The organism is Roseateles sp. (genome assembly GCF_039595595.1).
GTDB lineage: Bacteria > Pseudomonadota > Gammaproteobacteria > Burkholderiales > Burkholderiaceae_C > Roseateles.
Genome location: NZ_JBCNLG010000008.1, coordinates 111867 through 168158 on the forward strand (window position 1 = coordinate 111867; position 56292 = coordinate 168158).

Genomic DNA, 56292 nt, shown 5'->3' on the forward strand with positions numbered 1-56292 from the left:
GGAGGACCTCCGCCGAATCGAGGAAGCGAAAGCGGCGTTCGAAGCCGAGCGTCAATCGCTGCTGGCCGAGAACGCCAGCCTGCGCGACCTGCTCGCCGCCCGCGATCAGCTGGTGGCCGACCTGCAGGCGAAGCTGGCCGCCGGCCCGACCGGTGGCGGTGACGGCACCCAGCAAGCGGGCGCCGAGCGCGCGGCCCTGGAGGCCGAAGCCAAGGCGCTGGGCGTCGAGTTCGCGCCGCAGATCGGCGACAAGGCCCTGGCCGATCGCATCGCCAAGAAGAAGGCGGAGACGAAGTGATCACGAGCACGCAGGCGACCCAGTACCTCGACCAGGCCCTGGGCGTCAGCGTGCCGTCGTTCTTCATCGACGCCGCCGTCGCCAAGGTCGCGACGGCCGAGCAGAAGATGATCGACGCCGGCTACAGCACCGAGGACCAGCTGCTGATCCAGTGCATGGCCGTCGCGATCATCGCCAGCTCCGGCGCCCCGCGCCGCATCCAATCCCAGGGAGCGCCGTCCGGCGCCTCCCGCTCCTTCAAGAACCAGGACGACGCGCTCACGCAGCTGCGCCGCAGCCTCGCCGCCCTGGACAAGGCCGGTACCGTTGCCGACCTCGTCGGCCCGGACCCAGCCACCAACACCATGTTCATGGTCGTCTGCTGACCTCGGAGTTGTCATGTCCCTCCTCGCCAAAGGCTACCGAACCAAGCAGGCAGTACCGCCGGGCCGGGTGCTCCGAGTGATCTGCGAGGGCTCTGCCTCCGTCAAGGTCGGCGCCGCTGCCGCGACGACGATCACCGCGACTTCGCAGGACTACGGCCCCTATGCGACCACCACCGTGGTGATCGTGCAGGCCGTGAGCGCTCCGCTGGACGTTCAACTGCTGGCGCGCGACATGCGCGAGGTGGTCACCAGCGCCAACGCCCCGACGAACAATGACGGTCGCCCCGACGGCACCATCTACATCCAGGGCTGAGCATGGGAGTCCTCGAGAAGGTCGCCGGCCTCTACACCGCCCGCCCGACTGCTTCCGTCAAGTCCGGCGGGAGCTACGGCCAGTCGTTCGTCACGAACCTGCCCACGCTAACAGGCTGGGTGGTGACGGGCGACAGCATCGCATGGGGCTCCGCCGCGGTGCCGGACACGCCCGAGCTGAGCTGGGTCAACCGCGCGGCCGCGCACCTGGGCGTGCCGATCCTGAACAGCGCGGTGTCCGGGACCGTGCTCCAGAACTCCCCCGGATCTGGCGGCACGGCCCTGTCGCAGAACGGTCTGGACAACGTGGTCACGCGCATGCTGGGCGCCAACAAGCGCGAGGGCGGCATCGTCGCCTACGGCTTCAACGACATGCGCTACACCGGCGCGCCGGCCACCTTCAACGTCACCACGTTCATCGACTGCTACCGCAAGTACCTGAACATCCTCATCGAGGGCGGCTATATCCCCTCGAAGCTGCTGCTGGTCTCGCCGTACTACATCACCGATTCGGGCCTGGCGTCCGGAAGCGCGGGCTTCCAGGGTCAGTCGCGCGCCAACGTGCTTCAGTTCGTCGCCGCGGTCGCCCAGCTGGCCGCCGAGTACGGCACCTACTACGTCGACATGTACCAGTTCATGCTGGCCAACGGCGCCGCGACGCTGATCAGCGCCGACAACATCCACCCGAACGCGACCCCGGGCCACGCGACCATCGAGAACGGCATCCACACCGCGACGGTCACGAACACTCGCACGAAGCCGACGCTCACGGTGGTCTCTCCGTCTGCCAACACCCTGAACTGGTCGTTCCCAGCGGTCTCGGGCGCCACCGGCTACACCGTCGAATACCAGCTGACCGGCGGCTACTCGGGCCTCTATACGGGCACCGTCACCGGCACCGCGCTGAGCGGTCAGTTCACCGGCCTGACGCCTGGTCAATACATCGTCCGCGCGAAGGCGACCACGGCCGCAGGCGACTCGCCCTGGACCTTCTCTCAGAAGGTGGCCGTCGCCGCTCCGGCCCAGACGGGGGCGGTGTTCGAAGCGAGCTTCACAGGCGCCGCCGATGCGGCCCTCTCCGGTATCGACCCGGTGACGGGCAGCCGCATGGTCGCGGCCACCTCCTACACGGGCGACGTCGCGCTGGATGGCTCCGGCGGGTGCTACTCCAAGACCGCGAATCAGGGCGTGATGCGAACCCAGGATGCCGTCTCGGCGATGCCCTACGTGCTGGAGTTCGACCTGAAGAAGGTCACGACCATCAGCACCGACAACAACGGCGTGATCTTCCACGCCCAGGCCGCGGCGAACACCCACTACTTCATCCGGTACAACCAGCCTACCGGCGCTTGGCAGCTCTACCGGAACACCGCGAGCAACCCGGTGAAGCTCGGCTCCGACGTGGCTCAGTCCTTCACCGACGGCACCAGCAAGTCTTGCAAGGTCACCGTGTCGGACGCGGGCGGCGGCCAGACCCGGATCCTGTTCGAGGTCGCGGGCGCCACGGTGATCGACTTCACCGACACCACTCCGCTCGCCTTCAGTGGCTACGCAGGGATGCGGCTGGCCGGCGCGAACACCGCCACCACCGGCTGCCACATGACCAAGCTAAAGCTCTACACGCCCTGACGCTCCCTAGCATGCCTCGGCATGTCGTCCCTCGCCGCATGGAGCTACACCGCGAAAGCCACCGTCTGGCCCTTCCTGGGCCGAGGTGACTGGAACGGTGTGGCGACCTACGGGCCGCCCGAGGTCTTCTCCTGCGCCTACTCGGCCAAGTCCATCCGCATGACCGACGCCAACGGCGTCGAGTTCGTCACCAAGCAGGTCCTCTACACGGAGCGGTCCGACATCAAGCAGCAGGACATGGTCCTCATCGGGGAGATCGATCTCCTTGATCCGGTCGCCGCCGGCGCGGCCGAGGTGCGCATCGTGGCGCGCGACCAGGATGTCTTCGAGGGCGTGGCGGACGATTTCACCGTGTGGACTTGACGATGGCGACCGCCCCGAAGATCAAGAAGCCGAAGGTCACCAATGACCTCGGCAAGTTCATCACCGAGCGAGAGCACGCGGCCTCGCGCGCGATCACAGCGGCGCTGGTCCTGGGTGGGTCCGAAGCAAGCGTGTTGACCCCGATCGATACCGGCACGCTGCTCAACTCCCAGTTCCGGCACGTCTCGAAGGACGAGGCCGGCCGCATTGTTGGCACGGTCGGCTACACGGCCGACTACGCCGTGCCGGTGAACGACCCAGCCCACCCCCAGACCTTCCGCCGCGCGACGGCGGAGAAGGACTTCCTGCGCAAGGGCTTCGACAACGCGAAGCCGCAGATTGATGCCGTCCTCACCGGAGCACTGAAGGTATGACCGCCGCCGACGCACTGCGCCAGTTCCTGATCCCGCTGCTGCCTGGCTGGCGCATCCAGTTCGGCCAATGGGTCGACGGCAGCACGACTGACCGATATGCGGTGATCCGGCCCGTCGGCGGCCTGCCGGCCGAGTTGGTGCGGCGCCCGCAGTTCACGCTACTGCTCATCGGGCCGCTTGGCGATGACCTCTCCATAGCATCGGTCGCTGCGGATGTGGTTGTCGAGGCGACGCGCGCAAGCAGCGGCACCTTGGTTCTCATCCAGGCGAGCGAGCCCGTGGGCCCGACGTTCACGACGGACGGCCGACCCATGGTCGAGATCCCGATTTCCACGATCACCACCTGAGGACTTACGACATGGGTACCTATACCGGGCGCGATGTCATCGTCAATTTCGCGATTGCCGACGAGAGCGCCGATCCGAGCGGCCTGACCTTCAAGCGGCTGGGCATGATGCGCGGCAAGAGCATGAAGACCACCTGGGACACCGTGGACACCACGGCGGACCAATCCCCCGACTTCACCAAGACCAACCTGGTCACGTTCAAGTCCTGCGAGTTCTCCGGCGACGGCGTCTCGTATGACGATGACCTGTTCAACCAGGAAGAGTTCAAGGCGCACGTCATCAGCCCCGGCGCCGGCACCGCGAACCAGCCGAAGGTGTGGATGCAGGTCATCTACCCGAATGGCTCGCAGTACGAGGGCCCGTTCATCGTCTCCGAATGGACCGACGACAGCCCCTACGCCGATGCCGCCACCTGGAGCATGACCGCGTCCAGCAACGGCGCCGTCGTCTACACCCCGCCGACCCCCTAAGGAGTAGCCCATGGCTGCCATCGCTTCCATCAACGCCAAGCAGAACGGTGCCTTCGCCGCGGCGATCTCCACGCTGACGGCTGACGACACCATCACCTTCAACCCCGGCAAGAAGCAACTGCTGGTGCTGACCAACACCACCGGCGGCGCGCTGACCGCGACGGTCGACGGCGCGGACGGCACCACGGTCTCCGTCCCCGGGCTGGGCAACGTGAGCGTCGCCGCCGGCCTGGCCATCGCAGTCCCCGCCGGCGAGTCGCGCGCCGTGGTGCTCTCCACCATCAGCGCCTACCTCAAGGGCGTCGTCCACCTGCTCGGCGGCACCGGCCTGAAGGCCCAGCTCTTCGACCTCTGATGCTGGTCGAGGCCGGATTCGTCCGAGCCGTGGACAGCGACGGGCGGGAGTGGACCTTCCGCCCGTCGCTGGGTCGTATTGCCTCGCTGGGGACACCCCATGAGATCGTGGCCATATACGCCGGACTCCACGGGCCCAAGGCCGCAACGGAAGCGGCCTATGTCCTGGCTTGTCTGTGCGATCAAGAAGATGCCTCGCCGCTGATCGGTCACATCGCCGAGGGCGGCGAATGGGTGGCTGGTTTGATGCCTCCCGATGAGCAGGTGATCATTGCCAGGCACCTGATGCAGCACGGCATCGTCGGGAAGGCGAGCCCTGGGAAGGGCGGTGGCAAGTACTCAGATCGCTTCGACGCGAGCGAGTACATCAGTGCCGCCCGTGTGCACCTTCGGCTTTCCAGCGCTGACGCGGAAGCTCTGAGCATGACCGAGTTTCAGACCATGTTCGAGATGAAGTATCCCGAGCAGAGCGGGAAGGGCAAGGAGAGGGACGTTCCATCCCGGGACGAGTATCGAGAGCGAATCCGGAAGATGGAGGCCAAGCATGGCGGTCAAGGTCGGTGAGTTGTACTACGAGGTCACCCTCGACACGCAAAAGCTGATCAACGGGAATCGCCAGGTCGACAAGGAACTCAGGCAGACCTCCGGTTCGATCGAGAAGCTCGCGACGTCGCTGACCGCAGTGGTCAGCGCGATCAAGCTGTACGCCGCCGCCGCTGCGCTCGTGAAGGGCGCGAACCTGGCAGATGAGATGCGCATGCTGGCGGTGCGGGTTCAGGTTGCCGCCGGCGGAATCGAGCAGGGGGCCGACGCGCTGCGATCGCTCCAGGCCATCAGCACAAAGACGCAGACGGCCCTTGCATCCAACGTCGACGTCTTCTCACGCCTGAACCAAGCCATCCTCCAGATGGGCGGGACGCAGCGCGACACCTTGGCATTGACTCAGACGCTGGCGCAGGCGATCAAGGTTTCCGGGGCCTCTGCGGAAGAAGCGAAGAACGCCATGCTGCAGTTCGGCCAAGCCCTTGGCTCTGGCAGGTTGCAGGGCGACGAACTGCGCTCCCTAATGGAGAACGCGCCGTATCTGATGCGGCAACTCGCTGACGCGCTCGGCGTGCCGATCGGTGCGCTGAAGAAGCTTGGCGAAGAGGGGAAGCTGACCTCCGACGTCGTGACCAACGCGCTGTCAAAGGCCGCCGCGAAGATCGATGCCGACTTCAAGCAGTTCCCCCAGACACTTGGCGGAGCGTTCACCGTTGCCGCGGACGCCGCTGCGCGTGCCAATGAGAAGCTCGACGAGCTCACTGGCACGAGTACCGCTTTGACTGGCATCGCAAAGGGAGTGGGAGAGGCCTTCGACTTTCTCGCCACTCTGTTTGGTCAGTCGACCAATGAGGCCGACAAGCTCGGGCGCAATAAGTCGATCCAGACCTGGGCGGACGGAACCGTTCGAGTGCTGTCCTACGTCCTGGACGCCGCCGACTTCGTCACGCGAGTCTTCCGCGAGCTCGGGACGATGATCGGTGGCGTGGCGGCTTCCGCAGCGAATGCCGCGCAGGGCAAATTCGCGGCTGCAGCCCAGACCTTGAAGGACACCTTCAAGGACGTCATGGCCTTCAGCGATCCGACGTACGCGGGTGTGCGTCTTAGGCAGCAGCAGGATGCTCTGAAGATGACGCCCGAGGCGGACCGCATGGATCGCGCGGCAAGCGGCTCCGGTGGCCCGCGGTCCAAGCTGAAATCTCCCGTCGATGACGACGCCGGGCGAAAGCTCAAGGCGCGCGCCGAGGCTGCGCAGGCGTACTACGAGGGCCTGGTGGCGGAGAACAAGTTCGCGCTGGAGAAGATCGACGCGGAGGAGCGCAAGGCCCTGGCCGACAACTCGCGCCGCATGGCCGAGGACAAGAACAACGCGGGCGTGTACCTGAAGGCGCGGCAGGAGATCGTCGCCAAGTTCGCTCGAGAACGTGCTCTCCTGGAAGAGAAGACCACCCAGGAGGTGGCGGATCTCAACATCGCGATCACCACAGACGAGGAGCAGAAGATCGGCCTCATCCGCGATGAGGCATTCCGCCGCGCCGAGGCCGAGGAAAAACTCGGTGTGAAGACGCACGACGAGGCGGAGCGCGCGAAGACGCTAGCGGCGTTCCAGGCGGCGCAGGCGCGCGCTGCGATCAACGAGCGGCTCGACCAGACGATTGCTGAGAACCGCATTGCGGCGACGACAGACGAGATCACCCGGATCGACCTGATCCGACAGGAGTCTTTCCGACGCATCGACGCGCAGGCTCGGGCCGGCGTCATAACGCACCAGCAAGCTGAGGCGGAGAAGGCTCGTGCAACCATCGAGGCGCAGAACGCCGTCCGCCAGCAGGTCCTCAGCGTCAACCCTCTGGCAGCGCTGCAGCAGGAATACGAGCAAAAGCTTGCGATCGTCAGGTTCTATGAAGAGCAGATGGCGAAGGCTGGTGTCGACGGCGAGGCCTTTGTGCAGGCCAAGCGGACGGAACTCGCCTACCAGTTCCAGCAGCAGCGCCAGGCGCTCGCTGAAGCCGAGTTCGCCAGCCAAGGCCTGGCCAATCAGACGCTGATTCAGGGTCTCGACGCTCTTGAGAGTTCGGCGACCAGTTCCATCACCGGTTTGATCACCGGCACGATGACCGCGACCGAGGCCATGCGTGGTCTTGCCAACACCGTGCTCAACGAGGCGGTCGGCGCGCTGGTTCAGGTCGGCGTCCAGACCATCAAGAACGCGCTCATCGGCCAGGCGGCGGAGAAGGCGCAGATGGCGACCAAGGCGGCCAACGCCGCGCTGTACACGACGGCGGTGACGGCACAGGTAGGCGCCACCACGGCGTTGGCGGCGCAGAACGCATTCATGGCGACGGCCGCGATTCCAATCATTGGACCAGCTCTTGCGCCGGCCGCCGCCGCCGCCGCCGCCGCCGCCGCTGGCGCACTTGGCGCGCCGGCGATTGCAGCGGCACCGGTGGCCGGCGCGCGGATGTACGGTGGCGGAGTGGAGGCCGGCTCCCTCTACCGTGTTGGTGAGAATGGGCCTGAGATGTACACCGCAGCCAACGGGAACCAGTACATGCTGCCGGGCCAGCGCGGGCAAGTGACTCCGAACGATGAACTCGCGGGTGGAAAGATCAATCTGCAGGTGGTGGTGAACAACAGCCACCCGACCGCCCAAGTGACCGCGCAGGTGGACGACACAGGCAGGGTGGTTCAGATTGCCGTCGCGGAAGTCGCAGGCCAGATCGCGAGCAACAGCGGTCCAGTGTGGTCGGCTATGCGCAGCAGCACCAACGTCGCAGGCCGGCTGTGATGGGGCTGCCTAGCATCAGGTGCTATGCCTGAGGCCTATCCGTTCACCCTACCGTCGTTCCTGAAATCGGGGAAGAGTCGCAGTCAGCCGGCGAAGTTCTCGCAGGCGGATCCGCGCCGCGGACCGGGGTACAAGCAGGGGACCGGCACTGACGTTCCTGTGTTCTGGGACCTGACATTCCTGTTCAAGCCGGACGAGGCCATCGCGTTCCAGCTCTGGGGAACGCAGAAGCTGAACAACTGGATGGACGACTTTGTCATGCCGATCCGAACCGAGTTCGGTCTGCTCGACCATGTGTGCAGCTTCCTCCCCGACACGCTGCTCCCGGTCAACGAGGATGGACCACTGTTCCGCTACACGGCCAAGATCATGGCCCGCGCGCAGATCATCCCGGATGCGTTCAAGGACGCCGCTGATCTCATCATCGGCTTGCCAAACTGGCGCCTTTGGGCGGACTACCTGGACGTGACCGTCAACCAGGCGATGCCGGAGGCCTGATGGATCGCCGAACCTACTGGGCGACGAAGAGCCCGCTGCCGGCCTATCACGCGATCACGTTCTCGCACCCATCGTTCGATGCGCCTTTCCGTCTGGTCGCAAACCAGTTCGAGCCGGTCACGCTTGGCGGCCAGGTCTTCACGCCGGCCGGGATGACACTCAAGCAGCCGGACAAGAAGAGCGACGCCCAGCCGAAGTTGACGCTGTCGTTCCCGCGCCAGCAGGCGGGGCGGGCGTTCAAGCAACAGATGCGGCGCATCGTCGGCGCTGCCGCTCTTGATCCAATTGCGGTGAACTACTCCGTCTACTTGGGCGACACGGTCACGGCCCAGGTGACGTGGGACCTGTTCGTCGCCGACGCCAACGGGATCGGCTTCAACAACGATGCGGTCCAGGTGACGGCGACGATCGACAACCCGATGCGACGCGACGTTGGGCCGATCTACGACCCTGCCATCTTCACGGGCCTCGAGATTCTGTAGGGCCACTCCCTAGCATCCCCTCGGGTGCAAGCCTTGATGACTCCCGCCGAGTTCGTGAACCGCGCTGTCGGCGTGCCATGGGTTAAGTGGCGATCCGACTGGCGAGGGATGGACTGCTTCGGGTGCGTGGTGCTTTGGTTCCGTGAGGTGCTCGGGGTGGAGGTGGGCCCGGTGCCAGAGATGGACATCGAGGCTGGTTTCCACTCGCTGCCGCAATGGCGCGAATGCGATCCGGAGGCTGGGGCAACCGTCTGGATGGCGTGGCGCGACGGCGCGCCAACGCACTGCGGAGTCCTGCTGGACGCCCGCCGAGTGCTGCACGCCGAAGGAGGAGAAGGCAAGCCGGGATCCGTGCGCATCTCGCGTCTATCAGCGCTGCAGCGGGTCTACGGCGAAGCCAAGTTCTATCGGTACTCCACATGCTGAGCATCTATAACGACCCGTCGGGCGCCACGGGCGCCGAACACTATCGCTGGGACTACGGGATCTCCATCCAGGCAAACATCGAGCGCCACCTGGCCAGCGGCGCATCGTGCGAGGTCTACATCAACGCGGAGCGCGTCGACCCGGCCACCGATGACCGCATGGAACGTCTGCCTACGGTCGCCGACCAGGTCCGCGTCTGCCGGCGGCCTGAAGGGTTCGACCCGCTGACCATTCTGGTGGCGGCGGCCGTCGCGGCGCTGATCGTCTCGGTGGCCCTCATCCCCAAGCCGCCGAGCGTGGCGGGCGCCGGCAAGGACAGCCCCAACAACTCGCTCACGGCCCAGTCCAACGTCGCGCGCGCCTACCAAGCGATCCCGGACGTCTACGGCTTCCGCCGCGTCTGGCCGGACCTGATCCAACCCAGCACGATCGAGTACGTCAACCACATCAAGTACGTCACCGAGTGGCTCTGCGTCAGCCGCGGCGATGGGAGCATCAGTTCGGTCCAGTACGCGGAGACCCCGATCACGGACATCGTGGGCGCGAGCTACGAGGTGTTTCCTCCGGATGCTGGGGCGGGCTATCCCGAGCTGCGCTCTACGACCTTGCGCGACGTCATTGAGACCTTCGCCAGCGACGAGGTGAACGGCCAGGAGATCGTGTATCCAACCGGAGCGGTGACGGTCACTCCGGTCGGGTCGTTCAGTGCAACAGCTGGATCTACCTCGCTGAGCATCACCGTCCCCGACGCGTCCAACCTGGCCCCTCTCAAAGCCCTAGCTGGCACAGGATCGGCGCGCGTCACGTTCACCTACGGGGGCGGGCCCACCGTGTTCGACCAGACCTGCGCCGTGGCGTCCTTCAGCGTGACGGGAAGCAATGCGACGTTCATCTTCACGTCGTCTACCTGGGCGACGACCGAAGCGGGATCACTGATCGACTTCAGCATCACGCCGCAGACCGCCACGTCCTACACGACGATCGGCCCCTACACGTTGCCCGTGGACTGCGGCCGGATTCGGTGGAACACCGTCTTCCTGCGCGGCCTCAAGGGGACCGTGGCGATCAAGGCCTCGTGGTGGAAGGTTGATTCGAGCGGCCTCGAAGTGCCGGGCACGCGCGAGACCCAGACGAACAGCTATACCGCCGACACCTACGACGCGCGGTACTACACGAACACCGTGACGCCGGCCGCGGGAGTCGGTCGGTACCGGTGCGAGTTCAGTCGCCAGACCAACCAGATCGGAGACCAGGGCACGGATGTCGCCAAGTTGGAGGAGCTGTATGCCGTTCGCTACTACGCGACCAAGACACTTCCAGGCGTCACTGTGATCCGAGTGACCACGAAGGCCACGAGCGAGGCCACCGGCTTCAGCGATCGCAAGTTCAACCTCCGGTGGTTGCGCAAAGTGCGCGCGCTCGACAGCGACGCGATCAGCACCTCGCGCAACTTTGCCCGCGCGATGGCGCACGTCTGGACGCTAGCCGGCTACGACATCAGCGGCATCGACGTGGAGACGCTGGCCGACATCAACGACCGGCTGGGAGAGACATCACCGCTGCTGCGCTTCGATGGCAGCTTGGACGACGCGGACATGAGCTTGGGCGAGCGGATGGCGCTGATCGCCAATCACGCGCGATGCGTGGTCTGGCGAGATGGAACGAAGTGGACCGTCAGTCGCGACGAGAGGAAAGACGAACCGGAGGTCCAGTTCGACTACCGGAATCTTTCCAGCGGAGGCAACTCTACGATCAACTTCTCCGCCCAGATGCCTGACTCGCACGATGGCGTCGAGGTCGAGTTCGTAGACGAGGTATCGCAGAGCAAGAAGTCATACATTCGCCTGGCCATCAGTGCAGGAGCCATCGTGGAGTCGTCGAGCGCGAACCCGTCGAAGGTGAAGCTTCCTGGCTGCACGACTCGCGACCAGGCTATGAACCGCGCCCAGTTGGAGATCCGCCGACTGCTCTACCAGCGCGAGAACGTGAGCGACACCGCGTTGGCGGACGCCGGATCCATCGGTCCGGGAAGCCTGGTCCGCTACATCGACCCCAACGACTTCGCGGGCGATGATGGGCTGCAGGGCGGTGAGGTCATATCCATCGCCGGCCTGATCATCACGACCAGCGAACCGCTGGACTGGAAGGGTGAGATCGACGGCCGCCTGATCGTGACCGGAACGGATGGCCGCAGCTCCGCGACGGTTCGTTGCTGGCCTGTCGACGGGGATCTCTATGCCGCGCGCCTGGAGTCTGTCCCGCCGAATCTCTATGTCTCCGACGCTGCGCGCCAGTGCGGCTCGCGCTATGCCTTTGGTCCGGGCGTTTCGGACGCGGAGCTCGAATCAGCTGGGCTCTTCACCATCACGGCCGCCAAGCCCGAGTCGGATGGGACGACCGTCTCCATAGCATGCACACGCTATGACGCGCGCCTCTACGAGTTCGATGCATGACGACGCCTAGCACCACTCCGATCCCCAGCAAGCTCCCGCAGGACCTGCTGTTCAATGCGGAGAAGTTGGACGAGGGCGTCAATAGCTCGGCCCAGACCTACACAGATCGGTTCGGCACCAATCGCCTGACGGTACAAGGCTCGATCGATACCTTCCGGGCCATCAACCCACGCGGCGCGTGGGCGACCGGTACCGTCTACGCGGCGCGCGACGTCGTTACGAACGGAGGATCGTGGTGGATCTCCCTTGATGGACACACCGCGGGCGCGACGTTCGCGGGTGACCAGGCGGCGCACTGGCGACCGTATCAACTGCTCACCGGTGACGTGACGATCGTGGTCGCCGGCGGTGTTGCAGACCGGGCCCAGTTGGCAGCGGCGGATGCGATCGGGCGACCGATCGCCATCATCGGCATCGCAAAGTGCGAGTCGCCGCTGACGATTACTGCCCCGCTGGTGGACAGCTTCAAGCAGATGTTCACGCTGGACAGCCAGCACCAGATTGGAAATGGCTGCATCAACCGGCCGGAGTGGTACGGCCCGAGCGGCACTGATGCCGGCGTGATCCGCTACGCAGTGAATACCACGCTGAAAGCGACGATCCCGCTCCGGACCGGCTACTCCTACCGGTCCGGCTACGACACGGCAACGGCAGCCATGTTTACCAACCGCGGCGGAACGCCGGGCGTTGATTACATGATCAAGCCCAATATCACGATCCAGGGTGAGCAGTTGCCAGACTATGTCGGCACGCCTGGAGCGGAGACAGGATTCACGAACGGAGCTGTCATTCGTGGCCGCTTCTTCGTGTCCTCTGAGGCGGAGAACTTCTACATCGACAACGTCGGCATTGACGTCAGCGCAGCGGTGAACACGGCGCTATACGGCGGGGCGGACTCAGATGGGATGTGCATCGTTCAGGTCAACAAGAACACGCCCCTGATCGGTAAATCTGGACGCATGGGCCGCGTTCGTGTTCTCGGCCCGGGAGGCGCGACCCTGGGTCACGGGATCCTCCTGGAGGCGCTGGACAAGGTCGAGTTCGATTATCTGGAGTCGCGCCGGCATTACCACAACATCGTGGTGAAGGCCCGCAATGTCAACGGCACCGCAGCGATCGGCCTGGAGGCGTCGGGCGAGTCGGTGATCATCAAGTCCGACAGCTACGCCCCGATGGCAAACGTACGCATCGCTCTGGTCGATGCGCGGTCTCTGGATGCCACCGTGGACACGACGGCCGGCCTGATCGTGGAGGCGACCACCGCCTCTGGCAGTAATGTGCAGATCGGCCAGTTGATCACCAGCAAGAAGGCCAACGGCGTCATCGCGCGCTCGCAGCCGGGCTTCACGCTCAGCAACGTCACGATCGGCAGCCACGAGAGCAGCGATTGCCCGATCGGTGTGTTCCTCTCCGGTGATGTGCGAGGCTTCAAGCAAGTTAGCGGTTCGATCGAGAACGCGACCGTTGGTGTGGAAATCGATGGGACCTGCACAGACGCCAGCAACGCCATCCTGAACACGCGCATCAAGAACGTGACAGATGGCTTCCGGCTGCGCGGCCGGATCGTTGCCGACAACATCGACTTCGACACGGTCACGGGATATGCCCTGAACTACCAAACCGTCGCGGCGCGGATCCGCCTGGGGCGCCGCACCCTCACCAGCGTCGCCGCCTTCTGGCCGCTGTCGTTCAACCTAGTCGCGCCTTGGGTGAACGAAGGCAACGCGGCGAATCCGACGTTTGACGTGACCCTTGAGAACAACCAGGTCCGCCTGTCGGGCTACATCAAAGGGGGCACAGCCGCCACTTTCGTCACCGGCTTCTCGACCCAAATGCGGCCGGCGAAGAACACGGCGCGCTCGACCTTCGGACGCAATGGCGCCACCAGCGTGTTGCAAGAGGTGCAGATCGTGCCGAACGGAGACCTGCAATTGCCGGCATATGCCTCGGCGCCCACCTACATCTCGCTTGAGGGCGTGTCTTGGGATGTCCCGTTCTAACGGGATCACGTGAGGGAGGAAGCAGAAATGAAGCAAGAACTCAAAGACATCGCAGTCGAGGTAGCAACGAAGACCGCGCCGGCCGGCGGCCTGCTGGCGTGGTCAACAGACTGGCTCTCGCAGATCAACTGGAACGTCTTTCTTGGCGCCGTGCTGATCGTGCTGCAGATCCTGTACCTGCTGCGCAAGTGGTGGCGCGAGGAGACCAGCTTCGGAGTCTGGATGCGCCGCAAGGTCGGCGCGCCGGTTGTCAGCAAGCCGATGGAGCTGGACGAATGAACAAGCTCAAGGCCGTCGCCACGGCTTCAGCTGCGGTCCTCGCACTCGCCGCGCCCGTGGTCATGACCTTCGAGGGCCTGCGCACGGACCCGTATCGCGACCCGGTCGGCATCCTGACGGTCTGCTACGGCGAGACGCACGCGCCGATGCGCCGCTACTCGCCGGCCGAGTGCCAGGACATGCTCGCCGCCTCGCTGGCACAGCACTGGCAGCAGATCGCGGCGTGCGTGCCGGCGGATGCGCCGGATCGCGTCAAGGCCGCCTCGGCGTCCTTCGCCTACAACGTCGGGCCCGCGGCCTTCTGCGGGTCCAGCATGTCCCGCAAGCTGCTCGCGCGCGACTACGCGGGCGGCTGCGCGGAGCTCTCCCGATGGACCTATGCCGGCGGCCAGCAGTTGCCCGGCCTCGTGAAGCGCCGCGCGGCCGAGCGTGCGCTGTGTGAAGGACGCGCATGAGCGAGAAGCCCACGAACCCGAAGGACGCCATCGGCGCCAACAAGCTGCCGCTGCACTTGTGGCCGCCGGCCGCCACCGCGTACGGCTGCATCGGCTTGGCCGAGGGCGCGCTGAAGTACGGGCGCGGCAACTGGCGCGAGGCCGGCGTCAAGGCGTCCATCTACATCGACGCCTGCAAGCGCCATCTGGACGCGTGGTTCGAGGGCGAGGAGTGCGCGCCGGACTCCGGCTCTCCGCACCTGTCCAACGCGCTCGCCTGCCTGGCCATCCTGGTCGACGCGAAGACCACCGGGAAGCTGATCGATGACCGCAACTTCAACGGCGCCGGCTACCGCGCGCTGGTGGAGCAGCTGACGCCGCAGGTCCAGCACCTGAAGGACCTCTTCAAGGACAAGTCGCCGCGGCACTTCACGATCGCCGACAACGGGAGCGCCGAATGAGCATCCTCGTCACGCTGGGCCTGCTGAGCTTCGTCTTCGTCGCGGTCTTCACCTGGCGGGCCTACACGCGCGCGCCCGGCGCTGGCCAGTCGCCGCGCAGCGCAATCATCGAGGCCTGGGCCAACATCGCCGTGGGCTTCTCGATCAACTTCGCGGCGAACCTGCTGATCCTGCCGCTTGTCGGCGCCACGCTGACGGCCGGGAGCAACTTCTGGCTCGGGTGGATCTACACCGCGGTCTCGATCGTTCGGCAGTACGTGATTCGGCGCTGGTTCAACGCGCGCCTCGTCGCGATGTCGAAGCGGCTGGCCGGGGAACGCCCATGAATCCCTACGCGATCCTCGGCGCCGCGCTCCTGGCGATCGCCGCCTACGGCGCCGGCCGCTGGGACGGCGGACGGCTGAAGGAGGGCGAGCAGGACCGCACGAAGCTGGCGGTCGAGGAAGCCGCGCGCGCCGCGCGCGAGTCCACCGCCAAGGCCATCGCCTCCATCAAGGTCCAGAACACCACCATCCAGCAGCGTCTGGAGAAAGAGGTCCGACGTGAACCGGTCTATCGTGATTGCCGCCTTACTCCTGGCGGGCTGCGCGACCTCAACGAAGCCCTCGCCGGCACCGGACCAGTCGCAGGTCCTGGCGGCGTGCCCGCTTCTGACGCCGCTCTCTGACGACACCATGGGCGCCGTCGTGCTCAAGCTGCAGCAGGTCGCCGGCCAGTACCGCGAGTGCCGCGCCGCGGCGCTTGGCGAGAAGGGCGCGCGATGAGCAAGCCGCCGCCCATGGTCCTCATCGAGTGGGAGGACGCCACGCAGCTCGACACCGGCGCCTGGGCCAGCAACGAGACGCCGGCATACACGCCGAAGCTGTTCCAGCAGGTCGGCTTCCTGCTGTCGGACACGCCGGAGGGCGTGATCGTCACCTCGGCGTGGTCGCCCGACATCGTGGCCACCCGCGACCAGATCCCGCGCGGCATGGTCCGCAGCATCCAACACCTCCAGAAACCGAAGGCCCGCTGATGCCGAAAGAAGACCTCAACGAGCTGCTCAGCTGGGCCACGGCGCGCGAGCGCGAGTACATCGAAGCCATCCAGGCGACGGGATCCCTGATGCGGGCGGCCGAGAAGCTCGGCGTCACCCGTGGCACCGTGCAAGGCGGCCTGCGCTACTTGCGAAAGCGCGCCGCGCGCCAGGGCTACAGCCCCGCCCACGACATGACCAAGACCGTCCCGGACGGCTACAAGGTCAAGGGCGTGTCCACCTACTACGACAAGGACGGGAAGGCCGCCGGCCAGTGGGTGAAGTCCAGCATCGACGAGGACCGCCAGGAGACCATCCGGCGCGCCGCGATGGAGGCTTTCGCGCAGACCCTGCCGCGCGTGAAGCCGCGCAAGGCCGCCGGTGACCACGCCGCATACAGCGCGCGCCTCATGGCCTGCTACCCGATCGGGGATGCGCATATCGGGATGATGGCCTGGCCGGAGGAGACGGGCGAGGCCTGGGACCTGAAGATCGCCGAGGAGATCCACACCTCCGCGATGGCCGCGCTGGTCGAGATGGCGCCGGCCTGCGAGGAGGCGGTGATCGTCAACTTGGGCGACTGGTACCACGCCGACAACATGGAGGGCGTGACCACGCGCTCCGGCCACCGCCTGGACATGGACAGCCGCTACGCCAAGATGGCGCGCACCGGCGTGCTGATCATGCGCACGATGGTCGAGACCGCGCTGTCGAAGCACAAGAGGGTCCGCGTGATCAACGCCGTCGGCAACCACGACGACACCGGCTCGCTGATGCTGAGCATCTGCCTGGCCAACATCTACGAGCACGAGCCGCGGGTGATCGTCGACACGAACCCGACCCCGTGCCACTACATCCGCCACGGCGCGACCTTCGTGGGCGTCCACCACGGCCACAGCATCAAGCCCGAGCGGCTGCCCGGCGTCATGGCCACGGACCGCCCGAAGGACTGGGGCGAGACGACGCACCGCTACTGGTGGATGGGCCATGTGCACCACCAGTCGGTCATGAAGGATCACCCGGGCGTCTCCGTCGAGTCGTTCCGCACCCTGGCCGCCAAGGACGCCTATGCGACCTGGGGCGGCTACCGGGCGCCGCGCGACATGAAGGTGATCCTGCTCCACGATCAGCACGGCGAGGTCGGCCGCTACACGGTCACGCCGGAGATGCTGGCGGAGGTGTGATGCGCTCGAACTGCCTCATCTTCGCGCTCGCCTTGTACTCGCGGCGCCGCCGCAAGGCGGGATGAGGTTTACTTGAGCCTTCGGCGGTCGCGCTACGGCCGCTTCCCGCACTTCCTGGTCATGCGCCGCCGCCGCGACGGCCTGTTCCGCGCCGTCAGCTTCAAGCCCGTCGATCCGACCGAGCGCAAGGTGCCACCGCCGGTCTTGGAGGGCCGATCGCGATGGGGCGACCTGTAGGCACCTGAAATCGAGCCGTATCGGCTCAGCGCTTGATTTCACGAGCCTACAGCTTGCCGGCGCGTACCGCGGCGTTGACGCCCAGCCGCGCGACCTTCGCCTCAAGGGCGGCGCGGTCCGCCGGGTGATCAGGTCGGCCCCCCGAAAGCACCACAGTCCCTTCCGTCGATCCGACCTGCGGCCAGAAGCCGTGCGGCAGCGGAGACCGACGGACCTCGGCCTCCGCGAGCTCTTGAATCCGCTCGAGGCGGCGCCGCGCTCGGTCGATCGCTACGCGTGCCGGGCTGCCGCTCTCCAGCGGCTCCGGCTGGCCACCATCAGACGCGCCAGGCTCGCCGCGCCAGAAGGCGCACCCCTGCCGTGGGATCACCGCCATGGCGTTGCTGGTAGGCAGGAGGCACATGCCGTGAGGATTCTCGGCCATGAGGTAGCCGAACCAGTGGCAATGCCAGCAGGGCCGCGGGTCCATCCACATCGGTTGCGTGCTCATACTGTATGTTTGTACAGCATTTGCCGCCGGTGTAGAAGGCGGGGCCGTTAGAAGAAGGTCGATACGTTAGAAATTCGGCCAGGAAATGAAAAGAGCCGCAAGGCAAAAAAGCGTTGCGGCTCAATGTGTTAGGTGGTCGGGGCGGCGGGATTCGAACTCGCGACCCTCTGCTCCCAAAGCAGATGCGCTACCAGACTGCGCTACGCCCCGACGAAGCCTCAGATTGTAGCGTGGAATTTCCCTCCCTCTGAAGAACGATTCGAAATCGCTCTTTGAGGGGACTCGCGCTCAGTCCGACAGCTTCTGAGCGAACTGCCAGCCCAGTTCCGCCATCGGCTTCGCGCCGGCTCCCGCCTCGCGCGCCTGCGCGCTCGACGCCGTGCCGTCCTCCACCCGCTTGGCAATGCCCTGCAGGATCGCGCAGATCCGGAACAGGTTGTAGGCCAGATAGAAGTTCCAGTCCTTCATCACGGCGCCCGCATCCCCGCGCCCCGTGCGCTCGCAGTAGCGGCGCACGTAGTCCAGCTCGCCCGGAATGCCCAGCGGCGCCAGATCCACGCCCCCCAGTCCGCGCGCCGCACCGCTCTTGCGGATGTGCCACGACATGCAGTGGTAGCTGAAGTCCGCCAGCGGATGCCCCAGCGTCGAGAGCTCCCAGTCCAGCACCGCCAGCACGCGCGGCTCCGTCGGATGGAACACCAGGTTGTCCAACCGATAGTCGCCATGCACGATCGCCACCTCGCGCTCGTCGCGCGCGGAGTCCGGAATGTGCGCCGGCAGCCACTCGATCAGCCGGTCCATCGCCTCGTTCGGGCCCGTGATCGTCGCCTGGTACTGCTTGCTCCAGCGGCCGATCTGGCGCTCGAAATAGTTGCCTGGCTTGCCGTAGCCCTCCAGGCCCGCCGCGCGGAAATCCACCCGATGCAGCGCCGCGATCACGCGGTTCATCTCCTCATAGATCGCCGCGCGCTCCCGCGCCGCCATGCCCGGCAGCGTCTGGTCCCACAAGACCCGGCCCTGCATGAACTCCATGACGTAGAACGCCCGGCCGATGACGGCCTCGTCCTCGCACAGCGCCAGCATGCGCGGCACCGGCACGTCGCTGCCCGACAGCGCCCGCATCACCGCGAACTCGCGCTCGATCGCGTGCGCCGACGGCAGCAGCTTGGCCACCGGCGCCGGCTTGGCCCGCATCACGTAGGTCGCGCCCGGCGTGATCAGCTTGTAGGTGGGATTCGATTGGCCGCCCTTGAACTGCTCGATCGTCAACGGGCCGGCGAAGCCCTCGATCTCGCGCGCCAGCCAGGCGGCGAGCGGCTCGGCGGCGATCGGTTGCGACGGGGCACGGGTGCCGGTGAATGCGTCGTCCACAAGGTCTCCTGAAGTGGTTCTCTACGGGTGTCTCGAGCCCTCGCCCGAGCACGCCGCGCAGACCCGCGGCGCGCTCAGCGGTTGGCGATGGCCAGCAGCTTTTCCTTGCTCAACACCACCAGCCGCGTCGGCTCCACGCGCACCGCGCCCTCGCGCTCGAAGCCCTTGAGCTCCTGGTTCACGCGCTGCCGCGACGCGCCCAGCAGCTGCGCCAGGTCCTCCTGCGCCAGCTGCAGGCCGATGCGGATCTCCTCGCCCTGCGACACGCCGTAGCTGCGCGCCAGCAGCAGGATCTGCTTGGCCAGGCGCGAGGCCAGGGGCCGGGTGTTGAGGTCTTCCACCTGATCGAACATCAGCCGCAGCCGCCGGCAGTTGAGCCGCAGCAGCGCTTCGTACAGCTCCGTGTGGCGCTGCAGCAGGTCCTTGAAATCGGGCTTGCGGATCACCAGCAGCGTCGTCTCGCCATGCGCGCTCGCATCGTGCGTGCGGGGCAGGCCGTCGAACAGCGCGATGTCCCCGAACCAGATGCCCGGCTCCACATAGGTCAGCGTCACCTGCTTGCCCGACAGCGAGACCGAGCTCACCCGCACCGCGCCGCGCGCCACGCCGATCCATTCCTCGGCCGGCTCGCCGCGCACCGACATCAGCGCGCCGTCGGCGAGACGTCTGACCGTGGCGCGCGCCAGAATGTCGCTGCGCAGCGGCAGTGACAGCTTGGAAAACCACGGCCCCGTCTCGATGTTGTTGCGTTCGGAAATTGTAAGAACCGAGCTGTTCATGCTTTGTCGCTGGCGTGACAGGCCAGCCGTCTCCTGGAAGATGCGGACGGACCGCGTGCGTCGCGGCCTTCTATCGGCCTATTGTGAGGGACGCGCGCCGGCCCCGCCGGCAAGCGCGCCGCGGCGCGAATGATGCGCGGGCGATGCGCATCCGGGGCGAAGGAGGGCCGTTTTTCCGGGTTTGTCCCGGGGAGCGCCGTGCTAGAGTGAAACGCAACTCCAACGAGCAAACAGCGGGAATGGATCGAGATCATCACGACCCGCGCGGCGTGTTGCCGGCGCATAGCGTTCTCGTGCTTGCCCTCCTCACGGTATCGGCGCCAGCGGCCTGGAGCCTGGGCGTCGGCCGACCCCAGGCCGCGTCGTCCCTGGGCCAGCCACTGAATCTGCTGTTCCCCGTCCAGCTCAATCCGGGCGAATCGCTGACCCCCGACTGCGTCCGCGCGGAAGTCTCCGCCGGCGACAACCCGCTCTCCGCCACCGGCCTGCACTGGCAGATCGAAGGCGAGCCCGGCCGCGTCACCGGCGTGCGCCTGCGCAGCGTGCAGCGCATCGACGAGCCCATCGTCGCCGTGCAGCTCAGCGTGGGCTGCGCCTCGCGGCTGACGCGCCAGTACACCGCCTTCATCGATCCGCCGGGCCTGAACACCGAGCCGATGGCCGAGGCCGGCCCGCCGCCGATGCCCACGGTGTCGCCGGCGTTGCAGGCGCAGCGCGAGGGCCAGGTCGTGCGCACGCCCGAGTCCTCCGCGAGCGTCGCGCCGGCATCGGGCTCCGGCCTGGCGCTGGCCGCCGCGGCGAAGCCGGAGGTCTCGAGCACGCCCGAGCGGACCCGCCGCGCGCGCCGCTCCGCCGACGGCGCCGAGACCTCGCCCCGCCCGGCCGCTCAGCGGCCGCTGCGCGAATCGAAGGGCAGCCGCGAGGCGCCCGCCATCGCGCGCGCGTCCGCGCCGCGCCTGGCGCTCGAACCCGCCGAGGCGCTGCAGAGCCCCGCGCCCGCGCTGCTGGCCGCGGAGGCCGCCGCCAGCGCCGCGAGCGCCGCTGAGCAGGCGCGCGACCAGATGCTGGCGATGCAGAAGCAGATCGCCGACATGCAGGCCGAGCAGAAGCGCACGCTGGCCGCGATGAACACGCTGCGGCAGGAGCTGCAGGCCGCGCGCGAGCGGGCCGCCAGCCAGGGCGGCGGCGCGTCGTCGGCCTGGGTGCTGGGCTTGAGCCTGCTGAGCCTGGCGCTGGCCGCGAGCAGCCTGCTGCTGTGGCGCAGCAATCGGCTGCAGAAGCGCGACGCGCGGCACTGGCTGACGGACTCGCGGCACAGCGAGCAGGACCTGGCCGAGGCGCCGCATCCGCCGGTGCCCACGGGCCCGTCGCCGTTCACGCCGACCGACCCGCAGAGCTCGCCGGCGCCGCTGATGTCGCATGTCTCGGTGGATGGGCCGCCGGTCTCGTCCGCGCCGACCACTATCCCGATGCCGCTGAGCGTGGCCGAGGAACCCGCGCGTCCCGCGCCAGTGGCGCCCCCTCCGCCACGCGTGCCGGCGCGTCCGCCCACCACGGCGGCCGACGACGCGCTGGATGCGCTCGCCGCGCTCGACGCGATGGAGCCGCTCAGCCTGCAGCTGGACCGCGACGAGACGCGCCCGGCCCCGTTCACCTCGGACCTGGGCGCGCCCGGCGGCATGGTGACCGTCGAGGAACTGATCGACCTCGAGCAGCAGGTCGACTTCTTCATGGTGCTGGGCCAGGACGACGCGGCGATCGAGCTGCTGTCCTCGCGTCTGAATCTGCGCGACGCGGCCAGCGGGCTGCCCTTTCTCAAGCTGATGGAGCTCTACCAGCGCCGCGGCGACCGCGAGGCCTTCGACCGCGTCGGCGCGCGCTTCGCCGAGCAGTTCCACGCGCGTGCGCCGTCGTGGAGCGATGATCTCAACGAGGGCGATGGGCTGGAAGGGCATCCGGAGCTGATCGACCGGCTCGAGGCGGCGTGGTCCGAGCCCGAGGGCAGCATGAGCCTGCTGCAGGACCTGCTGTCCAAACATCAGGAGTACAGCGGCGATCTCGGCCTGCCGGCCTACCGCGACCTGCTGCTGCTCTACGCGGTGGCGCGCGATCGCGCCGAGCATGAGATCGACGGCAACGAGATCGACGTGGTACTGCCGCTGGACGCCACGTCGCATCCGGATCAGATGGCCACGATGGTGTGGCAGTCGCCGCCATCGGCGCCGGGCGTCGCCGCGGCGCGGGCCAGCCTGACGCAATCGATCGACCTGGACCTGTCGCTGGTCGAGGACGAGGTGCCGCGCGATCCCAAACGCCGCTGAAGCGCCAAGGCCCCAGAGCATCCGGGCGCGTGAGCGCCCGGGAGCGGCGGCCGCGCGGCCTCAGACCTTGCGCAGCCGCTCCAGCGCCAGATCGAGGGTCTCGTCCTTCTTCGCGAAGCAGAAGCGGATCACCTTCGCGTCGCTGCCGCGGCTGTAGAACGCCGACAGCGGGATCGCGGCGACGCCGATCTCGCGCGTCAGCCACTGGCACATCGCCATGTCGTCCAGCGCGGCCAGCGGCGCCGGCAGCGCGCCGTAGTCGACGCTCTGGAAATAGCTCCCGGGGCAGGGCCGCAGCGCGAAGCCGGTCCCGGCCAGGCCGGCGCGGAAGCGGTCGCGCTTGCGCTGGTAGAAGTCGCTCAGGCCCAGGTAGGGCGCCGGATCGCGCATGTAGGCGGCGATGCCGTGCTGCATCGCCGAGTTCACCGTGAACACGTTGTACTGGTGGACCTTGCGGAACTCCGCCATCAGCGGCGCCGGCGCCGCCACGTAGCCGACCTTCCAGCCGGTCACGTGGTAGGTCTTGCCGAAGCTCGACACGACGAAGGCGCGCGCCGCCAGCTCGGGCAGCCGCGACACGCTCTGGTGCTGGCCACCGTCGTAGACCATGTGCTCGTAGACCTCGTCGCTGATCAGCAGCGCCTCGGTGCCGTCGAGCAGGGCGGCGAGCTGGCGCAGCTCGTCCTCGCTCCACACCGCGCCGCTGGGGTTGTGCGGGCTGTTGATCATGATCGCGCGCGTGCGCGGCGTGATCGCGGCGCGCAGGCGGTCGAAGTCGGGGCGGAAGGTCGCCGGATCCAGCGCCACCGGCACCATCACCCCGCCCGCCAGCGCGATGTTGGGCGCGTAGCTGTCGTAGGCGGGCTCCAGCACGATCACCTCGTCACCGGGATGCACCACCGCCAGCAGCGCCGTCAGGATCGCCTGCGTCGCGCCGGCGGTGACGGTGATCTCGGTGTCCGCGTCGTAGGCGTGGCCGTAGAGCGTCTCGATCTTCGCGGCGATCGCCTGGCGCAGCGCCGGCACGCCCGGCATCGGCGGGTACTGGTTGTGACCGGCGCGCATCGCCGCGTTCACCGCGTCCAGCAGCGCCGGGTCGCCCTCGAAATCGGGGAAGCCCTGGCCCAAGTTGACCGCCTGGTGCTGCTGCGCCAGCGCCGACATGACGCTGAACACCGTCACGCCCAGATGGGGCAGGCGGCTCGCGGGAACGGGGGTGTGGACACGCATGGTCGGGAAACCTTCGGGATCAGGGATTCACAGGTCGTAGTCGCTGGCGTCGCCATTCATCGCGCGCTGCAGCAGCGTGCGGTTGAGTCGGTCCGACAGCAGCTCGGCGAAGCTGTAGACGTAGTTGCGCAGGTAGGCGCCGCGCTTGAACGCGATGCGGGCCACGTTCTGGCCCAGCAGGTGGCCCAGCGGGCGCGAGACCAGTTCGCCGCCGGGCGGGTCCTCGCGCACCGCCATCTCGGCCACGATGCCCACGCCCAGCCCCAGCCGCACGTAGGTCTTGATGACGTCCGAGTCGATCGCCTCCAGCACGATGTTGGGCGTCAGGTGGCGCTGCGCGAAGGCGCGGTCGATGCGGGTGCGGCCGGTGAAGCTCGGGTGGTAGGACACCAGCGGCTGCGAGGCCAGGTGCTCCAGGTCGATGCGCTCGAGCTGCGCCAGCGGGTGCTCCGCGCGCATCACCAGCACGTGCTGCCACTCGTAGGCCGGCAGCGTCACCAGCTCCTCGAATTGCGACAGCGATTCGGTGGCCAGGCCGACGTCGGCGGTCTCGTCGATCAGCATCTTCGCGACCTGGTCCGGGCTGCCCTGGTGCAGGCCGATGTTGACCTGCGGGAACTGCCTGCGCAGCTGCGTCACCGGCCCGGGCAGCACGTAGCGCGCCTGCGTGTGCGTGGTGGCGATCGACAGCGTGCCCACGTCCTGCTTGGAGTACTCCTCGCCGATGCGCTTGAGGTTGCCGACCTCGCGCATGATGATCTCGATCGACTTGAGCACCTGCCGCCCGGGCTCGGTGATGCTGCGCAGCCGCTTGCCGTGGCGCGAGAAGATGTCGACGCCCAGTTCCTCCTCCAGCTCCAGGATCGCCTTGGAGACGCCCGGCTGCGAGGTGTAGAGCGCCTTGGCGGTCTCGGTCAGGTTGAGGTTGCGGCGCGCGGCCTCTTGCACGAAACGGAACTGGTGCAGGTTCATGGCGGGGTCACGGCAGGGGAAGGACGGTCGGCGTGGCGGGGTTGAGCGGGTCGGCGGGGAGGGTGACGGCGGAGATCAGGTCCAGCGTGGCGCCCGCCATCGCGCGGATCACCGACGGCTGCTCGCCGATGGCGTCATGCAGCACGAACAGCACGCGCGGGTGCGCCGCGCGCAGCGACTCCACCAGCGGCGGCACGTCGCGGCGCACGTGGCCGCTGGCGCCCAGGAACATCGGCACGATCTGGATGCGCGTGCAGCCCAGCGCCGCCAGCGCGCCGGCGGCGGTGGCCAGGTCGGGCGTCATCAGCTCCAGGTAGGCCAGCGCGATCGGCAGCTCCGGGCGGCGCGCCTGGAGCTCCGCGGCGATGGCGTGGAAAGGCGCGGCCCAGGCCGGATCGCGGGCCCCATGGGCGAAGAGCAGCAGACCGTCCATCAGAGACCTCCCTGGATGCGCTGGGACGAAGCGGCCGGCGATCGGGTCATCGATAGCGGACCAGCCAGTAGAACGCGGCCATCGAGATGCCGAGATAGAGCAGGCTGGGCGCCGACGCGACCAGCCACGGCGTCCAGTCGCGCAGCAGGCCCAGGTGGCCCGTGATCGCGTTGAGCACCACGAAGCTGATGCCCAGCATGATGCCGCCGAACACCTTCATGCTGATGCCGCCCGAGCGGAAGTGCAGGTAGGCGAACGGCAGCGCCAGCGCCACCATCACCATGCAGGCGAAGGGATAGAAGGCCTTGCGCCAGAACTGGATCTCCGGCTGCGCCGAGGACTGCTCCTGCGACGACAGATGGCGCGTGTAGCGGTAGAGCTCCAGCGTCGACATGTTCCAGGTCGGCTGCACCGCCGCCGACACGACGCCGGAAGGGAGCTGGCTCTGCCACTCGAAAGCCGGCAGCAGGATCTCGCGGATGGCCGGGTTCTCGGCCAGCTTGTCCTGCGGCGCGGCCGGGTCCGCGGGCTGGGGCGCGGCCGCGGCCGGCCGGCTCAGCGGCGTCGGGGTGCGCGACCATTGCGTCACGCGCACGTCGTTCATCAGCCAGCGGCCGCCGGCGTCGACGGTCGCGTTCTTCGCCGTCAGCCGCGTCGACATCGCGCCCTTGCTGTCGAACTCGAAGACCAGCACGTCCTCCATCGCACCGTTCGCGCGCGCCCGGCCGACGTGGACCGCGTAGGTGAAATCGCCGTCGCGGTCCTTCATCCACGCGCCCTGCGCGTTGGTGACGCCGCCGCTGGCCGAGGACTTCAGCAACTGCGCCTGCTTGTCCGCCCAGGGGTTGACGAAGTCCCCGACGACGAAGGCCAGCACCGCGAAGGCCAGCGCCATCACGCTCAGCAGCCCGAGCGCCCGCTGCGGCCCGAGCCCGCCGGTGCGCAGGATGGTGAACTCGCTGGACTGCGCCAGCCGCGCCATGCTGAAGATCGTGCCGATCAGCACCGCGATGGGCATCAGCTCGTAGAAGCGGCCCGGCAGCTTCAGCACGCTGGACCAGATCGCCAGCCCGATGCCCAGGCCCAGGCGCTGGAAGCGGTCCAGGTCGTCGATGAAGTCCAGGAAGAAGAACAGCGCCAGGAACCCGGCCATGACCAGGGCGAAGGAGCTCAGGATGTCGCGGTACAGCAGCCGCCGCACGGTTCTCATGTGGGCACTCCCGGCGTGGACGAGGACATCGAGGCCGGCGCGATCACCGCGGCGGGCGGCGGCGCGAGCACCGTTTCCGCATAGGCGGGGTTGTCCGGCGGCGCCGGGAGCACGCCGCTGCGCGGCGCCCCCAGGCGCGCGCCCTGTTCGCGCCAGAGCAGCAGCAGCATCGTCACCGCGAAGGCGCCGCCATGCAGCGCCAGCAGCGCCGGGCCCAGCCTGGCCTTGCCGCCGGTCACCCAGGTCTGGGTCAGGTTGATCAGATTGAAATAGACCACGAACGCGAGCAGCGCGAACAGCAGGTTCCAGTTGCTCGCCCGCCGGGGATTGGTGGCCGAGATCCCGATCCCCAGCAGCACCAGGTTGAGGCAGCCCAGGATCATGCCGAAGCGCCAGGCCAGCTCGCCGTCGTTCTGCGGACCGCGATCGCGCAGCAGATCCAGCGTCGGCCGGGCCTTGGGCGCGCGGCTGCCGCCCACGCGCATCACCTCGTCATCGACCACCACCCGGTACTGCTGGAAGCGCGCCACCGACTTGTCGCCATTGCGCAGGTCGACGTCGTTGCGCTGCCCGTGTTCCAGCACCAGCACGCGCTGGTTGTCCTGGTACTGCAGCGCCCCGCGCGCCGAGGTCGTCACCGACTCCAGGTGCGGCGTGTTGTTCATGATGAAGACGTTGCGCGCGGCCGCCTCGTCGGCGGGATCGCGTTCGATGAAGAACACCCGCGAGCCGTCGTTGGAGGTCTGGAACTGCCCCGGTGCGACCCGCGACAGGTCGCTGCGTTGCTCGAACTGCTCGCGCAGCTGCGCGCTGTTGTCGTTGCTCCAGGGCCAGACGATGGTCATCAGCACCGCCACCACCACCAGCACCGGCGAGGCCATCGCCAGCACCGGCCGCACGAAGCGCGTCAGCCCCAGGCCGGAGGCGAACCAGATGGTCATCTCCGATTCCTTGTACATGCGCGCCAGCGACATGACGACCGCCACGAACAGCGACAGGCTCAGCATCACCGGCAGCTGCGCCAGCGCCAGGTATCCCAGCGACAGCAGCACATGCTGCGGGGCCACCGAGCCCTTGGCCGCCAGGCCGAGGGAGCGCACCAGCAGCATCGTCACGACGATGGTCAGGATGACCACGAAGGCCAATCCGAAACTGCGGGCGAGTTCTTTGCGTACTGATGAATCGAATAACATCCGGGCACTTTATCTACTTCTCGATATTATGGACTTTCGCTCTCAGATCGCGTCCCTCGACGCGCTGGCGTCGCACGGTGCCGACGCCCTGGTGCTGATCGTCGCGGGCGACAGCCTGCCGGCATCGCTCGACAAGACCGTGGCCGCGCTGGTCAAGGACGCCATCAAGCTGGGCGAGCTGGAGCTGAAGGCGGGTCAGGTCTTGACCCTGGTGCGTCCGGCCGGCCTGAAGGCGCCGCGCCTGGTGATCGCCGCCAGCGGCGCCGCCACGCTGAAGGCGGCCCGCTCCGCGCTGACCGCGGCGCTGGGCCAGATCAAGGGCAAGGGCGCCACGGGCGCCTCGATCGCCTACGCCGGCTTCGGCGCCGAGCTGACCGAGTCCCTGGCCGAGCAGACCGTGCTGGCCGCCCAGGACGCCGTCTATGTCTATCGCGAGACCAAGCCCAGCGCCCCCGCCGCGTCGAAGCTGACGAAGATCGCCCTGCTGCACGGCAAGGACGAGGCCAAGGCCGTCAAGGCCGGCCTGGCGCGCGGCCAGGCCATCGGCGCCGGCATCGCGGTCGCGCGCGAATGCGCCAACCTGCCGCCCAACGTCGCCACCCCGGCCTACCTGGCCGACCAGACCAAGGCGCTGACCAAGAGCCACGGCATCAAGGTCGAGGTGCTGGATCAGAAGGGCATCGAGAAGCTGGGCATGGGCTCCTTCCTGTCGGTGGCCAAGGGCTCCGACGTGCCGCCGCGCTTCATCGTCGCCAAGTACGAAGGCGCCGCCAGGACGCAGGCGCCGATCGTGCTGGTGGGCAAGGGCATCACCTTCGACTCGGGCGGCATCTCGCTCAAGCCGGGCGCCGGCATGGACGAGATGAAGTTCGACATGGGCGGCGCCGCCTCCGTGCTGGGCACGCTGCGCGCGGTGGCCGAGCTCAAGCCCAGGATCAACCTGGTCGTGCTGATCGCCGCCTGCGAGAACATGCCCAGCGGCCGCGCGGTCAAGCCGGGCGACGTGGTGACGTCGATGTCGGGCCAGACCATCGAGATCCTGAACACCGATGCCGAAGGCCGCCTGATCCTGTGCGACGCGCTGACCTATGCCGAGCGCTTCAAGCCCGCGGCGGTGGTCGACGTCGCGACGCTGACCGGCGCCTGCGTGATCGCGCTGGGCGGCGTGCGCTCCGGCATGTACGCGAGCGACGACGAACTGGCGGCGGCGCTGTCGGCCGCCGGCGAGACGGCGCTGGATCCGTGCTGGCGCCTGCCGCTGGACGACGACTACGCCGACGGCCTGAAGACCAACTTCGCCGACGTCGCCAACGTGGCCGGCCGCGAGGGCGGTTCCATCACGGCGGCGAAGTTCCTGCAGCGCTTCGCCTCCAAGTACCGCTGGGGCCACCTGGACATCGCCGGCACCGCCTGGAAGGGCGGCGGCGCCAAGGGCGCCACCGGCCGTCCGGTCGGCCTGCTGACGCACTTCGTGCTGTCGCAGGTCCGCTGAGCGCGCGGCGCATTCCTCGCAAGCTGACAAGGGAAGGGCAGGTCCGGTGACGGAGGTCAACTTCTATACCGGCGTGCCCGACCGCCAGATCTATGCCTGCCGCCTGCTGCGCAAGACGCAGGCGGCCGGGCTGACCGTGGGGGTGTGGGGGCCGATGCGCCTGCTGGAGCGGCTGGACCAGACGCTCTGGACCTTCGAACCCGGCGAGTTCCTGCCGCACCTGCTGCTGCGTCCCGACACGCCGGCGCAGCTGCGCGAACGCACCCCGATCCTGCTCTCGGACCAGCTCGACGCGCTGGCCGGGTGCCAGGTCTTGCTGAACTTCGAGCCCGGCGTGCCGCCCGGCCTCGAGCGCTTCGAGCGCGTGCTGGAGCTGGTCTCCGCCGACGCCGACCAGGTCGCCGCGGGACGCGCGCGATTCAAGGCCTACAAGGCCCTCGGACTGACTCTGAATCATCACGTGATGTCGGCTTGAACGCCGGCATCGAGCATCGCGAACGATCGCGCCGCCCTGGTGCCGCGGCGCGCGGACGTGGTGCCGCGATGCCCATGGACAGGGCGCTGGCGGGGTTTTCAAGCAGGCGGGTGGGCGGATTTCCGCACTCTTCGTGCGAGGGTTGTGTGCGCCTTCGCACTCCTGCGAAAACTATCCGGGTTTGCCCCGGTGACAAGGGCGCGACAACGCTCGGCCCTCGGCCGCGTTCACAGCATTTTCACTATGGAGTCTCCCCCGCCTTCGGGGTATGGTCGCTCGCGTTGAGAACTCAACGTCATTCCACATATCCCGAGTCGGAGGTTCCTAGATGCAATCCAAGCTGAATGTGATCGTGGGCGCAATCGCCATTGCCGCGAGCGGCGTCGCGATGGCGCAGGATGCGGTGGTCAAGATCGGCCACGTGGGTCCGACCAGTGGCGCCATCGCGCACCTGGGCAAGGACAACGAGCTGGGCGCGCGCATGGCCATCGATGAGTTGAACGCCAAGGGCGTGACCATCGGCGGCAAGAAGGTCAAGTTCGAACTGCTGGCGGAAGACGACGCCGGCGATCCGAAGCAGGGCACCGCTGCCGCCCAGAAGCTGGTCGACTCCAAGGTCAACGGCGTGGTCGGCCACCTGAACTCGGGCACGACCATCCCCGCGTCCAAGATCTACAGCGACGCCGGCATCCCGCAGATCTCGCCGTCGGCGACCAACCCCAAGTACACCCGCAACGGCTACAAGACCGCGTTCCGCGTCGTGGCCGATGACGTGCACCTGGGCGGCACGCTGGGCAAGTACGCGGTGACGCAGCTCAAGGGCAAGTCCATCGCCGTCATCGACGACCGCACCGCCTATGGCCAGGGCGTCGCCGACGAGTTCGAGAAGGGCGTCAAGGCCGCCGGCGGCAAGGTCGTCGGCCGTGAGTTCACCAACGACAAGGCCACGGACTTCACCGCCATCCTGACCTCCCTGAAGGGCAAGAAGCCCGACGTCGTCTTCTTCGGCGGCATGGACGCCGTGGCCGGCCCGATGCTGCGCCAGATGAAGCAGCTGGGCATCGAAGCCAAGTTCATGGGCGGCGACGGCATCTGCACGGCCGAGCTGCCCAAGCTGTCCGCCGGCACCATCGCCGACAGCCAGGTCGTCTGCGCGGAAGCGGGCGGCGTGGAAGGCGAGTCGAAGAAGTCGCTGGACGCCTTCAAGGCCAAGTTCAAGGACAAGTACAAGGTCGACGTCCAGATCTACGCCCCGTATGTCTATGACGCGGTCAACGTGATGGTCGACGCGATGGTCAAGGCCAAGTCCGCGGATCCCAAGGTCTACCTGCCCGTGCTGGCCAAGACCTCGGACTTCAAGGGCGTGACCGGCACGATCGCGTTCGACGCCAAGGGTGACATCAAGAACGGCGCGCTGACGCTGTACACGTACAAGGGCGGCAACCGCGAGCAGATCGCCGTGGTGCGCTGATCCTCCAAGTGCTGCAAGGTTGAAGGACGCCCACTTCGGTGGGCGTTTTTCATGGCGTGCCGGGATGGCACGCGGGGACCTCATCCGGGCGGCGGCAGCGGGGCGACATGCCACTGTCCCCTGATCGAGGGATCACCCCCTCACTCGCGTGCATTCCCGCACGAGAGCCCCTCAAAGCATTCAGTCAGGGGGTTTGCGCCTCCCGGGGCCTACAGACAATGGCCTCCGTCAGCGTGCCGCGGGATCGATTCGGGGATCCGGCGGCGGTCGGCGGACCGGGTTCAACCGAGTCGGATTGCAAGGCGAGGGCCCCTGCAAACGGGGGGCTTTCAACGCCAGGGGCGGGAGGCATGATGCCCCCCGCAGCGAACCGGGCCTCCTCTGGGGGCGAAGGCTTCGCGGCAAGCGGTCCTGAGAGGTTCACCCGGGTCGGCGAGAGCATCCCACGAGGATGCCGTGACCAGCTTTGGGGACGGGCATGATTCGAATCTTTAACCACTACCTCCATCGTCGTACCCTGATCCAGGTGCTCTTCGACCTGGGCCTGATCGTGGCGGCGGTCCTCGCGGTGGCGCTGAGCCAGGGCACCAGCGAGCACATGATGAGCTTCGCGGCCTCCTACGGCCTGTCCCTGGCGGGCGGCATGTTCGTCATCAACTCCGCCTCCGGCCTCTACTCCCAATCCCACAAGCGCTCGCTGACGCAGTCCTGCGCCCGCGCGCTGTTCGCGCTGCTGATCGGCCTGCCGCTGGCCTACGGCCTGTTCAGCCTGATCCCCGCCACCGTCTCCCACCGCGATCTGCTGACCACCGCCGCGATGCTGGCCGTCGCGCTGGTGATGGTGCACCGCGTCTACGCCGCGCACTCCAGCGCCCAGGGCGCGGGCCGGACCAAGATCCTGATCTTCGGCAGCGGCCACGCCGCGCTGGCCGTGAGCGAGAGCCTGCGCGCCGCCGACCCGCATGCGCAGATCGTCGGCTTCCTGCCCGGTCCCAACGAGATCGACCCGCAGGTGCCGGCGCATGAGCTGCTGGCCGCCGGCGAGACGCTGACCGACGCCGCGATGCGCCTGGGCGTGGACGAGATCGTGGTGGCGCTGTCCGAGCGCCGCGGCGGCTCCATGCCGCTGCGCCAGCTGCTGGACTGCAAGCTCTACGGCATCCGCGTCGTGGACCTGGCCACCTACTTCGAGAAGACCCTGGCGCAGATCAAGATCAGCCACGTGCATGCCGGCTGGCTGATCTTCGGCGACGGCTTTAACCAGGGCGTGCTGCGCAGCGCCGTCAAGCGCGTCTTCGACCTGCTGTCCTCGCTGGTGCTGCTGGTCGCGACGGCGCCGATCATGGCCATCACGGCGCTGCTGATCAAGCTGGAATCGCCCGGCTCGATCTTCTACACGCAGGAGCGCGTCGGCCTGAATGGCGCCACCTTCAAGGTGATCAAGTTCCGCAGCATGCGCAACGACGCCGAGAAGGACGGCCGCCCCCAGTGGGCGACCAAGAACGACGCCCGCGTCACGCGGGTGGGCAACATCATCCGCAAGGTGCGCATCGACGAGCTGCCGCAGTTGATCAACGTGCTGCGCGGCGAGATGAGCATGGTGGGCCCGCGCCCGGAGCGCCCGTTCTTCGTCGACGAGCTCGTCGCCAAGATCCCGTACTACGCGGTGCGCCACAGCGTGAAGCCGGGCGTGACCGGCTGGGCGCAGGTGCGCTACGAATACGGCTCGACCATCGAGGATTCGCTGGAGAAGCTCCAGTACGACCTGTACTACGTCAAGAACCACACGCTGTTCCTCGATCTGCTGATCATGCTCGAGACGGTGGCCGTGGTCCTGACGGGCCGGGGGGCGCGCTGAGCGCGGCGACGGAGCGTTGCGCTCCCGGCGTCCCGATCCCGCGCCCGCCAATCACCGCGGCGCGCGCGCCGGGACCTTGATCCATGTGGCAAAACGCCCTGAGCCTCGGCGCCGCGTCGGGGATCGTCGCGGTATTGGCGCATCTGGCCCTGGCGGTCGTGGTGCTGCCGCAGTTCGGCCAGCATCGCCGCCGCGCGCTGCGGCTCGAAGCGGCCTTGCTGCTGACCGCGCTGTGGGCCGGTCTTGACGCGGCGGTCGAGCAGGGCTGGCTGGCCGATCGCCAGTGGCCCGCGCTGGTGCTGCTGCCGGTGTGCGATGCGCTGCGCTATGGGGCGTGGTTCTCCTTCATCCTGGCGCTGATCGAGGCGCGCGGCGACGACGGCCGCCCGCGCAGCGCCGGCGTGGCCCGGCCGCTGCAGGCGCTGGCCTGGGCCGGCGTGGCCGTGGCCGTGGCGCTGCCGCTGTGGCGCTACTGGGGCAGCGCGCCGCTGACGGCGATGCAGCGCCCGATGACGATGGCTTGGCTGGGCCTGGGCATCTTCGGGCTGGTGCTGCTGGAGCAGATGCTGCGCAACATCCACAGCGACGCGCGCTGGAACGCCAAGCCGGTCTGCCTGGGACTGGGGGCGGTCTTCGCGTTCGACGTGTTCGTGTTCTCGCAGGCCTCGCTGTTCCACCAGTTCGATGGCGATGCGCTCAGCGTGCGTGCCGCCGTGCACAGCCTGGCCGTGCCGCTGCTGTGGCTGGCCAGCCGCCGCCACAAGAAGTGGCTGGACAAGCTGCATGTCTCGCGCACCGCGGCCTTTCACTCGGCGACGCTGCTGATCGTGGGCGTCTACCTGCTGGGCGTCTCGGGCATCGGCTACTACGTGCGCTACACCGGCGGCGAATGGGGGCGCGCGCTGCAGCAGGTGCTGCTGGCGGTGGGCGTGCTGGCGCTGCTGACGATGGGGCTGTCGGGCTCGCTGCGCGCCAAGCTGCGCGTCTACATCAGCAAGCATTTCTTCAGCTACCGCTACGACTACCGCCAGGAGTGGCTGCGCTTCACCGCGATGCTGTCGGCCAGCGCCTCGCCGGCGGAGCTTGGCGAATCGGTGATCCGCGGCCTGGCGCACCTGGTGGAGAGCCCGTCGGGCGCGCTCTGGCTGCGGCGCGCGGCGGCGGCCGGCGCCGGCGACGAGTACCTGCAGGCCGCGCGCTGGAACCTCAACGACGACCGCCAGCCGCTGCAGGCCGATGCCGCGCTGCTGCGCCTGCTCAAGGAGCGCGCCTGGATCGTGGATCTGGACGAATGGCGCCGCGATCCCGGCGCCTACGAGCACGCGCCGCTGCCGGACGCGCTCGCCGGCGACGCGCGCCACTGGCTGCTGGTGCCGCTGATCAACGCCGGCGCGCTGACGGGCTGGGTGGTGCTGGGCCAGCCGCGCACGCGGCTCGAGCTCGACTGGGAAGTGCGCGACCTGCTGCGCACCGCGGCGCAGCAGGCGGCCAGCTACCTGGCGCAGATGCAGGCGGCCGAGGCGCTGCTGGAGGCGCGCAAGTTCGAGGCCTTCAACCGCATGTCGGCCTTCGTCGTGCACGACCTCAAGAACATCGTCACGCAGCTGTCGCTGATGATGAAGAACGCCAAGCGGCTGCGCGACAACCCGGAGTTCCAGCAGGACATGCTGGACACGGTGGAGAACTCGCTGGACAAGATGCGCCAGCTGATGCTGCAGCTGCGCGAGGGCGACAAGCCGCATCACGGCAGCGCCGGCGGCGTGGCGCTGACGGCGATCGCGCGGCGCCTGGCGGCGGCGGCCGTCAGCAAGGGCCGCGCGCTGGAGCTGGAACTGCGCGACGAGGTCAGCGCCCGCGGCCACGAGGAGCGCATCGAGCGCGTGCTCGGCCACGTGGTGCAGAACGCGCTGGACGCCACGCCCATCGACGGGCGGGTCACGCTGCGGCTGCAGCGCGTGGGCAGCCACGCGCAGGTCGAAGTGGAAGATACTGGCTGCGGCATGACCCAGGAATTCATCGAGCAGCGGCTGTTCAAGCCGTTCCAGACGACGAAGGCCGCGGGCATGGGCATCGGCGCCTACGAGAGCTACCAGTACCTGCAGGAACTAGGGGGGAAGATCAACGTGGAAAGCGCGCCCGCACGAGGCACCAAGGTCATCATCCTGCTGCCGCTGTTCTTCGCCCAGTCGGGCAGCGACGCCGGCTTGGTGGAGGCGAGATGAGTGACGCCGCACGGCCGCCCGAAGGCGGCACTCCGCCCCTCCCGGAGGGGCCCGCGAAGCGGGGGGGAGCCCACATGAGTGACGCCGCACGGCCGCCCGAAGGCGGCACTCCGCCCCTCCCCGAGGGGCCCGCGAAGCGGGGGGAGCCCACATGAGTGCACAGACTCCGGCGTTGCTGATCGTCGAGGACGACCTCGCGCTGCAGAAGCAGCTCAAGTGGTCGATGGACCGCTTCGAGTCGGTCACGGCCGACGACGCCGCCAGCGCCGTGCTGCAGTTCCGCCGCCACAAGCCGCCGGTGGTCACGATGGACCTGGGCCTGCCGCCGGACCAGGACTCGGTCTCCGAGGGCTTCAAGCTGCTCGAGAAACTGATCGAGCTGGAGCCCGGCACCAAGGTCATCGTGCTCACCGGCCAGAACGACCAGAGCAACGCGCTGCGCGCGATCCGCATGGGCGCCTACGACTTCCTGGCCAAGCCGGTCGACCCCGACGTGCTGGTGCTGACGGTGGAACGCGCGCTGCGCCTGCACGAGCTGCAGCAGGAGAACCAGCGTCTGTTGACGCAGCAGGACGGTGAGCCCACCGGCCGCCTGCTGACGCGCGATCCGCAGATGCAGCGCCTGTGCCGCACCGTCGAGCGCGTGGCCGGCAGTGACGCCACGGTGCTGCTGCTGGGCGAGAGCGGCACCGGCAAGGAGGTGCTGGCGCAGTCGCTGCATGACGCGTCCAAGCGCAAGGGCCGCTTCGTCGCGATCAACTGCGCGGCGATCCCGGAGGCGCTGCTCGAGAGCGAGCTCTTCGGCTACGAGCGCGGCGCCTTCACCGGCGCGACCAAGACCACCGTCGGCAAGATCGAGACCGCGCATGGCGGCACGCTGATGCTGGACGAGATCGGCGACCTGCCGATGCCGCTGCAGGCCAAGCTGCTGCGCTTCCTGCAGGAACGCAGCATCGAGCGCCTGGGCGGGCGCCAGGAGATCGCGGTCGACGTGCGCATCGTCGGCGCGACGCACCAGGACCTGAAGGCCAGGATCGCGCAGGGCGCGTTCCGCGAGGATCTGTTCTACCGCCTGGCCGAGATCGTCATCGACATCCCGCCGCTGCGCGACCGCGTCGGGGACGCGGTGCTGCTGAGCCATGCCTTCCTGCGCCGCTTCTCGTCCGAGCAGCGCCGCCCCATCCTGCGCCTGGCCGACGACGCGATCCGCGCCGTCGAGGCACACCGCTGGCCCGGCAACGTGCGCGAGCTGCAGAACCTCATGAAGCGCGCGTCCATCATGGCCGACGGCGAGCGCATCACCGCCGACGACCTCAACCTGCCGGTGCCCGGCGGCGACGCGCCCGGCGACGAGCCCGAGCTCGACCTGCGCGCGGTGCGCGAGCGCGCCGAGCGCCAGGCCGTCGTGGCCGCGCTGGCCCGCACCGACGGCAACATCGCCAAGGCCGCCGACCTGCTCGGTGTCAGCCGGCCCACCCTGTACGACCTGATGGCCCGGCTCGGCGTCAAGGCCTGAGGCCGGCACCGCGGCCCCATCGATCCCCGATCCACCCCGACAGCGAAAGAGACGACGCATGTCCCGCAAGCCTGAGAACAACAGCGAGTCCCGCCCCCTTCGAGGAGCCCTCGGCGTGGAGGCGCCGGTACTTCCGCGCGTTGGCGGCGGGCGGGCGGTCAGGCATGGCGCCACCGCGCTGGCGCTGGGCTCGGCGCTGCTGCTGGCGGGCTGCTTCGGGGACTCGGCGCAGGACCTGGTGAAGTCGGCCAAGGATCACCTGGCCAAGAAGGACAACAAGGGCGCGATCATCCAGCTCAAGAACGCGCTGCAGAAGGACGACTCGCTGGCCGAGGCGCGCTACCTGCTGGCCAAGGCGCTGCTGGACAGCGGCGATGTCGCTGGCGCCGCGATCGAGGCCGACAAGGCGCGCGCGCAGGGCTTCACCGGCGATGCGCTGGCGGCGCTGCAGGCGCGGCTGCTGCTGATGCAGGGCAAGGTCGACGAGACGCTGGGCCAGTTCGGCAACCGCCATCTTCAGAACGCCGCCGACGAGGCCGACCTGCAGACCACGCTGGTGGGCGCCTATGTGGCCAAGCAGCAGCTGCCGCAGGCGCGCAAGGCCATCGACGCGGCGGTGCGCGCGGCGCCGGACAGCGTGGCGGTGCGGCTGGTCAACGTGCGGCTGCTGACCAGCGAGGGCAAGCTGCCCGAGGCCCGCGAGGAGGTCGAGCGCGTGATCGCCAAGGCGCCGCAGTCCGCCGAGGCCTGGGAGCTCAAGGGCGAGCTGCAGGTGCTGGCCGAGGCGCCGGCGGCCGAATCGATCGCGAGCTTCCGCAAGGCGCTGGAGCTCGACAAGAAGCTGGTGTCGGCCCATGCCGGGCTGGTCAATCAGCTGATGCGCACCGGCGACAAGGCCGGCGCCAAGGAGGCGGTCGCCGCGATGAAGGCGGCCGCGCCGCAGCATGCGCAGACCTTCTACTACGCGGCGGTGTTCGCGCTCGACGCCGGCCAGCTCAAGGAGGCGACCGAGCTGACGCAGGCGCTGATGAAGGCCGCGCCCAACAACGAGCGCGCGCTCTTCCTGGCCGGCCGCGTGGCCCAGGCCAATGGCGACCTGCGCCAGGCCGAGACCCATTTCGCCAAGCTCATCCAGGGCTGGCCCGATGCGCAGCCGGCGCGCGTGGCGCTGGCGCAGCTGCAACTGCGCGGCGGCGACAACGAGCAGGCGCTCGCGACGCTGCAGCCGGCGCTGGACGCCAAGGCGCCGTCGTCCGAGGTGCTGGCGCTGGCCGCCGAGATCCGCCTGAAGCAGGGGCAGGGCGCGGAGGCCGAGCGCTTCCTGTCGCGCGCCGCCGAGGCCAACCCCAGCGACGTGCGCAGCCGCGTCGCGCTGGCGCTCAACCAGATCCAGAAGGGCCAGGAAGCGGCCGGCCTGGCGGAGCTGCGCAAGCTCGCCGCCGCGGACAAGGACGTGGTGGCCGACGTCGCGCTGATCAGCGTGCTGGTGCGCAAGAAGGACTACGACGCGGCGACGCAGGCCATCGCGGCGCTGGAGAAGAAGGATCCCAAGTCCGCGACCGCGCCCGAGCTGCGCGGCCGCATGGCGCTGCTGCGCGGCGACCGCGCCGGGGCGCGCGCCCAGTTCGACGAGGCGGTCAAGCGCGAGCCCGGCTCGATGACCGCGGCCAACAGCCTGGTCACGCTGGACCTGCAGGACCGCCAGGCCGGCGAGGCCGTCAAGCGCTACGAGACCGTGCTCAAGGCCGATCCCAAGAACCTGCGCGCCGAGATGGCGTTGATGGGCCTGAAGCTGACGCACAAGCTGATCGAGCCCGAGGCCGCGGTGAAGCGGCTGACCGAGCTCGCTCGCCAGCATCCGGACGACGCCGGCCCGCGCCAGGCCGCGGTCGGCCTGCTGATGGAGAAGAAGGACTTCAAGGCGGCGCTGTCGCTGGCGCAGGAAGGCGTGACGGCCAGCCCCGACAACCCGGCGCTGGTGGACCTGCTGGGCCAGGTGCAGGCGGCCACGGGCGATCGGCAGCAGGCGATCAGCAGCTTCAACAAGGTCGCGACGCTGCAGCCGCGCTCGCCGCTGGGCGCGATGCGCCTGGCCGACCTGGCGATCAGGAACGGCGACAAGGAGGCCGCCGTGGCCGCGCTCAAGCGCGCGCAGGCCATCGCCCCGGGCGATGCCGAACTGGCGCGCCAGGTGGTGGAGAAATCGCTGCAACTGGGCCGCGTCGACCTGGCCACGGCCACGGTCAAGGGCCTGCAGGCCGCGCATCCGAAGTTCGGCCTGGGCTGGAAGCTGGAGGGCGACATCGCCCGCGCCCGCAAGGACCTGCCGGCGGCGATCGCCGCCTACCGCAAGGCCGACCAACTGGCGGCCGAGGCCGGCGCCAGCGTCGCCAACACGGAACTGGCGATCGCGCTGCATGGCGCGCTGGTCGAATCGGGCAAGCGCGACGAGGCCGAGCGCTACGCCGCCGCCTACACCGCACGCTACAAGGGCGACGAGCTGTTCCTCTATCACCTGGGCGACGTGGCGCTGAACTCGGGCCGTTACCCCGAGGCCGAGCAGCGCTACCAGGCGGTGCTGGCGGTGAACGGCGACAACGCCGCGGCGCTCAACAACATCGCCTGGCTGCGCCTGCGCGCGGGCAAGCCGGACGATGGCTTGAAATTTGCCGAGCAAGCGACCAAGCTCCGACCCAACGTGCCGCCTTACCTGGACACGCTGGCCGAGGCGCTCGCCGCCAAGGGCCAGACGGCCAAGGCGATCGAGGTGCAGAAGGATGCCGTGAAGCAGGCGCCGACCGTGCCCGCGTACCGCTTGCGCCTGGCGCAGCTGTACGTGGCCCGCGGCAACAAGGGCGACGCCGAGGTGGAACTCAAGCGCCTGGCGGACCTGGGACCGAATTTCGAGCAACAAGCCGAGGTGCGAAAGCTGCAGGCCGCGATCCGCTGAGACGTCCGACCACGAGGTCGGATGCCGCTGGCGGGCCGAGAGGCGGCGGAGATACCGCACCCGGGGAGGGGACGGTCATGAGCCAGATTCGACGATCCAGTCTTCGCAAGCGCCTTCACCAGGGGCTGCGGCGGCTGTTCTCCGCCTTGCCGCGGCCGCTGCGGTTCGCGATCTACCGCCGCATGGTCGATTGCGACCCGGCGCCGTCGCCGCGGCTGGAACTCAAGGTCGCGGACACGCAGGAGGAGCTCGACGCGAGCTTCCGCATCCTGCACGACGCCTATGTCGGCAGCGGCTTCATGAAGCCGGACCCGAGCGGGCTGCGGGTCACGATCTACCACGCGCTGCCCACGACCACGACGCTGTGCGCCAAGTACGACGGCGTGGTGGTGGGCACGATCTCGATGGTGCGCGAGGGCGTGTTCGGCTTCCCGCTGCAGTCGGTGTTCGACCTCGAGGGCGTGCGGGCCAAGGGCGGCAAGATCGCGGAGATCTCGGCCCTGGCGGTGGCGCCGGCCTTCCGCAAGACCGGCGGCGCGATCCTGTTCCCGCTGATGAAGTTCATGCATCAGTACTGCACCGAGTACTTCGACACCCGGCATCTGGTGATCGCCGTGAACCCCGACAAGATCGAGCTCTACGAGGCGCTGCTGTTCTTCCGCCGCCTGAAGGAGCAGACGGTGGCCGAGTACGACTTCGCCAACGGTGCGCCGGCCGTCGGCGCGACGCTGGACCTGCATGAGGCCGATGCGCTGTTCGAGCGCCACTACCGCGGCCGCAGACCGCAGAAGAACCTGCACCACTACTTCTTCCGCCACCGGCTGCCCAACATCCAGCTGCCCGAGCGCCGCTTCCACACGACCAACGACCCGGTGATGACGCCGGCGCTGCTGGACCACTTCTTCAACCGCGTGGTGCCGGTATTCCCGCAAATGGACGACCGCAGGAAGGCGCTGCTGTGGTCGGTGTACCGCGAGGACGCGCAGTTCCGCTCGGTGCTGCCGATGCTCAGCGGCGGCGGGCAGGACCTGGGGCGCTCGCTGCGGCAGTACCCGCGCTACTCGATCCGCTGCCCCGGCCACCTGGACATCCGAGCCGCCAACGACAGCCAGCTGGGCCATTTCGACCTGGACGTGATCGAGGTCTCGGCCCACGGTTTCCAGGCCGAGTGCGACCATGACCTGCCGCTGCAGGTCGACGGCACCGTCGAGATCGAGCTCGGCCACAACGAGACCGCCCATGTGAGCTGCCGCGCGGTGCGCCGCAAGGACACCGAGCAGGGCAGCTTCTACGGCTTCCGCATCGACGAACCCGACCGCCACTGGCGCAGCTTCGTCTCCACGCTGGAGATGGGCACCACCACCAAGGACCTGGCCGCATGACCGATCGCCGCTTCACCCACCGCCTTGAATCCGGCCCCGCGATGGCGGCGCCGGCGCCGCGCCGGCGCGCGCTGCTGACGCTGGGCGCGCGGGGCGCGCTGGGCATGACGGCGATCGCGGCCATCGCGCTCCTCGCGCCTGCGGCGCGGGCGCAGGAGATGTCCAACACGCTGCCCGACCTGATCGACCGCAGCCGCCAGGCGGTGGTGGCGGTGGGCACCTTCGCCGCGACGGACAGTCCGCGTTTCGGCTTCCGCGGGACAGGCTTCGCTGTCGGCGACGGGCGGCGGATCGTGACCTGCGCGCATGTGATCCCGAATCCGCTCGAGCAGGACCTGATGATCACCGTGCCCGCCGGCGCGAACGCGTCGGGTCAGCCGCAGCTGCGGCCGGTCAAGCTGCTGCGCCGCGACGCGGCGCACGATCTGGCGGTGCTCGAACTGGCCGACGACAAGGGCGCGCTGATCGACGTCCTGACGCTGGCCGAGGCCGACGGCGCCCAGCCGGTGGTGCGCGAGGGCGCGGCGGTGGCGCTGATGGGCTACCCGATCGGCACCGCGCTGGGCGTGACGATGGCCACGCATCGCGGCACCGTCGCGGCGATCACCCGCGCCGCGCTGCCGGCGCCCACGGCGGGCTCGCTGTCCGATCGTGCCGTGCGCCAGCTGCGCGAAGGCGCGATCGAGTTCCTGCAGCTCGACGTCACCGCCTATCCCGGCAACAGCGGCGGACCGCTGCTGGACATCCGCACCGGCAAGGTGGTGGGCATCGCCAACATGGTGGTGCTCAAGGGCACGCGCGAATCGGCGCTCAGCGCGCCCAGCGGCATCAGCTACGCGGTGCCGGTGAAGTACGTCTGGCCCTTGCTCGGCAAGTAGGCGAAGTCGGCGCGCCCGCGCTCGCGCCTGGCCCCCATCCGGCCGCTACCCGGCCGCCGTCTGGCTCCTGGCTGGCTCCTGACTGGCGGCCGCCGGGGGGGCGCTCAGGTGGTCGTCTGCAGGTGCAGGCGGCTGGACTGGCAACGATGCAGCGCCCGGTAGTGCTCCACCGGCTTGCCGCTGGCGTTGTAGGCCAGCGATTCGATCCGCAGCAGCGGCTCGCTGCCCTCGACCTGCAGCAGCCGCGCCGTTTCCGCATCCGGCAGCACGGCGTCGATCCAGCGCTCGGCCTTCACGATGCGCTGGCCGTACTGGCGGCGCAGCACGTCGTACAGCGAGCGGTTCTCCAGCTTGGCCCGATGCAGCCCCGGCGCCAGCTCGGCGGGAATCGCCGTGGCCACCAGCAGCTGCAGCTCGCCGTCCACCGAGCGCAGCCGCCGCAGCCCCACCACCTGGCTGCCGGGCGGCAGGGCCAGCGCGCGGGCTTCCTCGGGAGTGGCGTCGCGCAGTTCCTGCCGCAACACCTGCGTGCGCACGGTCCGGCCCTTGCGCGCCATCTCGTCGGAGAAGCCCAGCACGGTGGAGACGAAGTCCTCGTCCCGCTCCCGCGCCGCCACGAAGGCGCCCTGGCCGCGGATCTTGTAGATCAGTCCGGCGCGGACCAGGTCGGCCAGCGCCTCCCGCACGACGATGCGCGAGATGCCGAACTGGTCGCCGAACTCGGCTTCGGTGGGCAGCTTGGCACCCACCGCGAGCGTGCCGCTGAGGATGCGTTCGCGCAGGACATCGCGGAACTGCGCCCACAGCGGGGCGCTGGATTGACGATCAAGGGCCGGCGGCGACAGGGTCATGGGCGGTTCAGGTGGCGAGCGGTTGAATGTTTGGTGGAGCGGAGGGCGCCAATGATGCACCGGCTGGCGCGCCGGCCTGGGCGCCTGGCGGCCCGAACCGGGCGTGGTGATGCTGCTGCAGCAAGGTCTTGCAGGCATCGAGTTCCGCGTCCCGGCGCAGGCGGTCCCAGCCCAGCGCCGCCGCGGCCAGGTCCGCGAGTTCCTCCAGCAGCGCCGGGTGCAATTCTCCCCGGATCGCGAGCAGCGAGCGGCGCAGCACCAGATCGGTCAGGCGCACCACGGCGGTGTCGCGGCACAGGTAGTCCACCTCCGCCACCGAGTAGCCGGGATGGTGCCGCAGCGGGCGGTCCCCGGCGGCGGCGAAGCGCTCGGCCAGCGCCACCGCGCGCGAGCCGTAGCGCTCCACCAGCGTGGCGGCGCGCTGCGGCGAGCGCAGCGCCGCGCCCACCCGGCTCAGCAGCCGCTCGAGGATGCGCTCGTCGCTCGGATAGCCGGCGCCGCCGCCGACGGCGATGTCGCTGGTGCTGCGCAGCCGGGCGCGGCCCAGCTGATGCAGCACCTCGTCGGCCGCCTGCTCGGCCAGCGAGCGGAAAGTGGTCCATTTGCCCCCCACCAGGCTGATCAGGGGCAGCCGGCGGGTCTCGTTGGCCGGCTCCACCACGACCGAATGATCGCGGGAGATCCGCCCCGGCGAGTCCGCCGGCGCCCGGCCCAGCGGCCGCACGCCCACGTAGGTGTAGACCACCTGCTCCTGCGCGAAGTGCAGGCGCGGGAACAGCTCGCGCAAGGCGTCCAGCAGGTAGGTGATTTCCGCGGGCTCGGTGTGCACCTGGTCGGGATCGGTCACCGGGATGTCGGTGGAGCCGATCAGCACGCGGTCCAGGAAGGGATAGACGATGCACACGCGGCCGTCGGCCGCCTCGAAATAGATCATCCGGCCCTTGAGCGCCTCGCGCAGTTCCGGGTGGTCCAGCACCAGGTGCGAGCCCTTGGTGCCGATGATGCGGTCCCGCTCGCCGGCCAGCGCCGCCGAGGTCTGGTCCAGCCACGCGCCGGTGGCGTTGACCATGGTGTCGGCGGTCACGCGCGCCAGCGCGCCGGTGACTTCGTCGCGCAGCACCGCGGTGCGGCCTTCGACGCGGATCAGGCGGCAGTAGTTGGCCGCCACCGACTGCGACTGGTCGCGCCAGGCATCCTCCAGCAGCTCCAGCACCAGCCATTCCGGATGGCGGATCCACGCATCGAAATAGGTGGCGGTCCAGCGCACCGAGGTCCGCAGCAGCCCGGCGTCGTCGTGCGAGACCTGCTCGATGCGGTGCGTGGGCATCTGGCGCTGCCGGCGGCCCAGCAGGTCGTACAGGCGCAGGCCCAGCTGCACCACGAACAGCCCGCGCGGCTGGCTGCCCGCCTTCAGGCCGGTGAAGCGCAGCATGCTGCTGAGCAGCCCGCCGTAGCGGCTGGAGAGCGGCACCAGCGTCTCCAGCGGCCGCACCAGGTGCGGCGCGTTGCGCAGCAGGCGGTTCCGCTCCCGCGTGGCCTCGGCCACCATCGAGAACGCGCCGCCCTCGAGGTAGCGCAGGCCGCCGTGGATCATGCGCGAGGGGGCGCTCGTCGCGCCGGAGGAGAAGTCGCCCTTGTCCACCAGCAGGCAGTCCACGCCCTGCAGCGACAGGTCGCGGAAGACGCCCACGCCGTTGATGCCGCCGCCGATGACCAAGGTCGAGAAGTGCCGGCCGTCGAGCGCGGCGGGGCGCACCAGGTGGGAGGGCGGCAAGGGGTGTTCGCGGCGTGCGCTCATGCCTGGTCCTCCGCCAGGTGGGTGAAGGCGGGACGCAGGTGGTCCACCAGCTCGTGCAGGCTGTCGTAGAAGTCGGCGTGGGCGGACAGCGCGGGCAGGTCGGGCTCGACCCAGGTCATGGGCGGCGCCGGCAAGCCGGGCAGGCCCTGTGAGCGCGCGGCGTAGCCGGCCGCGCCGCGGGCGCCCGATTCGTCATCGCCGCAGCGCTGCACCGGGTGGCCCAGGAAGGTGGCGATCAGCCGCACCAGCCGGCTGTCCCGCGCGCCGCCGCCCAGCGCCGCCACGCGCCCCGGCACGCCGAGCCCGAACGAGGCCAGCCGCGCCAGGTGCCGGGCGTGCAGGGCGGCCACCGCGTCCACCACGGCGCGGGCCATGTGCGCGCGGTCGTGATGGGCTTTCAGGCCGATGAAACCCGCGGTCGCGCCTTCTGGGGCGCCGCCGCCATTGATGAAGGGCAGGAAGCGCAGGCCATGGGCGCCCAGCGGCACGGTCATGGCGCAGTCCACCGCCTCGGCGGGAGAGCCGAACCCCAGCGCTCGCGCCAGCCAGCTGAGGTTGGCCATCGACGAGGGGCTGTTGTCCAGATAGAGCCGGCGGCTGGCGCCTTGCTCCGGGTCATGACCGACATGCACGATCGCGCCCACCGCCGGCTTGGACGCCAGGGCCCGGCCCATCACCGCGTTGACGCACCAGGTGCCGAGCACCGCCACGGCCTGGCCGCCGCGATCCGCCCCCACCGCCGCCAGCGAGGCCAGCACGTCGATGGTGCCGGTGGCCACCGGCAGATGGGCGGGCAGGCCGGACCGCGCGGCGCGCTCCGGCAGCAGATGGCCGATGACGGCGCCCGGCGGCAGCCGCAAGGGCAGGATGGCCGGTCCGAGGTCCGCCAGCCCAGCCGCCTCGAAGGCCAGGCGCGAGGGCGCGCCCGTCTCCAGCGACAGCAGCCCGGCGGTGCCCAGGTCGCTGGCGTCGGTGGCCAGCTCGCCGGTGAGCAGCAGCGCCAGGTAGTCCTTCGCGAAGGCCAGCCGATGCAGCGCGCCGCGCTGCACCGCGTCGTGCCCCAGCAGCTCCGCCGCCAGCAGCGTCGGCTGCCCCGCCCACGGCGGGCAGCCGACGTCGTCGAACAGCTCCGGCCCGCAGCGCACGGCCAGCGCGCGGGCCCGCGCGCCGGCGCGCTGGTCGGTGGAAGCCACCGCGCGCCCGCGCAGCAGCCGCAGGTCCTGGTCGAGCGCATACAGCCCGGCGCCATGTCCGGTGCAGCACAGCGCGCGCACGTCCTGGCACCGCTCGCCGAGCTGCCCGGCCACCGCCTGCAGCGCGTCCATCAGGACCTGCTCGATCGCGTCGCCGCTGAGCTCGCAACCGCCGTCGGCGAGGCGGAAAAAGGGCAGGGCCGATCCCGCGCTCGCGAGCGTGGCGCCCGAGCCGGAGTCGAACGCCACGGCCTTGAGGCCGGTGGAACCCATGTCGATGCCGATGAAGAGTGGTGTGTTCATGTCATAACATCGTGCCGACGTCTTAACGCTTTCTTAGCGGTGTTTTCCCTATGTGTTGTGGATAACGTGCGGCGTATATTGTGTAGATGTCATAACAACGTTGTGACCGAAACCAAGGACAAGCGCCATGTCGGCGCAGACAGGAGACGAGATGCGACGCGACTTCCTCAAGACTGCCGCCCTCACGGCAGCGGGCCTTTCCACCGGTCAGGCCTTCGCGCAAGGCCAGGCCGCCGCGCAGGCCGCGCCCGGCCTGCGCGGCAACGCCGGCGACACCTACGTGATGAACGTGATGGTCTCGGGCGTGGAGTACTGGTTCCCGGTCTACGAAATGATGAAACAGGCGGGCCGCTCGCTGGGCGTGAAGACGCGCTACACCGGCACGCCCGAGTACGACGTCAACAAGCAGCTGGCGTCCTTCGAGCAGGAACTGGCGCGCAAGCCGGCCGGCATCCTGCTGCACCCGATGAATCCGGACCCGTTCATCGAGCCCATCAACCGCGCCGCGGCGATGGGCATCCCGGTGGTGACCTTCGCGGCGGATTCGCCCAACTCGAAGCGGGTCTCCTTCGTGACCTCGGACAACCAGCGCGAGGGCGCACAGGCCGCCGACGCGATCGCCGCCGCGATGGGCGGCAAGGGCGAGTACGCGGTGCTCGAGAACCCGGGCCAGGACAACCACGACCGGCGCATCGCGGCCTTCATCGCCCGCATGAAGGCCAGGCACCCCGGCATGAAGCTGGCCGGCCGCGCCGCCACCAACCAGGACCCGAACAAGGCCTACCAGGCGGTGCTGAGCCTGCTGCAGGCCAATCCCAACCTGGGCGCGCTGTTCATGCCGGAGGCCAACTCGGCGCTCGGGGCGGCGCAGGCCAAGGTCGAGAGCCGCAAGAACGTGCGCGTGATGTGCTGCGACGTCAACGCCAAGATCCTGGACATGATCAAGTCGGGCGATGTGTTCGGCGCAGTCAATCCCAACCAGGGCGTGCAGGGCTACATGGGGATGATGCTGCTGTTCCTGGCGCGCCATGCCTCGCTGATCGACCCGATGAACGACGCCCGGCGCAACGGCACCAACCCGATGGCGGTGCCCTTCCTGGACAACGGCCTGTCCATCGTCAGCAAGGCCAACGCCGACGACTTCTACTGGGACAGGTACCTGGCGCGCCGCGGCGGGAAGGGCATCAACGAATGAACCCGGCCAGCCCCCCGATGCTGGCCCTGCGGGGCGTGCGCAAGCGCTACGGCGCGGTGACGGCGCTCGCCGGGGTCAGCCTGACCGCCCATCGTGGCGAGATCCATGCGCTGTGCGGCGAGAACGGCGCCGGCAAGTCCACGCTGATGAAGATCGTCAGCGGCATCGTGCAGCCCGATGCCGGCGAGCTGCGCCTGAACGGCCGCGCGCTGCGGCTGGACGGGCCGGCGCATGCGATGCGGCAGGGCATCGGCCTGGTGCACCAGGAGATCGCGCTGTGCGAGGACGCCACCGTGGCCGAGAACATGTTCATGGCCGAGGTGGGCCGCCGCGGCCGGCCCTGGATGGACTACCGCGATCTCAAGCGCCGCGCCGCGCAGGTGCTGGCGCGGCTGTCGCCGGACATCGATCCGGGCCGGCGGGTGAGCCAGCTCAGCCTGTCGCAGCAGCAGCTGGTGGAGATCGCCAAGGCGCTGACGCTGGACTGCCAGGTGCTGATCCTGGACGAGCCCACGGCCGCGCTCACCGGGCAGGAATCGAGCGCGCTGTTCCGCGTGCTGCATGGCCTGAAGGCGCGCGGCATGGCCATCGTCTACATCAGCCATCGCATGGCCGAGATCTTCGAGCACTGCGATCGCGCCACGGTGCTGCGCGATGGCCGCGACGTCTTCAGCGCGCCGCTGGCCGGCACCACGGCCGATGAACTGGTGCGCTGCATGGTCGGCCGCGACCTGACGCAGTACTTCCCGCCCAAGGCGGACGGGATCGACGATTCGGGCACGCCGCTGCTGGAGGTGGACGGTCTGTGCGACCGTCAGGATCGCGTCGGCGGTGTCTCCTTCGCGCTGCGCCGGGGCGAGATCCTGGGCATCGCCGGCCTGATGGGCGCGGGCCGGACCGAACTGGCCGAGACGGTCTGCGGCCTGCGGCCCGCGCGCCGCGGCGCGGTGCGCCTGCGCGGCAGGCCGCTGCGCGTGCGCGGTTATCGCGACGCGCTGCGCGGCGGTCTGGCCTATCTGAGCGAAGACCGCAAGGCCGCCGGCGTATTCCTGGACCTGTCGATCGCGCAGAACGTGGCCGCCATGGCGTTGCAGCGGGTCAGTTCGCGCTGGGGCTGGCTGCGCCGGTCCGCCGAAGCCGAGATGGCCCGCGACCTGGGCCGCCGGCTCAAGCTCAAGTCCGATGGCGTGCACGTGTGCGCCGCCTGCCTGTCCGGCGGCAACCAGCAGAAGGTGGCCATCGCCAAGCTGCTGGCGACGCAGCCGTCGGTGCTGCTGATGGACGAGCCCACGCGCGGCGTGGACGTCGGCGCCAAGTCCGAGATCCACCACCTGCTGCGGGACCTGGCGCGCCAGGGCATGGGCATCGTGGTGATCTCGTCCGAGCTGCCCGAGATCATCGGCCTGTGCGATCGCGCGCTGGTGGTGCGCGAGGGGCGGATCGCCGGCGAGCTCAGCGGCCCGGCCATGACCGAAGAGGCGCTGCTGCGCCTCGCTTCCGGATTCACGAAAGAGGAGAGCGCCTGATGGCCAAGTTCGATCTGTCCCGGCTCGGCGGCGCCGGCGTGCTGCCGCTGACGGGGATCTCCCCGGGTGCCGCCGCGCCGTCCGCGGACGCCGGCGCCCGGCCTGCGGCCGGCCGGCGCGCCCACATGCGGGAGGCCGGCCTGCTGCTGATCATCGCCGCGCTGTGCGCGGTGATGAGCGTCGCCTCGCCGCACTTCCTCACCGTGGACAACGTGCGCGCCATGCTGCTGTCCTTCTCCATCGAGGGCATCGTGGTGGTGGGCATGACGGTGCTGCTGATCGTCGGCGGCATCGACCTGTCGGTGGGCTCGGTGGTGTGCCTGGCGATGGTGGTCACCGGCAAGCTCTTCCTGATGGGCCTGGACCCGTGGAGCGCCAGCGTGCTGGCCATCGCGGCGTGCGCGCTGGTGGGCGCGGCCATCGGCGGCTGCGTCAGCGGCATCGGGCTGAGCCACTTCATCGCCTCGCTGGCCTTCATGGTGATCGTGCGCGGGCTGTGCCTGGCGCTCACGCAGGGCACGCCGCAATCGCTGTTCGCGCTGCCGGCCGGATTCAAGTTCATCGGCCAGGGCGCGGTCGCGGGCGTGCCGGTGGTGATCCTGATCTTCCTCGCCGTGGTGGCGCTGAGCGACCTGGCGCTGCGCCGCGCCACCGTCATGCGGCGCGTGTTCTACACCGGCAGCAACGAGAAGGCGGCGCTGTATTCGGGCATCCGCACCGGGCGCGTGAAGTTCTGGGTCACCGTGCTGTGCGCCGCGCTGGCCGGCCTGGCCGGGGTCATCTACACCGCCCGCTTCGGCGCCGCGACGCCCACCTTCGGCGCCGGCATGGAGCTCAACGTCATCGCCGCCGTGGTGATCGGCGGGGCCAGCCTGAAGGGCGGCTCGGGCACGGTGCTGGGCGCGGTGCTCGGCCTGGCGCTGCTGTCGGTGGTGACCAGTTCCCTGATCCTGCTGGACGTGTCGCCGTACTGGCAGGACATGATCAAGGGCGCCATCCTGCTGGCGGCCGTGACCATCGACCATCTCTTGAACGTTCGAAAGGCATCGCGATGAGTGAAGACGCCATCAAGTCCGCCCGCGCGGCGGGCCCGGTCCGGCTGGGGGCCTCGGGCCTGCGCTGCGAGCCGGTCGGCCTGGGCACCTGGGCCATGGGCGGCTGGATGTGGGGCGGACAGGACGACCAGGCCGCGGTCGACGCGATCCGCGCGTCGCTGGATGCGGGGATCTCGCTGATCGATACCGCGCCCGCGTACGGGCTCGGCCATGCGGAGGCGCTGGTGGGCGCCGCGCTCAAGGGCCGCAGGCATGAGGCGGTGATCGCCACCAAGTGCGGCCTGGTCTGGCACACGCGGCAGGGGCGGCACTTCTTCGACGAGGACGGCCAGTCGGTCCATCGCTTCCTCGGCCGCGCGGCCATCCTGCACGAGGCCGAGCAGAGCCTGCGCCGGCTGCGCACCGATTACATCGACCTCTACATCACCCACTGGCAGGACGACACCACCCCGGTGGCCGAGACCATGGACGCGCTGCTGATGCTCAAGCGGCAGGGCAAGATCCGCGCGATCGGCGTGAGCAACGTGGATGCGCCCACGCTGCGCGAGTACCTGCGCCACGGTCCGGTGGATGCCATCCAGGAGAAGTACAGCCTGCTGGACCGCGCCATCGAGCGCGATCTGGTGCCGCTGTGCCGCGACCACGGCGTGGCGGTGATGGGCTACGCCAGCCTGGCGATGGGGCTGCTGTCGGGGCCCATCGACGAGGGCCGGCAGTTCTCCGGCGACGACCAGCGCGCCGGCAACCCGCGCTTCGGCGCCGAGCATCGCGCCGCGCTGCGCGGTTTCTTCGCCGAGCTGGAACCGCTGCGGGCCGCGATGGAGGTGAGCTTCTCCCAGCTGATGGTGGCCTGGACCACGCAGAGCGGCGCGGTGGACATCGCGCTGTGCGGCGCGCGCCGGCCCGCGCAGGCGGCCGAGAACGCCGGAGCCGCCGGCGTGGTGATGAGCGCCGCCGAGCTGCTCACAGTGGACCGCGCGGCCCGGCACTACCTCAAGGCGCTGATGGATCCAGCGCCCGCGGGAGGCTGACCCGCCCGAGCCTTCCCTCACGGCTTCCCGCCTTCCCCGGGGCACGGCCCCTCGTGATGGCGCCTTTCGCGGCGCCAGGGGAGGGGCTTCGCCCGGATTTCCTCGACTGACTTTCCTTGACTGACCTGGAGCGCCTCATGGCCGACCACAAGATTGCCCGTCTCACCCGTCTGCTGCGCCAGGGCCGATGCCTGGACATCGCCGTGGACCACGGCGTCTGCAACGAACCGTCCTTCCTCGTCGGGCTGGAGGACATGCCGCGCGTCATGGACCAGCTGGTGGAGGCGCGGCCCGATGCCATCCAGCTGAACTACGGCCAGGCCGACCTGCTGCAGCACCGCCCGCACAAGGACCGGCCCGCGCTGGTGATGCGCGTGGACATGGGCAACCCCTACAACACGACCGTGCACCGCCACATGTGGGCCGTGCTGCAGAACCAGGACGACCCGGTGCTGCCGGCGGTGCAGATGGATGCCGCCTGCGCCGTGATCAATCTCTTCATGCTGCCCGGCGAGCCCGATCTGTTCCGCCAGTGCATCGCCAACATCGCCCGCGTGCGCGCCGACTGCGACCGCTACGGCATGCCGCTGATGATCGAGCCGCTGGTGATGGCGCCGCATGCGGAGCGCGGCGGCTACATGGTCGATGGCGACGCCGAGAAGATCGTGACGCTGGTTCGCCTGGCCCGCGAGCTGGGCGCCGACATCGTCAAGGCCGACCCCACGGCCGATCCCGTGGACTTCCATCGCGTGGTCGAGGCGGCGCGCTGCCCGGTGCTGGTGCGGGGCGGCGGCAAGGAGGACCTGCGCCAGGTCTTCCAGCGCTCGCGCGTGCTGCTGGATCAGGGCGCCGTCGGCATGGTGTACGGCCGCAATGTCTACCAGCATGCCGAGCCCGCCGCCGTGGTGCTGGGGCTGATGGCCATGATCCATGAGGGCGCCAGCGCCGAGACGGCCTGGCGCCTCTACCAGGAAGCCGACCCCAGACGGCATGCCGCCTGAGCGGTCGCGGCGCACTCAGTCCCCCTCCCACGACGGCTCCGCAGAGAGCCGCCCAGTCCAACGCCAGGAGACATCGCATGAAGGTCCGTTCAGGCGCGATCGCGCTCATTGTCCTGCTCGGGGCATTCCTCGCCCACGCCGCCGTCACCGGCACCAGTCCCGTCCAGACGCTGCAGCGCGCCGCGGCCGCGATGGCCTCCCTCGCGCAGGCGCGGCTGGCCACCACGGGGCCCGGACTGGGCAACAAGACCTACACGGCGGCCGAACTGTTCAAGCCCATCGCCTTGATCGAGAGCGAGTCCTCCGCCGGCGCGGGCGATGGCGACATCCCCTTCCGCTACGGCCACCGCAAGGACTACGGCACCAACGTGGCGCTGATGGTCAACGGCTACTTCCTGACGATGTTCGCGCCGGACAGCGGCCAGTCCACCGGGGGCTTCCTGCTCTACGACGTGTCCGACCCCCGGCGCATCCGCCTGGTCAAGAAGATCTACGACCCCGAGGGAACCACCGCCGAGTTCCGCGAGCCGCATGCCATCGGTTCGGCCACGATCAACGGCCGGCTGTACATCGTGGTGCCCAGCACCAAGGGCATCGAGTTCTGGGACTTCACCGACATCAACGACATCCGGCAGGTGAAGAAGGTGGTGCTGCCCACCGTGGACGGGGGCGACTATTCGAAGGTCAGCTGGCAGCTGTGGTGGCAGGCGCCGTATCTCTACGTGGCCTCGGCCGATGACGGCGTCTACATCGTCGACGCGAAGGACCCGGCCAACGCCGTCATCGCCAATCGCGGCGAGGGCCGGCCCAACCCGGTCCCCACCGGCGAGCTGGGCGGCTTCCGCGTGGGCCCGATCTTCACGATCGGCAACCAGATGGTGATCTCGTCGATGGAGACGAACTCCGGGCTGGCCAGCCTGGACCTCTCGGACCCGCTCAATCCGAAATTCCTCGACGGCGTGGGCGCGCTGCCGTTCTATTACGCCACCTGCTTCGACGGGCTGAAGCTGTATGGCTCGGTGCGCAATGCCGACGGCAAGATGTTTGGCTACGACCTGACCGATCCCGGCCGCTTCGTGGCCGAGGACAACACCCTGCCGATTGCCGACCAGCTCTACTGCGCGACGCAGGACGAGTTCGTGTTCCAGGGCGCGCAGGAAAAGATCCACAAGGTCAACGTCAGGGACCCGCGGCGCTACCTCGAAGTGGGCCATGGCGCGCTGTTCGCCGAGGGCAGCGACCAGGCGCACCACTCCGACCACGGCCAGGTGATGCCGATGGGCAACCTCGTCTACGTGGGCAACGACCACGGCAGCGGCAGCGGCTTCATCGTCCACGACCGCAACCCCGACCTCACGCCGCCCAAGGTGCGGACCGTGTCGCCCCGGCCGGGCGCGCAGCGTCAGGCCTTGACTTCGCGGATCGGCGTGGCCTTCAGCGACAGCATCCTGCACGGCTCGGTCAATGCGAGCACGTTCATCGTGCGGCCCAAGGGCGGCACGCCGATCGCGGGCACCTACAGCGTGCAGCTGGGCATCGTGAACTTCTCGCCGTCCCAGCCGCTGCTGCCCGGCACGACCTACGAGGTGAGCCTCCCCGCCCAGGGCGTGCGCGACTACGCGGGCAACGCCATCGCCGAGGCCTACAAGTCGGAGTTCACCACCGAGCCGGCGCAGACCGTCCACAACTGGCCGCTGAGCGCCAACCTGACGGACGTGGTGGGCGGCAACAACGGCACGGTGACGCCGGCGGACGCGTTCGCCGATGGCGCCTTGAATTTCTCCGGGCGCAGCGGCGGCGTGCCGCTGAGCAGCGACAACGTGGCGGCCACGCTGGGCGGCTCCGCCACGCTGAGCTTCCACATGCGCACGAGGCAGGGCGGGGCGGCGACGCCAGCGGCCGCGCCGGGCATCTTCGGACGCGATCAGGTCCGCGGGCAGGACGACGTGTTCTGGGGCTGGATCGATGCCCAGGGCCACCTGCGGCTCAGCGTGGGCGAGCTGAGCAGCGCCAACCCCGGCGTCGTGTCCACCGTGATCGTCAATGACGACGCCTGGCACCACGTGATCCTCAGCCGCGACGCGGCCACCGGCGCGCTGGTCATGTACGTGGATGGCATCCGCACCAGCGCGACGGGCCCCACCGGCACGCGCGGGCTCAACAACAAGTTCAAGACCCTGGGCCAGTTCGAGGGCTCGGCGGACTTCTTCCGCGGCAGCCTGTCCAACGTGCGGGTGTACGGGCGCGTGCTGACCGATGCCCAGGTGCTGGCGATGGCGGGCCTGGTCCACCATTGGCCGCTGCTGAACACGCTGCGCGACGTCACTGGCGGCGTGCATGGCGTCACGGGCCCGGGCGACAGCTTCAGCGAGGGCGGCCTGAACCTGACCGGCCGCACGGCCGGCGTGGAGCTGGCCAGCGACGCCGTCGCGGCCGCCCTGAGCCGGTCGGCGAGCGTGGCCTTCCACATGAAGACCACGCAGACCGGCCACGCCGATCCGTGGCGCGCGCCGGGTCTGTTCGGGCGCGACGAGTCCGGCGGCACCAACGACATCTTCTGGGGCTGGCTGGACGAGACCGGCAGGCTGCGGCTGTCGGTGGGCAACCTGTCCTCCGACAACCCCGGCACGGCGTCGTCGCAGCCGGTCAACGACGGGCAATGGCACTTCGTCGTCATGACCCGCAACGCCATCACCGGCGCGCAGGCCCTGTTCGTGGACGGCGTGAAGACCGCGGGGACCGGCACGGCCGGGGTCTTCGGCCTGGGCAGCCCGTTCAAGTGGCTGGGACAGATCGAAGGCAACGACGAGTTCTTCCGCGGCGTGCTGTCCAACGTGCGGGTGTTCGACCGTGCGCTGAGCGACACCGAGGCGGCCAGCCTGCTGACGCAGCCGGCGGTGCGCATCGCGGCGCAGGCCGGCGAGCAGTGGGTGGACGTGAACCAGCGCGTCAGCTTCAACCCGGTCGCGCTGGCGCGCGCGGGCGCGCAGTACAGCTGGAACTTCGGTGACGGCTCGGCGCGGACCGCCTTCAGCACCACGCTGGCCGCGTCCCACGTCTTCAGCGCGCCGGGCCACTACCTGGTCGTCCTGACGGTGCGACAGCCCGACGGCAGCGAGGCCCGCTACGCCTTCCAGCGCACGGTCACGCGGCCGGCCACCACGCGCTCGCCGGCCCACAGCACCAACATCACCGGCGTGGCCGGCCGGGTCTACAGCGTCAATCCGGACAGCGGTACGGTGGCCGCGATCGACACCGCCACGAACGCCAAGGTCTGGGAGACCTCGGTGGGCATCGATCCGAAGACCCTGGCCGTGGCGCCGGACGGCCGCCTCTGGGTGGCGGTGCAAGGCGAGGACAAGCTGGTGGTGCTGGCCGCCAACGGCGCGGTGGCCAAGACGGTGCAACTGGCCTACGGGAGCGGGCCGCACAGCGTGGTGTTCACGCCCGATCGACAGACCGGCCTGGTGACGCTCGAGTCGAAGTCGCAGCTGATGAGCTTCGATCCGGTCAGCGGCGACACGATCAAGACCTTGTCCCTGCAAGGCGACGTGCGAGGCCTGGCGGTGACCGCGGATTCGCAGGATGCGTACGTGACGCGCTTCCGCTCGGTCGCGGGCGGGGCGCAGGTGCACCGCGTCAATCTGCCGACCTGGCGGCTCACGCAGACGGTGCCGCTGCAGGTGGACACCACCACGGTGGACGCGGAGAACCGCGCGCGCGGCGTGCCCAATTACCTGCACCAGATCGTGATCTCGCCCGATGGCACACGCGCCGCGCTGCCGTCCAAGAAGGACAACATCGTGCGCGGCGGCTACCGCGACCAGCAGCCGCTGGAGCACGACCGCACGGTGCGCTCCATCGTCAGCCAGATCGCGCTGGGGGCTCATTCGGCCGAGGTCTTCGCGGAGCAGCTGGATTTCAACGACCGGGCGCCGGCGCGCGCCGTGGTGTATTCGCCCAAGGGCGACTACCTCTTCGTGGCGCAGATGGAGGGCAACCGCGTCGCCATCGTCGATGCCTACAACCGCGCCATCCGAGGCGAGATCGAGACCGGCCGCGCGCCGCACGGGCTGTATCTCGACGCGGCCACGAAGCGGCTCTACGTCAACGACTTCCTGGGCCGCAGCGTCACGGTGCAGGACGTGAGCGCGGTGCTGTCGTCCGAGTCCTTCGCCTCGAGGCGGCTCGCGACCGTGACGGTGGTGGCGAACGAGCCGCTGACCGCCTCGGTCCTGCGCGGCAAGAAGATCTTCTACAACGCGGCCGATCCGCGCATGAGCCGGGACAACTACATGTCCTGCGCCAGCTGCCATGCCGATGGCGGCGATGACGGCACGGTGTGGGACTTCACCAACCGCGGCGAGGGTCTGCGCCGCACCATCAGCCTGAAGGGGCGGGGCGGGCTCGGCCACGGCCGGCTGCACTGGAGCGCCAACTTCGACGAGGTGCAGGATTTCGAGAACGACATCCGGCGGCATCTGGGCGGCACCGGCTTCATGAGCGAGGCGGACTTCCAGCTCACCGCCAACGCGCTGGGCACGGCCAAGGCCGGCCGCAGCGCGGCGCTGGACGACCTGGCGGCCTACGTCGGCTCGCTGACCCGTCATCCGCGCAGCCCGTATCGCGAAGCCGATGGCCGGCTGAGCCCGATCGCGCTGCAGGGGCAGCGGCTGTTCACCCAGCTCCAGTGCGCCACCTGCCATGGCGGCGCGACGCTGCGCGACGGGCTGCGGCATGACGTGGGCACGATCCAGCCCTCGTCGGGCCAGGGCAATGGCGAG

General features: G+C 69.1%; 51 protein-coding genes and 1 tRNA gene (2 of these 52 running past the window's edge). 40 read left to right on the top strand and 12 right to left on the bottom strand.

Annotated features, from left to right (window positions below):
- The 24 genes from ABDW61_RS12430 to ABDW61_RS12545 form a co-directional block, all read left to right on the top strand.
- Positions 1-298, top strand: partial view of a hypothetical protein gene (locus ABDW61_RS12430; RefSeq protein WP_343639021.1) — the 3' portion only. It extends 227 nt beyond the left edge of the window; only the last 298 of its 525 coding nucleotides appear in the window; its start codon lies off the left edge, out of view; its stop codon occupies positions 296-298.
- Positions 295-663: a hypothetical protein gene (locus ABDW61_RS12435; RefSeq protein ID WP_343639022.1), complete on the top strand. Its 369-nt coding sequence runs from the start codon at positions 295-297 to the stop codon at positions 661-663. Before ABDW61_RS12430 ends, ABDW61_RS12435 begins: the two co-directional genes overlap by 4 nt.
- A gap of 13 nt (positions 664-676) precedes the next feature.
- Positions 677-976 carry a hypothetical protein gene (locus ABDW61_RS12440; RefSeq protein WP_343639023.1) on the top strand — a complete coding sequence of 100 codons (300 nt, stop codon included), beginning with the start codon at positions 677-679 and terminating at the stop codon, positions 974-976.
- Positions 977-978: 2 nt separating this feature from the next.
- Positions 979-2604: a GDSL-type esterase/lipase family protein gene (locus ABDW61_RS12445; protein WP_343639024.1), complete on the top strand. Its 1626-nt coding sequence runs from the start codon at positions 979-981 to the stop codon at positions 2602-2604.
- 21 nt (positions 2605-2625) lie between these two features.
- Complete coding sequence (locus tag ABDW61_RS12450; RefSeq protein ID WP_343639025.1) at positions 2626-2967, top strand: hypothetical protein; 342 nt, start codon at positions 2626-2628, stop codon at positions 2965-2967.
- 2 nt (positions 2968-2969) lie between these two features.
- The gene (locus ABDW61_RS12455; RefSeq protein ID WP_343639026.1) at positions 2970-3341 is read left to right on the top strand and encodes a hypothetical protein; all 372 of its coding nucleotides are present in this window, start codon (positions 2970-2972) and stop codon (positions 3339-3341) included.
- On the top strand, positions 3338-3688 hold the full coding sequence (locus ABDW61_RS12460; RefSeq protein WP_343639028.1) for a hypothetical protein: 351 nt from the start codon (positions 3338-3340) through the stop codon (positions 3686-3688). Before ABDW61_RS12455 ends, ABDW61_RS12460 begins: the two co-directional genes overlap by 4 nt.
- Before the next feature lie 11 nt (positions 3689-3699).
- A complete protein-coding gene (locus ABDW61_RS12465) occupies positions 3700-4158 on the top strand; it encodes a phage tail tube protein (RefSeq protein WP_343639029.1) in 459 nt (152 codons plus the stop codon).
- A 10-nt stretch (positions 4159-4168) separates the two neighbouring features.
- Positions 4169-4513, top strand: a complete 345-nt coding sequence (locus ABDW61_RS12470; protein WP_343639031.1) for a hypothetical protein — start codon at positions 4169-4171, stop codon at positions 4511-4513.
- Positions 4513-5076 carry a DUF6246 family protein gene (locus ABDW61_RS12475; RefSeq protein ID WP_343639033.1) on the top strand — a complete coding sequence of 188 codons (564 nt, stop codon included), beginning with the start codon at positions 4513-4515 and terminating at the stop codon, positions 5074-5076. Before ABDW61_RS12470 ends, ABDW61_RS12475 begins: the two co-directional genes overlap by 1 nt.
- Complete coding sequence (locus ABDW61_RS12480; RefSeq protein ID WP_343639034.1) at positions 5057-7843, top strand: tape measure protein; 2787 nt, start codon at positions 5057-5059, stop codon at positions 7841-7843. Before ABDW61_RS12475 ends, ABDW61_RS12480 begins: the two co-directional genes overlap by 20 nt.
- A gap of 24 nt (positions 7844-7867) precedes the next feature.
- Positions 7868-8341 carry a hypothetical protein gene (locus tag ABDW61_RS12485; RefSeq protein WP_343639035.1) on the top strand — a complete coding sequence of 158 codons (474 nt, stop codon included), beginning with the start codon at positions 7868-7870 and terminating at the stop codon, positions 8339-8341.
- On the top strand, positions 8341-8823 hold the full coding sequence (locus ABDW61_RS12490) for a hypothetical protein (protein ID WP_343639036.1): 483 nt from the start codon (positions 8341-8343) through the stop codon (positions 8821-8823). The genes ABDW61_RS12485 and ABDW61_RS12490 overlap by 1 nt, the downstream gene beginning before the upstream one ends.
- Before the next feature lie 24 nt (positions 8824-8847).
- Positions 8848-9249, top strand: coding sequence for an NlpC/P60 family protein (locus ABDW61_RS12495; RefSeq protein ID WP_343639037.1), 402 nt, complete (start codon positions 8848-8850; stop codon positions 9247-9249).
- Positions 9243-11702, top strand: a complete 2460-nt coding sequence (locus ABDW61_RS12500) for a host specificity factor TipJ family phage tail protein (protein WP_343639039.1) — start codon at positions 9243-9245, stop codon at positions 11700-11702. Before ABDW61_RS12495 ends, ABDW61_RS12500 begins: the two co-directional genes overlap by 7 nt.
- A complete protein-coding gene (locus tag ABDW61_RS12505) occupies positions 11699-13702 on the top strand; it encodes a hypothetical protein (RefSeq protein WP_343639041.1) in 2004 nt (667 codons plus the stop codon). The genes ABDW61_RS12500 and ABDW61_RS12505 overlap by 4 nt, the downstream gene beginning before the upstream one ends.
- A gap of 27 nt (positions 13703-13729) precedes the next feature.
- Positions 13730-13981, top strand: a complete 252-nt coding sequence (locus ABDW61_RS12510; protein ID WP_343639042.1) for a hypothetical protein — start codon at positions 13730-13732, stop codon at positions 13979-13981.
- Positions 13978-14436 carry a lysozyme gene (locus tag ABDW61_RS12515; RefSeq protein ID WP_343639043.1) on the top strand — a complete coding sequence of 153 codons (459 nt, stop codon included), beginning with the start codon at positions 13978-13980 and terminating at the stop codon, positions 14434-14436. The genes ABDW61_RS12510 and ABDW61_RS12515 overlap by 4 nt, the downstream gene beginning before the upstream one ends.
- Positions 14433-14876 (top strand): dATP/dGTP diphosphohydrolase domain-containing protein, encoded by a 444-nt coding sequence (locus ABDW61_RS12520; RefSeq protein ID WP_343639045.1) that lies wholly within the window; start codon positions 14433-14435, stop codon positions 14874-14876. Before ABDW61_RS12515 ends, ABDW61_RS12520 begins: the two co-directional genes overlap by 4 nt.
- Entirely contained in the window at positions 14873-15202 is a 330-nt protein-coding gene (locus ABDW61_RS12525; protein ID WP_343639047.1) for a hypothetical protein, read from the top strand. The genes ABDW61_RS12520 and ABDW61_RS12525 overlap by 4 nt, the downstream gene beginning before the upstream one ends.
- Positions 15199-15543, top strand: a complete 345-nt coding sequence (locus ABDW61_RS12530; RefSeq protein WP_343639049.1) for a hypothetical protein — start codon at positions 15199-15201, stop codon at positions 15541-15543. Before ABDW61_RS12525 ends, ABDW61_RS12530 begins: the two co-directional genes overlap by 4 nt.
- Before the next feature lie 93 nt (positions 15544-15636).
- Positions 15637-15891 (top strand): hypothetical protein, encoded by a 255-nt coding sequence (locus ABDW61_RS12535; protein ID WP_343639051.1) that lies wholly within the window; start codon positions 15637-15639, stop codon positions 15889-15891.
- Complete coding sequence (locus ABDW61_RS12540) at positions 15891-17075, top strand: hypothetical protein (protein WP_343639052.1); 1185 nt, start codon at positions 15891-15893, stop codon at positions 17073-17075. The genes ABDW61_RS12535 and ABDW61_RS12540 overlap by 1 nt, the downstream gene beginning before the upstream one ends.
- A gap of 72 nt (positions 17076-17147) precedes the next feature.
- Complete coding sequence (locus ABDW61_RS12545) at positions 17148-17312, top strand: hypothetical protein (protein WP_343639053.1); 165 nt, start codon at positions 17148-17150, stop codon at positions 17310-17312.
- Between the two features lie 46 nt (positions 17313-17358).
- On the opposite strand, the gene ABDW61_RS12550 is transcribed toward ABDW61_RS12545, so the two are convergent.
- The 4 genes from ABDW61_RS12550 to ABDW61_RS12565 form a co-directional block, all read right to left on the bottom strand.
- Positions 17359-17802 carry a hypothetical protein gene (locus ABDW61_RS12550; protein ID WP_343639054.1) on the bottom strand — a complete coding sequence of 148 codons (444 nt, stop codon included), beginning with the start codon at positions 17800-17802 and terminating at the stop codon, positions 17359-17361.
- A 133-nt stretch (positions 17803-17935) separates the two neighbouring features.
- Positions 17936-18012, bottom strand: a tRNA-Pro gene (locus ABDW61_RS12555).
- Positions 18013-18090: 78 nt separating this feature from the next.
- The gene (locus tag ABDW61_RS12560) at positions 18091-19131 is read right to left on the bottom strand and encodes a phosphotransferase (protein WP_343639151.1); all 1041 of its coding nucleotides are present in this window, start codon (positions 19129-19131) and stop codon (positions 18091-18093) included.
- 116 nt (positions 19132-19247) lie between these two features.
- Positions 19248-19952 carry a Crp/Fnr family transcriptional regulator gene (locus tag ABDW61_RS12565; protein WP_343639056.1) on the bottom strand — a complete coding sequence of 235 codons (705 nt, stop codon included), beginning with the start codon at positions 19950-19952 and terminating at the stop codon, positions 19248-19250.
- 293 nt (positions 19953-20245) lie between these two features.
- Here ABDW61_RS12565 and ABDW61_RS12570 point away from each other — a divergent pair, with 293 nt between their 5' ends.
- A complete protein-coding gene (locus ABDW61_RS12570; protein WP_343639058.1) occupies positions 20246-22273 on the top strand; it encodes a hypothetical protein in 2028 nt (675 codons plus the stop codon).
- 60 nt (positions 22274-22333) lie between these two features.
- Here the strand turns inward: ABDW61_RS12570 and ABDW61_RS12575 are convergent, their stop codons facing one another.
- Genes ABDW61_RS12575 through lptF form a run of 5 tightly spaced genes read right to left on the bottom strand, consistent with a single transcriptional unit; the run spans position 22334 to position 27254 of the window.
- Positions 22334-23503, bottom strand: a complete 1170-nt coding sequence (locus ABDW61_RS12575; RefSeq protein WP_343639060.1) for a pyridoxal phosphate-dependent aminotransferase — start codon at positions 23501-23503, stop codon at positions 22334-22336.
- A gap of 27 nt (positions 23504-23530) precedes the next feature.
- Positions 23531-24475: a CysB family HTH-type transcriptional regulator gene (locus ABDW61_RS12580; RefSeq protein WP_343639061.1), complete on the bottom strand. Its 945-nt coding sequence runs from the start codon at positions 24473-24475 to the stop codon at positions 23531-23533.
- Positions 24476-24482: 7 nt separating this feature from the next.
- The gene (locus tag ABDW61_RS12585) at positions 24483-24908 is read right to left on the bottom strand and encodes a CbiX/SirB N-terminal domain-containing protein (protein WP_343639062.1); all 426 of its coding nucleotides are present in this window, start codon (positions 24906-24908) and stop codon (positions 24483-24485) included.
- A gap of 46 nt (positions 24909-24954) precedes the next feature.
- Positions 24955-26118 (bottom strand): LPS export ABC transporter permease LptG, encoded by a 1164-nt coding sequence (gene lptG, locus ABDW61_RS12590; protein ID WP_343639063.1) that lies wholly within the window; start codon positions 26116-26118, stop codon positions 24955-24957.
- Positions 26115-27254, bottom strand: a complete 1140-nt coding sequence (gene lptF, locus ABDW61_RS12595; RefSeq protein ID WP_343639065.1) for an LPS export ABC transporter permease LptF — start codon at positions 27252-27254, stop codon at positions 26115-26117. The genes lptG and lptF overlap by 4 nt, the downstream gene beginning before the upstream one ends.
- A gap of 85 nt (positions 27255-27339) precedes the next feature.
- Between lptF and ABDW61_RS12600 the strand changes: the two genes are divergently transcribed.
- The 9 genes from ABDW61_RS12600 (at position 27340) to ABDW61_RS12640 (ending at position 41555) form a co-directional block, all read left to right on the top strand.
- Complete coding sequence (locus tag ABDW61_RS12600; protein WP_343639066.1) at positions 27340-28803, top strand: leucyl aminopeptidase; 1464 nt, start codon at positions 27340-27342, stop codon at positions 28801-28803.
- Positions 28804-28849: 46 nt separating this feature from the next.
- On the top strand, positions 28850-29278 hold the full coding sequence (locus ABDW61_RS12605) for a DNA polymerase III subunit chi (protein ID WP_343639067.1): 429 nt from the start codon (positions 28850-28852) through the stop codon (positions 29276-29278).
- A 328-nt stretch (positions 29279-29606) separates the two neighbouring features.
- Positions 29607-30749, top strand: a complete 1143-nt coding sequence (locus tag ABDW61_RS12610) for a branched-chain amino acid ABC transporter substrate-binding protein (protein WP_343639069.1) — start codon at positions 29607-29609, stop codon at positions 30747-30749.
- A gap of 478 nt (positions 30750-31227) precedes the next feature.
- A complete protein-coding gene (locus ABDW61_RS12615) occupies positions 31228-32607 on the top strand; it encodes a TIGR03013 family XrtA/PEP-CTERM system glycosyltransferase (protein WP_343639071.1) in 1380 nt (459 codons plus the stop codon).
- An 83-nt stretch (positions 32608-32690) separates the two neighbouring features.
- Complete coding sequence (prsK, locus tag ABDW61_RS12620; RefSeq protein WP_343639073.1) at positions 32691-34829, top strand: XrtA/PEP-CTERM system histidine kinase PrsK; 2139 nt, start codon at positions 32691-32693, stop codon at positions 34827-34829.
- A gap of 151 nt (positions 34830-34980) precedes the next feature.
- The gene (gene prsR, locus ABDW61_RS12625; RefSeq protein ID WP_343639075.1) at positions 34981-36345 is read left to right on the top strand and encodes a PEP-CTERM-box response regulator transcription factor; all 1365 of its coding nucleotides are present in this window, start codon (positions 34981-34983) and stop codon (positions 36343-36345) included.
- A gap of 58 nt (positions 36346-36403) precedes the next feature.
- Complete coding sequence (gene prsT / locus ABDW61_RS12630) at positions 36404-39295, top strand: XrtA/PEP-CTERM system TPR-repeat protein PrsT (RefSeq protein ID WP_343639077.1); 2892 nt, start codon at positions 36404-36406, stop codon at positions 39293-39295.
- Between the two features lie 77 nt (positions 39296-39372).
- On the top strand, positions 39373-40677 hold the full coding sequence (locus ABDW61_RS12635) for a GNAT family N-acetyltransferase (RefSeq protein ID WP_343639078.1): 1305 nt from the start codon (positions 39373-39375) through the stop codon (positions 40675-40677).
- Positions 40674-41555 (top strand): serine protease, encoded by an 882-nt coding sequence (locus ABDW61_RS12640; protein WP_343639079.1) that lies wholly within the window; start codon positions 40674-40676, stop codon positions 41553-41555. Before ABDW61_RS12635 ends, ABDW61_RS12640 begins: the two co-directional genes overlap by 4 nt.
- A 104-nt stretch (positions 41556-41659) precedes the next feature.
- Here the strand turns inward: ABDW61_RS12640 and ABDW61_RS12645 are convergent, their stop codons facing one another.
- From ABDW61_RS12645 to ABDW61_RS12655, 3 genes are read right to left on the bottom strand one after another with little or no spacing between them, the layout of a single operon-like run.
- Positions 41660-42406 (bottom strand): GntR family transcriptional regulator, encoded by a 747-nt coding sequence (locus ABDW61_RS12645; RefSeq protein ID WP_343639080.1) that lies wholly within the window; start codon positions 42404-42406, stop codon positions 41660-41662.
- Between the two features lie 7 nt (positions 42407-42413).
- The gene (locus ABDW61_RS12650; protein WP_343639081.1) at positions 42414-44204 is read right to left on the bottom strand and encodes a glycerol-3-phosphate dehydrogenase/oxidase; all 1791 of its coding nucleotides are present in this window, start codon (positions 44202-44204) and stop codon (positions 42414-42416) included.
- On the bottom strand, positions 44201-45700 hold the full coding sequence (locus tag ABDW61_RS12655; protein WP_343639082.1) for an FGGY family carbohydrate kinase: 1500 nt from the start codon (positions 45698-45700) through the stop codon (positions 44201-44203). The genes ABDW61_RS12650 and ABDW61_RS12655 overlap by 4 nt, the downstream gene beginning before the upstream one ends.
- Positions 45701-45851: 151 nt before the next feature.
- Between ABDW61_RS12655 and ABDW61_RS12660 the strand changes: the two genes are divergently transcribed.
- The 6 genes from ABDW61_RS12660 to ABDW61_RS12685 all read left to right on the top strand — a co-directional run.
- Entirely contained in the window at positions 45852-46895 is a 1044-nt protein-coding gene (locus ABDW61_RS12660; protein ID WP_343639083.1) for a substrate-binding domain-containing protein, read from the top strand.
- Entirely contained in the window at positions 46892-48421 is a 1530-nt protein-coding gene (locus ABDW61_RS12665) for a sugar ABC transporter ATP-binding protein (protein ID WP_343639084.1), read from the top strand. The genes ABDW61_RS12660 and ABDW61_RS12665 overlap by 4 nt, the downstream gene beginning before the upstream one ends.
- A 125-nt stretch (positions 48422-48546) precedes the next feature.
- The gene (locus ABDW61_RS12670) at positions 48547-49476 is read left to right on the top strand and encodes an ABC transporter permease (protein WP_343639152.1); all 930 of its coding nucleotides are present in this window, start codon (positions 48547-48549) and stop codon (positions 49474-49476) included.
- Complete coding sequence (locus ABDW61_RS12675; RefSeq protein ID WP_343639085.1) at positions 49473-50507, top strand: aldo/keto reductase; 1035 nt, start codon at positions 49473-49475, stop codon at positions 50505-50507. Before ABDW61_RS12670 ends, ABDW61_RS12675 begins: the two co-directional genes overlap by 4 nt.
- A 137-nt stretch (positions 50508-50644) precedes the next feature.
- Positions 50645-51508 carry an aldolase gene (locus ABDW61_RS12680; RefSeq protein ID WP_343639086.1) on the top strand — a complete coding sequence of 288 codons (864 nt, stop codon included), beginning with the start codon at positions 50645-50647 and terminating at the stop codon, positions 51506-51508.
- Positions 51509-51585: 77 nt separating this feature from the next.
- Positions 51586-56292, top strand: partial view of a LamG-like jellyroll fold domain-containing protein gene (locus ABDW61_RS12685; protein WP_343639088.1) — the 5' portion only. 195 nt of this gene lie beyond the right edge of the window; 4707 of the gene's 4902 nt are visible here — the first part of the coding sequence; its start codon is at positions 51586-51588; the stop codon falls past the right edge of the window.

What these genes read in the sequence shown, in the direction of transcription:
- ABDW61_RS12440 (WP_343639023.1), top strand. Translation starts at nt 677, where the DNA reads ATGTCCCTCCTCGCCAAAGGCTACCGAACCAAGCAGGCAGTACCGCCG.
- ABDW61_RS12445 (WP_343639024.1), top strand. Translation starts at nt 979, where the DNA reads ATGGGAGTCCTCGAGAAGGTCGCCGGCCTCTACACCGCCCGCCCGACT.
- ABDW61_RS12450 (WP_343639025.1), top strand. Translation starts at nt 2,626, where the DNA reads ATGTCGTCCCTCGCCGCATGGAGCTACACCGCGAAAGCCACCGTCTGG.
- ABDW61_RS12455 (WP_343639026.1), top strand. Translation starts at nt 2,970, where the DNA reads ATGGCGACCGCCCCGAAGATCAAGAAGCCGAAGGTCACCAATGACCTC.
- ABDW61_RS12460 (WP_343639028.1), top strand. Translation starts at nt 3,338, where the DNA reads ATGACCGCCGCCGACGCACTGCGCCAGTTCCTGATCCCGCTGCTGCCT.
- ABDW61_RS12465 (WP_343639029.1), top strand. Translation starts at nt 3,700, where the DNA reads ATGGGTACCTATACCGGGCGCGATGTCATCGTCAATTTCGCGATTGCC.
- ABDW61_RS12470 (WP_343639031.1), top strand. Translation starts at nt 4,169, where the DNA reads ATGGCTGCCATCGCTTCCATCAACGCCAAGCAGAACGGTGCCTTCGCC.
- ABDW61_RS12475 (WP_343639033.1), top strand. Translation starts at nt 4,513, where the DNA reads ATGCTGGTCGAGGCCGGATTCGTCCGAGCCGTGGACAGCGACGGGCGG.
- ABDW61_RS12480 (WP_343639034.1), top strand. Translation starts at nt 5,057, where the DNA reads ATGGCGGTCAAGGTCGGTGAGTTGTACTACGAGGTCACCCTCGACACG.
- ABDW61_RS12485 (WP_343639035.1), top strand. Translation starts at nt 7,868, where the DNA reads ATGCCTGAGGCCTATCCGTTCACCCTACCGTCGTTCCTGAAATCGGGG.
- ABDW61_RS12490 (WP_343639036.1), top strand. Translation starts at nt 8,341, where the DNA reads ATGGATCGCCGAACCTACTGGGCGACGAAGAGCCCGCTGCCGGCCTAT.
- ABDW61_RS12500 (WP_343639039.1), top strand. Translation starts at nt 9,243, where the DNA reads ATGCTGAGCATCTATAACGACCCGTCGGGCGCCACGGGCGCCGAACAC.
- ABDW61_RS12505 (WP_343639041.1), top strand. Translation starts at nt 11,699, where the DNA reads ATGACGACGCCTAGCACCACTCCGATCCCCAGCAAGCTCCCGCAGGAC.
- ABDW61_RS12510 (WP_343639042.1), top strand. Translation starts at nt 13,730, where the DNA reads ATGAAGCAAGAACTCAAAGACATCGCAGTCGAGGTAGCAACGAAGACC.
- ABDW61_RS12515 (WP_343639043.1), top strand. Translation starts at nt 13,978, where the DNA reads ATGAACAAGCTCAAGGCCGTCGCCACGGCTTCAGCTGCGGTCCTCGCA.
- ABDW61_RS12520 (WP_343639045.1), top strand. Translation starts at nt 14,433, where the DNA reads ATGAGCGAGAAGCCCACGAACCCGAAGGACGCCATCGGCGCCAACAAG.
- ABDW61_RS12525 (WP_343639047.1), top strand. Translation starts at nt 14,873, where the DNA reads ATGAGCATCCTCGTCACGCTGGGCCTGCTGAGCTTCGTCTTCGTCGCG.
- ABDW61_RS12530 (WP_343639049.1), top strand. Translation starts at nt 15,199, where the DNA reads ATGAATCCCTACGCGATCCTCGGCGCCGCGCTCCTGGCGATCGCCGCC.
- ABDW61_RS12535 (WP_343639051.1), top strand. Translation starts at nt 15,637, where the DNA reads ATGAGCAAGCCGCCGCCCATGGTCCTCATCGAGTGGGAGGACGCCACG.
- ABDW61_RS12540 (WP_343639052.1), top strand. Translation starts at nt 15,891, where the DNA reads ATGCCGAAAGAAGACCTCAACGAGCTGCTCAGCTGGGCCACGGCGCGC.
- ABDW61_RS12550 (WP_343639054.1), bottom strand. Translation starts at nt 17,802, where the DNA reads ATGAGCACGCAACCGATGTGGATGGACCCGCGGCCCTGCTGGCATTGC.
- ABDW61_RS12565 (WP_343639056.1), bottom strand. Translation starts at nt 19,952, where the DNA reads ATGAACAGCTCGGTTCTTACAATTTCCGAACGCAACAACATCGAGACG.
- ABDW61_RS12575 (WP_343639060.1), bottom strand. Translation starts at nt 23,503, where the DNA reads ATGCGTGTCCACACCCCCGTTCCCGCGAGCCGCCTGCCCCATCTGGGC.
- ABDW61_RS12580 (WP_343639061.1), bottom strand. Translation starts at nt 24,475, where the DNA reads ATGAACCTGCACCAGTTCCGTTTCGTGCAAGAGGCCGCGCGCCGCAAC.
- ABDW61_RS12585 (WP_343639062.1), bottom strand. Translation starts at nt 24,908, where the DNA reads ATGGACGGTCTGCTGCTCTTCGCCCATGGGGCCCGCGATCCGGCCTGG.
- lptG (WP_343639063.1), bottom strand. Translation starts at nt 26,118, where the DNA reads ATGAGAACCGTGCGGCGGCTGCTGTACCGCGACATCCTGAGCTCCTTC.
- ABDW61_RS12600 (WP_343639066.1), top strand. Translation starts at nt 27,340, where the DNA reads ATGGACTTTCGCTCTCAGATCGCGTCCCTCGACGCGCTGGCGTCGCAC.
- ABDW61_RS12610 (WP_343639069.1), top strand. Translation starts at nt 29,607, where the DNA reads ATGCAATCCAAGCTGAATGTGATCGTGGGCGCAATCGCCATTGCCGCG.
- ABDW61_RS12615 (WP_343639071.1), top strand. Translation starts at nt 31,228, where the DNA reads ATGATTCGAATCTTTAACCACTACCTCCATCGTCGTACCCTGATCCAG.
- prsK (WP_343639073.1), top strand. Translation starts at nt 32,691, where the DNA reads ATGTGGCAAAACGCCCTGAGCCTCGGCGCCGCGTCGGGGATCGTCGCG.
- prsR (WP_343639075.1), top strand. Translation starts at nt 34,981, where the DNA reads ATGAGTGCACAGACTCCGGCGTTGCTGATCGTCGAGGACGACCTCGCG.
- prsT (WP_343639077.1), top strand. Translation starts at nt 36,404, where the DNA reads ATGTCCCGCAAGCCTGAGAACAACAGCGAGTCCCGCCCCCTTCGAGGA.
- ABDW61_RS12635 (WP_343639078.1), top strand. Translation starts at nt 39,373, where the DNA reads ATGAGCCAGATTCGACGATCCAGTCTTCGCAAGCGCCTTCACCAGGGG.
- ABDW61_RS12640 (WP_343639079.1), top strand. Translation starts at nt 40,674, where the DNA reads ATGACCGATCGCCGCTTCACCCACCGCCTTGAATCCGGCCCCGCGATG.
- ABDW61_RS12645 (WP_343639080.1), bottom strand. Translation starts at nt 42,406, where the DNA reads ATGACCCTGTCGCCGCCGGCCCTTGATCGTCAATCCAGCGCCCCGCTG.
- ABDW61_RS12650 (WP_343639081.1), bottom strand. Translation starts at nt 44,204, where the DNA reads ATGAGCGCACGCCGCGAACACCCCTTGCCGCCCTCCCACCTGGTGCGC.
- ABDW61_RS12655 (WP_343639082.1), bottom strand. Translation starts at nt 45,700, where the DNA reads ATGAACACACCACTCTTCATCGGCATCGACATGGGTTCCACCGGCCTC.
- ABDW61_RS12660 (WP_343639083.1), top strand. Translation starts at nt 45,852, where the DNA reads ATGCGACGCGACTTCCTCAAGACTGCCGCCCTCACGGCAGCGGGCCTT.
- ABDW61_RS12665 (WP_343639084.1), top strand. Translation starts at nt 46,892, where the DNA reads ATGAACCCGGCCAGCCCCCCGATGCTGGCCCTGCGGGGCGTGCGCAAG.
- ABDW61_RS12670 (WP_343639152.1), top strand. Translation starts at nt 48,547, where the DNA reads ATGCGGGAGGCCGGCCTGCTGCTGATCATCGCCGCGCTGTGCGCGGTG.
- ABDW61_RS12675 (WP_343639085.1), top strand. Translation starts at nt 49,473, where the DNA reads ATGAGTGAAGACGCCATCAAGTCCGCCCGCGCGGCGGGCCCGGTCCGG.
- ABDW61_RS12680 (WP_343639086.1), top strand. Translation starts at nt 50,645, where the DNA reads ATGGCCGACCACAAGATTGCCCGTCTCACCCGTCTGCTGCGCCAGGGC.